The following is a 57,671-nucleotide window of genomic DNA, read 5'->3' on the forward strand; positions in this document are numbered from 1 at the left end:
AAGTATTCAACCCAGACACGGAACTGATGCCAGGATGCATCATTAATGGATTTGGCTAAACAATGATTTTTCACCATATTTTTAATCCTCAAATCTTCGTAGGCGATCAAGTCGTTAGACTGAACTAGCAAGAGTGCTAATACCAATTCGCAATTCGCAATTCGCAATTCGCAATTAATAAACTTAGATGCCGCAGGACTTTCCTGATCTACATCTGTTACCTCATTTTGGAGAATTGGTATAACTTCACAGCATGGTGCAATACGATTGCCTACTTATTTTGAGGTGGCGCTTGCCTAAAATCCGCCTAGCCTTGCCCCGATTTTTTGAACTTTTTACTTTCTTGGAAACACGGCGTTGCGTTTTCTTAAGAATTTTTTCTCCCTTGCGGAGAAATTTAGGATTCTCGACCATCACACCGTCAGAATCGGTGTAGTATTCCTTCAACCCAACATCTAACCCTAATGTATTACCAGTTGGTTCTATGTTTTCAGAACGGTCTACATCAATGCAAAGTTGAACGTACACCGACGTTGCACGTTTTACTAATCTTACCCGTTTAATTTGGTTGATTTGGTAAAAATGCAAATCACGAGTGCCTTTGAGTTTTAGTCTTCCAATCCCTTTTTTATCTGTAAATGTTATGGATTTACGATTATCTGCAAGTTTCCATCCTGATGTTTTGTACTCAACAGAGCGACAATCTTTTTGAAATTGAGGATACCCCTTTAAACCCGGAACACCTTTCTTGCAGTTGTCATAAAACCGAGAGATAGAAGACCATGCTCGTTCAGCGCTAGCTTGTCGAGCCATTGAGTTAAGTTCATTAGCAAAAGGAAAGTTAGCCGCAAGTACAGCACAGTATTTCTGCAAATCATTTTTACCTATACCTTGAACATCCATCCATAACCGAATACAACTATTCCGAATGAATTTTGCAGTCCGAATTGCTTCGTCTACTGCGGCTAACTGAACTGACTTTCCATAAGCTTTAAACTCAAAGACAAGCATTGTTTTACCTCCCATCTTATACTACCAGATTAGGTATAAGATTAATCAAAATATTTACGCCTGATAAAATTTTGACGGTGGTTGAAACCACCTGAGTCGTTTTTCATCCCCTACCGTCCATGACAGAATACGGTACTGCGTACCTGTTCTTTAGGGGCTTTTAAACATCCCAGTATTTTTTGTAATTCGTAATACTCGCCTCTGGCGAGAAGCAAGCTACGTAATTGGGGAAGTCAGATTTTCTCTGGGTTTCCTTTTTTTGTATATGTATAGGACTTACGCACAGGTAACGGAAAATCGTAGACGCAAAGCGGTGAAGCAGCGCGGTCTTCTCCCAAGGGGAAACGATGCCGCGCATAGCGCAGCGTAAAGCCTTCTCTTCTTAGGCTGCGCCAACGGCATGGCAACGCTATGAGCGAGTCATCGAGCGTCTGGGGGTTTCCCCCATGAGCGACTGCACCAAGCCGGAGAACTTGCCGCAGGCTACCACAGAGAACGCAAAGGGCACGGAGAAATAAGAGTTTGAGAAGTTTCTTGCGTAAGTCCTTCTTTTGTGTGTGTAGTCTTATTTGGGGAGAATTGGTATTAGGATGGCAAAAATCGCTAAGGGTAAACGACCTGTTTACTTAGATAATCCGCAAATTGATAAATTGTTAGCGATCGTTATGGCTTTGACTGGTGAGGTGTCCGTGCTGCATGAGCGGCTAGACACCATTAAACGGTTGCTAGAGGCTAAAAGTATTTTATCAGCTACAGAGATTGAAGCTTACGAGCCGGATGGCAAGGTAATTAAGGAGCGGGAACAGTGGCGTGCGGAATATATTGCACGGGTGTTGCGCGTGGTGCAGGAAGAGTTAGAAACCCTCAAGAAAAGCTAGTACAGCACGGCGGAAGTAAACTACCCATCCCAAATCAATGAAACCCTTGCAGTATAGTAATTACGAATTATGTAGCTTTCTTCTGGCCGAGGTGAGTATTACGAATTCCACGCAAGAGGTTTTAGTAGATGAATTTATGACATTTATATCCCATATTACTCACTTCAGGCAGTATTAATACTGAGCTATGTAATATGTTGACATTCAATAATAATTCAGAAAATGATTCTACTTAAATATTAATACGTAGAAACTAGTATAAAATTGTGATTGTTTTCTAACCACTATCAGCCAGATAATGGAAATCTTCGTGTATTACAAAATGAAGTTTGGAAAGTGGTTTAGATAGAAATAATCATACTAATGGTAGAGGAAAATTTTTTATAAACAGCAATATTTTTTGTAATTTTATGCATTTTAAAGCTTACTGGTAGTTTTTGAACAAAAAACGCCATAAACAGAGGTATATAAACCTATAATCAAGTTGTCAGATTGATACTAGCTTGGTTAAGCTTTCTGGAGCTAGAGTTTCAGTTAGTTTCGGCAAATGATTAAAACAACAATCTACAGCGTTGCTTTGAGCACTATTATTCTCAGTAGTGGAGCGATCGCTACTCCTGTAACAAATTCAACTTTTACGCCAACATCTTCAAATGTATCAAATAGTACTGTTAAACTTGCAGCATCTAGCGTTGACACTGCTGCTTTAGAAGAGGCGGTTTTCAAACAAATTAATGACTACAGAGTTTCCCAAGGATTAAAAAAGCTGACTCGTAATTCTGCCATTGATAATCAAGCCAGGATTCACAGTCAGGATATGGCTAAAGGTAAAGTTCCCTTTGGACATACGGGATTTTCACAACGTGTTAAAGCAGTCGGTATTCCTTACAGTTCAGCTAGTGAAAATGTCGCTTCCAACTATGGATATAGTGACCCTGTGACGACAGCTGTTCAAGGCTGGCTCAAAAGTCCAGGGCATCTTGCTAATATCAAAGGTAATTTTGAAAAGACTGGGATTGGTGTCGTTAGCAACAACAGTAGAGGCGAAATCTACTTCACACAACTTTTCTTTACTCCTGTAACAACTCCTGTAACAACTCCTGTAACAACTCCTGTAACAACTCCTGTAACAAATTCAACTTTTACACCGACATCTTCAAATGTATCAAATAGTACTGTTAAACCTGCAGCATCTAGCGTTGACACTGCTGCTTTAGAAAAGGCGGTTTTCAAACAAATTAATGACTACAGAGTTTCCCAAGGATTAAAAAAGCTGACTCGTAATTCTGCCATTGATAATCAAGCCAGGATTCACAGTCAGGATATGGCTAAAGGTAAAGTTCCCTTTGGACATACGGGATTTTCACAACGTGTTAAAGCAGTCGGTATTCCTTACAGTTCGGCTGGTGAAAATGTCGCTTACAACTATGGATATAGCGATCCTGTGACGACAGCTGTTCAAGGCTGGCTCAAAAGTCCAGGGCATCTAGCCAATATCAAAGGTAATTATGATAAAACGGGGATTGGTGTCGTTAGCAACAGTAGAGGCCAAATCTACTTCACACAACTTTTCTTTCGCTGATAGATTTGGTAAAATTTAGGTTTTTTCTCAAATTCCCCAGCCTTCAGCCTGCTAGCAAAGCTTTTGCTACATATTGAATATAGGACTTACGCAAAAGTACACGCGCTCAGGGGCAATTCATGAATTGCCCCTACGTGAAATAAGGGTTTCGGCTATTGTTTGCGTAAGTCCTGGAATAATGTAGTTTCAATGACATTTGTCTATTGAATACTACATTATTTTTTTAGTAATTCATGAAAATTCTAAATTATCAGCAAAAATAACCGTGATTTTACGAAGCTGACCCATTGAAGTATTGAAAATTGCAAATGATTTTTTGTACTTCCTATACAAGGATGTAGCCAGATTGCCAAAATTCATCAATCCTTAATAGTATCGTGGTATATATCGTCGGAACAATAGGGTAGAGTATAAGTCTTATATCTCTACATAATTACGCAATTCTCCATGTTCCGACAAACTGCTTTTGGCATCGCTTTAAGTGCGCTTGTCCTTGCTAGTGGGTTAACGACTGTTCCGATACCAAATAATCCTTCTACGAATACATCCACCCGTAATAAGCTGTTGTCGCTTTTTTCCAGTCAGGTTGCAATATCGACTCCTACTTTTAAAACTACGGAGCTAGAAAAATCCGTTTTTGACGAAATTAATCGATATCGGGCTTCTAAAGGACTGCCAAAGTTGACCCTAAATGCAAATATTACTCGACAGGCAAGAATTCATAGTCAAAATATGGCTAAAGGTAAAACCCCATTTAGCCATCAGGGATTTGAACGGCGAGTCAATGCTATCCCTATTCGCTACAGCAGTGCGGCGGAAAATGTTGCTTTCAATCGGGGATATAGTAACCCTGTGGATGAAGCTGTTACTGGGTGGAGAAAGAGTCCCGGACATCTAAAGAACCTTAAAGGTAATTACAACCTCACTGGAATTGGCGTTGCTACTAATAATCAAGGCGAAGTCTACCTTACACAGCTTTTCTTTCGCACTAGGTAGATTTAATTTATGATTGTTTTGCACAATAATAATGTAGTGTCTGACAAGACTTTTATCTGCTGGACACTGCTATTATTTTTGAACAATTCATGACATTACAAGATTTTCAGGTGAGCGATCGCGATCTGGGCGACGCAGCCCTAGTAGAATATTTAGAATCTACAGCGATCGCAGTTGATACAGAAACGATGGGATTATTGCCACAGCGCGATAGGTTGTGTCTTGTCCAGCTGTGCAACCAATTTGGGAAAGTGACTGCAATCCGCATAGCCAAAGGACAAGCTGATGCGCCAAACTTAAAAAAACTCTTGTCAGCGGCGAATGTCGTAAAAGTGTTTCACTTTGCTCGCTTTGACCTTGCCACTTTGCGAGCTAATCTGGGGATTCAGGTTAGACCTGTTTTTTGTACCAAAATTGCTAGTAAATTAGCCCGTACTTACACAAATCGCCACGGACTTAAAGATGTCGTGCAAGAGTTAGAACAAGTAGAACTGGATAAAAGCTCTCAAAGTTCTGATTGGGGTAACGCCGCTAGTTTATCTGAAGCTCAACTGAGTTATGCTGCCAATGATGTGCGCTATTTACTTAGTGTGCAGCACAAGCTAACAGAAATGCTCAAACGAGAAGAACGTTGGGAAATTGCTCAAGAATGTTTTGAATTTCTGCCAACAATAGTTTCCTTGGATTTGTTGCAGTTTAAAGATTTGTTTGAACATTGATCCAAAAATAAACCTCTTGCAAAAATTTTTGCTCTGGAGTACAAGCATTGCAAGAGAAAATATTCTATCTTTTGATTTCTGAATTGTGACTTCTCTGGCCATGAGAAATCAAGATTAGACCTCTTGGAAAATTCACTAACACCCTACCCCTAACCTGTCCCCGCAAACAAAAAGGGAGACTTTAATATAAGCCAAAGGTAGAGTGTGGTTCTCATTATTGATTTATGCAAGAGGTCTATTGCTAATTTTCTAAGTTATTTTTTGCCTAAGAGCCAATATTGGAATCATTAGTGCCTTTATTAGATTCACTAATGCCTTCTTTGACATTACTGGCTCCCTCTTGAATGCCTTCTTTGACATTACTGGCTCCCTCTTGAATGCCTTCTTTGACATTACTGGCTCCCTCTTGAATGCCTTCCTTGAGATTACTGGCTCCCTCTTGAATGCTTTCCTTGAGGTTACTAGCTCCTTTTTTAATGGCTTCCGTCGCGCTAGGGCCTCCCTTTGGCAGATTTTCTTGGTGAGTTTTTAGCCGATCTACAACATTGTAGTCATCTGCACCTGGGGGAGTTTTTGATTCAACAATGCCTTCTGTTGGGCCACCGATAGCCTTCCATGCAGCAAGACCACCTTTAAGTTGGGAGACATGCTCAAATCCATTAGAACGCAGTTGTTGCGCGGCTTGGGCAGATTCTTCTTCATTAGCACCGTAAACGTAAATATCACGGCTTTTATCTAAAGAAGCTACTGCACGCTGTACCAATTCATCTATTGGCGTTGGCATTGCTCCCATAATGTGACCTTCGTTGAAGGTGTTGCGATCACGCACATCCAGGATTGTAAAAGCTGGTTCGCCCCATTCTAGGCGAGATTTCAATGTATGAGCATCAGATTGTGCTTCTATTGGTGGCTGTGGGGGAATGATGCCGCCGACTAAATTGTTAACCATAAGTATCCCTAACTTGACGATATTGATAGCAATTTAACGGACTAAATATATTGAATTACTCTTTCTATGGGCTGAATTTACTTAAAATCTCTCTTGAGATAGAGTACCCAATTAAAATATTTTCTACCATTTAATCCATTGCCAATATAGTCAGATTAGACTATTTAAAAAGATTTTTTATTAATTTTATTAAATATATTTTAAGTTTATCTTTGTTAAATTTAATTATTAAAACAGATTGTGAATAAGATTAAAATATTTAGCTATTAGCACAGGAATTACGTACATTTTCAATATCTGCGATCACTAACAAAAACGCCTTCCTTATTTAATCCAATTTTGGTATTTTGGCTCAGGCGATGGCTACGCCCGCCGTACCCCTACTCAAAAGCCAGCTACGCAAAGCGTCTTTGAGAATTGGCATCGCTTAATTTACAGTTCAAAAATTTGGAGTTTAATGGATAAATTCTTCTTTAACCTCTTCTCTCTGTGTTCTCTGTGCCTCTGCGGTTAAATAGAAGACTTTCTAACCGCACAGACGCGGAGGACGCACAGAGAAAAAGAGATTTTACCAGTCACCTTGAAAAGGCTAGTCCTACCTTATAGCTTCTGGCGATGCTCTGAGTCGTTGGCAAGTCATAGTCTCAGGGTGAAACTTGTAATATAGTATATGCTCAAGAGTATAGCTATATGTAAATGCACCCCAGATAAATTTTCGTAGACCTTTTTCAGGAGCAGATACCTGTTAGTTAAAATACACTTGGGTAAGTAGAGTTTAGAATATAGATTAAAGAAGTCGGAAGTCGGAAATCGGAAGTCGGAAGTACAGTTTTGTAATGGGGATTTAGACCCCACCACAAAACTTGCGGCTTGTTAGTTGTCGGGGACAAAAAAGCGCGGAATTTGGTTAACTTATGGCTTGGTTTGTGATTGTGGATACCAAGTAGCGCAAGGCGGAAGTCACGCATTCACGCATAATTGTATTCCGAGCTTCTTGCGCCATTTGAAATGGTATGTTTATTTCCGCGCCCACTGTACTAGTTAATTAGAAAGTGCGTTGCTTTTGCAAAGTTGTAGCAAATGCGGTGGCGTCTGATGTCTCTCTAGACTATTTGTGGTTATAAAAATGGTCTTCAATTATACTAATCTTAAGTATTAAATTTTAAAATCATACAGTATAAATCCAAAATTATACAAATTTCATACAATACTTATACAATTTATTAGCATTACAATGGCTAAAGTTTTGATAAACTTCATGGAAGATTAATTGTAAACAAGTACTACAGTAGCGATCGTACTCAGCAGAGACGCATGTGAATACACTATTAACAGAAACACGTAAAGCAAAACTGGCGCAAGAGCAAATCGCCCAATCTACAATAGGCAGCATTATGGTTATGGTTCCCGCTACTACTCCCAAAATACTGATCGTCGATGACGACTTCGGTGTCCGAAATCTCGTCTATCGTTTTTTAAGTCGGAAATATCAAATAGAGTCCGCAGCAGATGGTAAGACTGCCTTATCGTTGTTTGAGCAATTCAACCCAGCTTTAGTGATTCTAGATTGGAATTTGCCGGATCTGAATGGTTATAGCCTCTGCCAAGAAATGCAGAGCCGTACTAATGTTTTAGTGCTGATACTGACTAGTAGGACTGACGAGGCTGATAAAATTAAAATCTTAAGCGCAGGTGCTGATGATTTTATGACCAAACCGTTTAGTCTTGCAGAAGTTGAAGTTAGAGTCGAAGCTCTTTTGAGACGGATACGCTACATCAACCCCTCCCCAACACAACGGATCATTTTTAAGCAGTTAGCAATTAACCCAGAGGGCCGGGAGGTAACACTTAACGATAAACCTCTTGCTTTAACAGCACTGGAATTTAATATCTTACATTTTTTGGCAAGTCATCCTAATCAGGCTTGGAGTCGCCCACAGCTAATCCAAAAAATTTGGGGTTGCGACTACGTTGGAGATGGGCGAGTGGTTGATGTGCATATTGGTCAGCTTCGCAAGAAGATGGAAATCGATGCCAGCGTACCAGAGTTTATTAAAACTGTGCGAGGCTATGGTTACAAATTTGAAGCGCCGGACGAAAATACTAATTCCTGAGCTTTCTGATTTCAGGAGTACTTCATAAAAGAATGACTCAGATGAGTCAGCATTAGTATTATTGCTGATTAAAGTAGTTTTACTGAGGATTAACCTTATAACTTGCGCTAATTTGGGAAGTTGATCCAAACTGATTTGAAGAAAAGCTTTATTTAGTGCCAAAACCAAAAGTGCAAATACCGATTCAAAATAGGTGATTTTGCCTTGCCACCTGAGTACGTGCAAAGATTTTCCCTTACCCTGAAATTTATAAATCCACCAAAAATCACTAGAGTGAATCTAGCGGATTTAACGGATAGCCCACCCAATGTAAGGTAAACCATTGCGCCGTTTCTCCATCGGCGATGGGTGTGTAGATAGTATTCGATCTCGCCAAATAGGCGGCTTTGGACTAAAACGGCAGGCATCGCTTTACAAATTGTACAAGGTTACGGGGGCAAATCACCGTAAAAAGTATACTTGGGTCTTGGCTCAACCTTTCAAATTAACCTTACCCTCAAGCTTTGACCCATCTTGATGAGATAAAAACTTTTCACTACTGTGATAGCTTCTTCGCCATTTTTCCAGATGCTCTATAGATATTGATTTAGATATGACGTTCACGCCATTCCCTCGCCAAGCAACTTCTGCATCTGTTGTGAAAACCCCGCACTCTAATTGATCTAGCCTCATATTCCAATATTCACTAAACCGGCCTTTTAAAGTAATAACTTGCTCAAATACCTTGTTTCTGTGTTTATTTCTTCTTTTTCTTTCTGTAGCTCCTGTTGCTTCTGTATCAATAAACTTAGTTTCAATTAAAAACAGGCTCCCTTTAAAGGTCTGGTAGACAAAATCACACTTTCCTAAATCTGTATAATCTGAAATTGGAGATTTTTCAAATAACAGTAATTCAGCGCACGAGGGAAACAAGTCTTTGATATTCAGAAATAAATAAGCTTGCAATAGAAGTTCCTTATCATAAGGAAATAAGATAACTCCTTCAAAAAATTTTTTAATGTCCTCCTGATTTTGGGGTTGAATGATTTTACAGTATGAAACAAATTTATGTAGCTCGTTCACGATCATCAAGTTCTAACTCCTTCCCCCGGTCGCAGCCTTAAGGGTCTTAGCATAAAAATATACCATCGCCTCAAGGAAATCATCATCCGCATAAGTAACTAAAAAAACGATTAAAATCATGAATACTTAAGGCAATTTACTGTTGACAGTTCAGTAAAACTGATTAATAAGCTGCTTTTCAGTATTAGTGGACTTTTCACTTCTGGCTTCAGATTCCAGTCAGCGATTTTATATGAGCAGGAAAACTGGCATTTTGCAAAGCTTGAACGGTTATTCTAGAATCTTGTACGCAAAATTGCCAACCCAAGCGAACAAGTTTCCGAGAATTTTCAGTTTGTATAATTCCGATTACTGGCATTTTTGCCTTTTCTTTGTCTCCTGACTGTTCTTGCAAAATTATTTTCAAGCGATGTAGTTCATCGATATTACCTGCTTGCTGGGGATTTAACTCCACCATTACCATTTGTATTGTTTCCACGGGTTCTGCATCTTCAAGAATAAATTGAGTTTGCTCGTCGCGTCGATCTACTTTTCCCCAAATAATCAATCTAGTGTCAACTTGGAGTAGGGAACTAATGCGTTCATAGGTTTTGGGAAAGACTACAGCTTCTGATTGTGTAGTGAGGTCTTCTATTTGCAAAATTGCCATTTGTTCGCCTTTTTTAGTAACCACTTTTTTGACGTTATTTAACATGACAACTGCACAAAGCCTTATTTCTTCCCTTTGCTCTCCCAGTTGCGAAAGGTTAATTGGAGTCAAAAGTGGTGCTATTTGCCGTAAGGATTTCAGGGGATGATCTGATACATAAAAGCCTAATAATTCTTTCTCCATTTGCAACTTTTTCTGTGGGGGTAGATCCATCACAGGTTTAGATTTAGGAGCAGTTTCAAAGGCATTATTTGCTCTTTTATTCGGAGTAGAAGAAAATCCGTCGCCCAATAAATCTAAGAGATTTCCTTGACCACTAGCTCTGTCTTTAGCGCGAGATTGTGCCCAATCATACACTAATTCTGAGTCGTTAATTAACTGTTGACGGTTGGGTTCAATTTTGTCAAAGGCTCCACAGTAAATCAGCGATTCCAGAGTCCGGCGGTTAACAGCACGTAAATCCACGCGATCGCAAAAATCAGCGAGGGATTTAAATTCTGTCTCATTTCTCGCCTCCAAAATACAAGCGATCGCATTCTGTCCCACGTTCCGCACCGCCGAAAATCCAAACAGAATCTTTCCCAATGTCGGCGTAAAATCAACACCAGAGCGATTAATATCCGGCGGATCTATGGAAATACTCATATTGGTACAGTTAGTAATATATCTCTGTACCTTATCGGTATCGCCACTGTTAGCCGTTAACAGCGCCGCCATATATTCTAATGGGTAATTAGCTTTTAAATATGCTGTTTGATAAGTTACATAACCATAGGCAGTCGAATGGGATTTATTGAAACAATTGGAAGCTATTAACCCATTTTTGATCGCAAAATTATGGTCATGCTCAACCCCAATGTCATAGACATTTTGTTTTCCTAAATATTTGCGTGTGACTATTTTAATCATCCTACCCTACCCCCGAAAAAGTTTTTGCCAAATTGATAAAATGATGACAATTGTAATTTATGTAATACTATAATAAAAAATTATATCACTATAAAACACTGCTATACTCTTACACAAAAATAGCCAAAATATATCAAACTTTTGGTAAACCATTAGATAGACAGTTAACAGCTATACAATTGCTGTTTTAAAGCTTATTAAACCGTTCCAATACATATTAATCCGCTTAGTCAGATGCCTGGGGAGTGGGGAAGAAGCAGGGGATCTCTTAGCTCTTGAGAAAAGTTTTACCTTGTACATCCCACTTCTGTGCCTCTATCCAATGCCCAATGCGTCAGTTACTATCGTTGAAAAGCAACTCAGTATAAGAGGGTGTAGGTAGGTGAAAGTGGTGTTGATCGTACTTTTGGCGGTAGTTGTGGGATTGTTTGTGGTAGTCGAGATCGGACTGCGATCGCTTTTTGGCTTTGGTAATCCCCTGATTTACATTGGCGATGAGCAGATTGGTTATTTATTGGCTCCTAACCAGCATACCCGTCGTTTTGGTAATCGCATCGAAATTAATGAGTATTCTATGCGAGGTAATCCGCTCAAGAAGACACCTGCACCTTCTGGGCTGCGAGTTTTACTGTTAGGGGATTCTATTGCTAATGGTGGCTGGTGGACAGATCAGACTAATACAATATCCACGATGATGATGCGTTCTCTAGCATCATCCACTAGTAATTATCAGGAAGTAGAAGTGCTGAATGCTTCAGCTAACTCTTGGGGGCCAAGGAACGAGTTAGCTTATTTAGAGAAGTTTAGCAATTTCAACGCCCAAGCAGTAGTGTTATTAATTAATACCGATGATTTGTTTGCTACTGCTCCCACTTCTTTACCGGTAGGACGCGATCGCAACTATCCCGATAGTAAACCTCCCTTAGCATTGGTGGAAGTGTGGCAACGTTATATCCTCAAGCAACAGCCAATTCCCGAAATGAAAGCAGTGCAAAATGAACCAGGTGATCGCGTGGGGATTAATTTGGAGGCGATCGCCAAAATTCAAGCCCTGACTCGCCAAAGCAACAGCCAATTTTTACTAGTCATCACTCCCTTACTGCGAGAAATTGGTGAACCAGGCCCCCGCGATTACGAAATTATTGCACGCCAGCGCTTGAACGATTTTACTAAAGCACAACAAATTAACTATATAGACTTTTTACCGATATTCAATTCAACTAGCAACCCGCAAGCTTCGTATCACGACCACATTCACCTCAACTTACAAGGTAATACATTTGTCAGTGAAGTTATGGAGCGATCGCTTTTGGAAATACTGAAGGATGTACCACTTCCTCAGAGCTAGTAGTCAATTCTATCCCAAAAAAGGTTTGTAGTGAGCGATTTATCGCTCAATTTCAAGGACTAGAACCATAGGCATCAGCACCTTGCTTTTTTGCCCATAAGCGGTGAATCGGATTTTTTTTGATGAGGCAACACAATTCAAATCCACTTCTCCCGGTATTACTACATCAGTAACAATCGCATTTGCTTTTTATTCTAAGATTATTTATAGAGCTTCTTTCGCACTGGTCGTCTTAATAAGATTGTAGTCTCTATGTGTGAGATAACAACCAACTAATTTCAATTCGCTCAGACAATATTCTCTAACTAAAATAGTAGCCATTCAGTTAATACTCAATCAACCTTAAATCTCCAAAAAATATCTTAGCTTTTGTGGAGTTATTTTTTACATTAGGAAATTAAACAATATGTTGAAATATTACTTTTAGGAAATCCCCTTGTGTAAAAGGCTTAGTTAAATAACCTGATGCTCTTACTATCTTAGCTTTAGCTCTATCTATAAATCCTAATTTTTCTGACACCATAATCACAGGTGTATTTTTAAAATTTGAGTGTTTACGCAGTAAAGAGCAGAGTTCATATCCATCCAAATTAGGCATTGAAATATCTAACAAAATGATGTCGGGTTTGGTGTGAACAATCTGCATTAAAGCCTTTAAAGAATCGGTGACTCCCACTACAGAAAATATTTGCTCATCTAAATAACTTTTAATAGTATTCAATACCGTAGGACTGTCATCAATACAAAAGATTGTGTAGATTTTTTTGTCAGCAGGTGGTTGGGTGATTCGCTGACCCCTATGTTCATTGGTATTAATAGAGTAGGTTGGTGGCTTATAGCTGTTTGTTGTAGACGAGTTTGGTGTACTTTTGCTTTTAGGTTTTAACTCATTTATTTTGAACAATTCTGAAGGGTTTGATTGAGAAGTTGGGGATGTTTGACGATAAGCCGCTTCCCTTCGGGGTGTTTGACATCGTTCAACTAGTAAGCGGAGATTTAGATGACAAAACTTTGGCATGTCATCCAGAAAGCTTTCAGGAATAAATTCATAACTCCCTTCGTCTAAATTTAGAAATGACTCCAGAACTTCTAGCGCCAATTGCTCTATCAGTATCGCTGCTTGAGAGGGACTGATATATTTCTGATTGACTAACCAGCAAATAGCAAGATAATCTGGGTTCGGTATTGCCTGATTTTCAATACCAGTTTCAAATATCGCCCGTAACTGTTCGTGAATTTCGCTAGGGAGAGTAGAAATTTGCTGACTCAAGCGTTGCAAATTTCTGTAAAGCGGCTCAAACATTTTCTCCGAGTAGCAGGCATAAATTAATTTACCCTCATCCACATATATTGACCAAGAGCCTGATGTGCTAAATACCTGCAAACAACCAGTAACCGACTTACCAGTGATTTTTTTCAACAAAGATAAAGGCTGGAGCTTTTGGAAAAATCTGTATCTACTAATCGGAAGTGTCTTCATTGGGATGGCTCTGGAATAAAATTAACATTTGCAGGTAAAATTAGTGAATTACCTTTTCGGAATTCACTGCGACTTTGTTGGAAGCACTGTTCAGATAAATATAGCGGTCACATTTGAGTTAGTACAGAGATTCCACACCCCCCAACTCTTAATTCACCAATCTCTGTTAAGCTATAACACGAGTTACAAATAAACCAATCCATGTTATTGCCCAATAGCAAAATGGCCTGACTGGTTGCCAGGATATAGTATTTCAAAAATTAGATTGGTTTTCTGTATCTTTCGCTAATCTAGCCAATCTAACAGTAACTCAAGTGCAACGCACAGACCATTGGCTCTCGCCCATCAGTTACAAAAGCATCATTGTTATCCGTATTTAGCACCCTAAAATTGTAGATACTTTAGTTCTTGTGCCAAATGTTGTTTTGCCTCTGATGCTAAAGTCGAAAGCGACCAAAATCTACTGTAATGTAGAGAAAAATGGTTCTCTCTCAAGGCTTTTGAGCATTAAATCTGCCCTGACGAACTATGTTTTTGCAGTCGTGACGAAAGTTGTCGGGCACTTTTGCTAGAAGTTTATTCTTGAAGGTAACCTTCTTCTATAGAAAAAGTATTATTAGAAACTAAGCATTAAAAAAGTTCAATGGCTTACTTAGGTTTGTGATTGTAGAGCAACTCTTAGTGTTGGGATTGGGTAAAATTATCACTTGCACAACAAGAATGGTAAACCTCCGACCAAGGATGAGTTAGCTGGTAATTGCCGCCATGATGGTGTATGGTGAGATGCAACAGGCAACCAAATCAGCAGAGGGGAATCTCTTCATAATTACTGGAAACGGTTTCTAATGTTGTGTGGGGCTAAATAGTCACCCGGCACAATTTGAAGTGACAAATTCAAGAACTTGCAGCGAAATTCTTGATTGATAGTACATACCTGCGAAATAGCTCTTTCCAGCTAGATGGTAGATAACAAGTAAGTAACCACTAAAATTCAGATTACTATAATTTTCAAAAAAAGTTAGCAGAAATATATAAACTTCATGATAAATCGGTAAAGTAAACATGAAAACTAATTAATATTATTTTTTAGTATTTATTTGATTGGATGTCCGGGAAGGCTGAGAATGTACAGTTGAAGATAATTTTATATATTTATACGGTTCTCAGTTGAGTAGGTACTGAACCCCACCCCCAACCCCTAAGAGCTCTTCGAGAGGGGGCTAAGATATATCTTATGTGATTAAGAAAAGCTATATAAAGGACTTCCAAATAAAAAAATATCCCAAAACTGACGCGAAAATTCTCTCTATTTCTTCTCTCTCTGTGTTCTCTGCGTCTGGAGTGGTAGCCGGAGGGCTTGCCCTCCGGGTTCGGGGATGATGCTCCTAACGTCGCTAACGCGTAGCGATCGCAAGACGCTCGTTGCGCTAAAGCGTCTCCCTTGGGAGAAGACTCGCTCATAGCGTTGCCATGCCGTTGGCGCAGCCTAAGAAGAGAAGGCTTTACGCTGCGCTAACGACGGGAACCGCCAGACGCTCGCGGACTCGCTCATAGCGTTGCCACGCCGTTGGCGCAGCCTAAGAAGAGAAGGCTTTACGCTACGCTATCGCTTTTAGCGTCTCCCTTTGGGAGAAGACTGCGACCCCCTCACCGCAAAGCGTCTACGTTTATTTGGATAATTTATTTCTTGGAAATCCCTAAATGAGTAAATTATTTTATGGTAGCAATTTACCTGAAAATCTCAAGTTTTAAAAGTCCCAAATATAAATAGAAAATTGTCCGCAATCACATTCATCCATAAGTTATATTTAGCAAAAAGACGCAAAGAAATTCTTTGCGTCTGTGGCGTGAGATTTAGAAGTGGAAATTCTCACTGTTAGAATTCTCCATCTACTTAAAATTGCTCCCGCCAGCACCAGCTTAAAAGTGTGCCACCTGCCACCAGCTTAACTATTTCCAGTACCCAATAACTGCCATGCAGTATATTCATTGTCGATGGAATAGCAGCAGCAGCTTCAAATAGGTTGAGTTGAACTCCAATGGCACACATTTGCGGAGTTAAGAAATAGGTGTCAAGCACAGCTATAGTTAGCAGCAGCACAGATAAAACAATACTGCCAATACTCCAGTGATATCGGGTTTTACTCAAAGCTAGTGCCCCAGTCAGAACTACAGCAGCAGATAATAATTCCATCCGATTGAAGTTCCAAAAAATCGTATAGCCTGCTGTCGTAAAACCAGCTTGGCTCATCATGCCAGAAAGATAAAGGCTAGGCATAATTACCCAGTCTAAAACTAGACTAGCACTGAGCCAAAAGCCCAAAGTCAATATGATGCCGGTTTGCCAAATTGGTCGCTTGAATTCAAAGTTAGAAATAGCAGTCATAAAATAATTGCGTGTGTTGTATTTCTTAGTTTGTAACTTTACCAGCAGTTTGACAAGAAATATCAACTAACCTTTACAAAGCGATCGCTCTTAATTATGAACTCAATCCCAAGATTTTTTAAACTAGGTTGAGAGATATTAAGATTTTTTAAAAAGTAATTTAAATAAATTTTGTCTGTAAGAAATACTCAATTTTTTATATTGAAAGTAACTAAGCGATCGCGCCAACTGGAATGAGGAATGATAGGTTGAAGTTTAAATTGATACAGAGACAGTTTGCCAAAATCTTTAACTTGTTACAGCCTTCCTGCTTCTCATGTTGGTTTTCAAAAGTTTGTGGTTTACTGAACATTGTCTGTTTTATACGCAGACATGAGTAATACCAAGTAGACATCTCCGAAAATGAATTGTTTTGACGTAGCACTGCTACGTCTCTACAAGGGTTCTGGATAACGCATATTTAATTTCTGGAGATGTCTAGTTGTCTTTGATCGTATTATTTGCTCAAGATCCAGTCTAGTTGAGATTTTGATTCTAAATAAGACTAATTTTGGTAGCCTTTTAAGATATCACATTCAAATAAATTAATTCCAATCCTGTGTAAAATATCTATCTTTAGACATAGTTTTTGAAAAATATCTTATTATTCAGTACACTTCGCATGGTGGATTGACTTAAATCTATTTACATATGTTATGATTTTATGGTTCTAATGTTATGATTTGTGTTGTAATTTTAATTTACTATCAGGTAAGTTATTTGCTAAATTAAGCTAAAATAACTTAATTTAGAATTTTAAAGGCAATTCAAGCAAACTTAGAAATTTTTAACACACAACCGTTCCTTAAATAAAATTAAAGTTTTGTTACTAGTAACTCAGATATCTTTAAATTCTGAATTTTCAGGAGTTACTGAGGTAGGTATGTTGAATACTGAGCAGTAACTTGATTGAATGAAAAAGGAATTCTATTGCCATTTTGAATAGAGTGTAGTGAATCATATTTGTTTTTAACCATTTTATGGTTTGAGACTAATGCTTAAAAAACAGTTAGCTGAGGATTAATCATGCCTGTAATATCAAATGTCAGCCTGGAGATAGATAATATGAGTAGTTTACTAAGATAGATCTTTTGCAAAGTCTAATGTCGGGAAGTTGCTAGAGATAAACATAGTGGAGTTAATAAAATTCAAATAAACTTCCTAAAAGTCCACTGGGATTCTGAAGCAAATAGAATGTAGCGAGTTTAGCGATATAAGGTTTGATACTAATGCTAAAAAACAGCGAACTAACGATTAATCAAGGTTATAATCTCAAATTGAAGCTAGGAGATCAACGATACGATCAGTTTTCTAGGCGAGAATTTTTGCGTAATCGTACAGTTGGAAAGCCACTAAAGTTAAACATAGTGGAATAAATCTCAATTAAGATAAATTGTCCTCTCACTAAAGTTAATAATCCCGAAAGAAAGAGTGCAAGTATTATGGAAAAATCTTGGCTTTGGGACTAGTTGACTAGTTTAGAGACTATCTTAAATTAGAGATTAGCCCACCTACAGAATTTACTCCAATGAATGGTGTTGTTTAATAACATTGCCAGTCAGAAATATAAGTAAGCTTTTTTATTGAAAGCTCATTTAATGGTGTCTTTAATCTCAAACGAGAAAGAGCATTATCTCCTGCTGGCATACATTAGGGTAAATCGGAATTATTACCGAAATCTCACAATTTTTTAATTGGAATAAGGTCAATACACATGAATAAAGTTCAAGCAACATTTGAAGCTACTGAAGCTGCGTTTCACGTGCAAGGTTACGAAAAAATCGATTTTAGTCTTGTCTATGTGAACGGTGCATTTGATATTAAAAACAGAGAAATAGCAGATAGCTATGCAAAATTTGGTCGCTGTCTGACTGTAATTGATGCCAATGTCCATGAACTTTATGGCGAGCAGATCAGGTCATATTTTAGACACTATGACATTGAACTCACAGTATTTCCCATCATCATTACAGAGCCAGCTAAAACCCTGGCAACGTTTGAAAAAATTGTTGACGCTTTTTCGGATTTTGGCTTAGTTCGTAAAGAACCAGTCTTAGTCGTCGGTGGTGGTCTAATTACCGATGTGGCTGGGTTTGCTTGCGCTTCTTACCGTCGCAAGAGTAACTACATTCGCATTCCTACCACGTTGATTGGTTTAATTGATGCAGGTGTAGCAATTAAGGTTGCAGTTAATCATCGTAAGGAAAAAAATCGCTTGGGAGCATATCATGCACCTTTGAAAGTGATCCTAGATTTCTCATTTTTGAAAACCTTGCCAACGGCTCAAGTTCGTAATGGGATGGCAGAGTTGGTGAAAATTGCTGTAGTTTCTAACTCTGAAGTCTTTGAACTGCTATACGAATATGGTGAAGAACTGCTTTCCACTCACTTTGGACACATGAATGCTACACCGGAAATTAAAGAGATTGCCCATAAACTCAACTACGAGGCAATCAAAACCATGTTGGAGTTAGAAACTCCTAACTTGCATGAAATAGACCTCGATCGCGTCATTGCCTATGGTCACACTTGGAGTCCTACCCTAGAATTAGCGCCTCACATACCTTTATATCATGGTCATGCTGTGAATATAGATATGGCATTGTCTGCAACCATTGCAGCACAACGGGGCTATATTTCAACAGGGGAGCGCGATCGCATCCTAGATTTGATGAGTCGTATAGGTTTATCACTCGATCATCCTCTACTAGATGGGGATTTATTGTGGTATGCTACCCAGTCTATTAGCTTGACACGAGACGGCAAACAACGTGCAGCCATGCCTCGGCCTATTGGTGAGTGCTTCTTTATCAACGATCTGACTCGTGAAGAACTTGATGCTGCCTTAGCTGAACACAAACGTCTTTGTGCTAAATACCCTCGTGGTGGCGAAGGGATTGATGCCTACATTGAAACTCAAGAAGCTCAACTCTTGGGGGTGTGAAGATATGACGAGTGTTTTAGGACGAGAGACTGCTAGACCAATAACGCCACACAGCATCTTAGTAGCCCAGCTACAGCAAACCCTCAAATTAGCAGAAGAGAACAACATTCCTGTAGAGATATTAGATTCTCTGCGGCAGGTAGTTCAATTAGCAGCAGGTTTAGATCCCTATCTGGATGATTACACCACGCCCGAATCGAGCGCATTGACAGCATTGGCGCAAAAAACTAGCATAGAAGACTGGAGCAAACGTTTCAGCGATGGTGAAACAGTGCGTCAACTAGAGCAGGAGATGCTCTCAGGACATCTTGAAGGACAGACATTGAAAATGTTTGTTCACATGACCAAGGCAAAGCGCATTCTAGAAGTAGGATTGTTCACAGGATATTCAGCCTTGGCAATGGCAGAGGCACTACCAAATGATGGTCAACTCATAGGTTGTGAAGTAGATCCCTATGTAGCTCAATTTGCTCAAGCTTGTTTTCAAGAGTCTCCCCACGGCAGTAAAATCGTTGTAGAAGTAGCACCTGCTCTTGAGACACTCCACAAGCTCGCAGCAAGAAAAGAATCATTTGATTTAATCTTCATTGATGCCGATAAAAAGGAGTATATAGAATACTTCCAGACCATCTTGGATAGTAACTTACTAGCTCCCGACGGGTTAATCTGCGTGGATAACACGTTGTTGCAGGGACAAGTTTATCTACCACCCGAACAACGCACCGCCAATGGTGAAGCGATCGCTCAGTTCAACCGTGTTGTCGCCGCCGATCCTCGTGTCGAGCAAGTTCTGTTACCCATCCGAGATGGTATAACCTTAATTAGACGCGTGGTCTAATGAAGTTTGTAGAGACGTTGCAATGCAACGTCTCTACAATAAACACGAAGGAAAGACTTATGGCACAATCAAATTCTTTATCTCTGTCTCAATCCCCAACGTCATCAACGGGTGTTAGGGTAAAGCTTGTAGCTCTATTCAAGACTCTCGCTACTCTGACATTATTACTAATAGCCTTGCCGCTCAATGCTTTGATAGTGTTGATATCTTTGCTGTGGGGCATTGTGCGTTCGCCGTTTACGAAAAAAGTCGTAGCTGCTCATCCTGAGACGATCCTGGTGAGTGGAGCCAAGATGACTAAAGCATTGCAACTTGCCCGCTCCTTCCATGCAGCAGAACACAGAGTTATTTTGATTGAAGGTCACAAATACTGGTTGTCTGGGCATAGATTCTCAAAGGCTGTAAATCGTTTTTATACAGTTCCGGCACCGCAAGAAGACCCAGAAGGTTATATCCAGGCGCTAGTAGAAATCGTTAAAAAGGAAAAGGTTGACGTTTATGTACCTGTATGCAGTCCTGTAGCTAGCTATTATGACTCTTTAGCAAAGCCTGCATTATCAGAATACTGCGAAGTTTTCCATTTTGATCCAGATATAACCAAGATGTTGGATGATAAATTTGCCTTTACCGATCGGGCGCGATCGCTTGGTTTATCTGTCCCCAAGTCGTTTAAAATTACAGATCCTCAACAAGTTATCAACTTCGATTTTAGTCAAGAAACCCGCAAATATATTCTTAAAAGTATTGATTACGACTCCGTTCGCCGCTTAAATTTAACTAAACTTCCCTGCGACACTCCAGAAGAGACAGCAGCCTTTGTCAACAGTTTACCCATCAGTCCAGAAAGACCTTGGATTATGCAAGAGTTTATTCCTGGTAAGGAATTATGCACACATAGTACAGTGCGGGATGGGGAATTAAGATTGCATTGCTGTTCAAACTCTTCTGCATTTCAAATCAACTATGAAAACGTCGAAAATCCTCAAATTCGTGAATGGGTGCAACACTTCGTTAAGAGTTTGCGGCTGACTGGGCAAGTTTCTTTCGACTTTATCCAAGCCCAAGACGGTACAGTTTACGCGATTGAATGCAATCCCCGTACCCATTCGGCAATCACAATGTTTTACAATCATCCTGGTGTTGCAGACGCTTATCTTGGTAAAACTCCCCTAGCTGCACCTTTGAAACCCCTAGCAAGTAGCAAGCCCACTTACTTCATATATCACGAAATCTGGCGACTAACTGGTATCCGTTCCTGGAAACAATTGCAAACTTCGGTTAATACCCTAGTGCGAGGCACTGATGCCATTTACAGTCTTGATGACCCTATACCATTTTTAACTTTGCATCACTGGCAAATTCCCTTGCTTTTGCTGAAAAACCTGCAACAACTCAAAGGATGGGTAAAAATAGACTTCAACATTGGCAAACTCGTGGAATTAGGTGGCGATTAAAATAATTCGTAATTCGTAATTCGTAATTCGTAATTCAACACTGTTACATAAGGGGATTTAGCAGACAAAGTTAATTAACTAGAGTACAACAATTAATTCACGCTGTTGCTTTTTTCAACAATCAGTTTGGTTTCTATAGCAATCCTATTTGAGTTGTGAAAACTATCGAACCGCCTTCTGGTGCGTCGGCTTCTGCCAACGCGAAGCCGACGCACCAGAAGCCGCCAAGAGGAGGACATTTCTCTGGGCGGGTTTGCCGACTTGAAGAAAGTGTCCCTCGTCAAGAAAAGAAATAGAGAATTTCATAAATAATTATTTAGGACTGCTATATAAATTCTAATACTACATAGGAAGATGAATCATGCCAATACTTCGTATCCTTCATTTAGTTGGGTCTGCATACAATGATTTTTACTGTGATTTGTCACGCCTTTACGCCCAAGACTGTCTGGCAGCAATGACAGATCGATCGCACTATGACTTTCAGATTGCATACATCACACCCGATCACCAGTGGCGATTTCCTCCCTCCCTCAGCCCTGAAGATATTGCTGACACCAAACCGATTCCTCTGTCCGATGCCATACAGTTTCTAACAGCGCAAAACATTGACATCGTGTTACCACAAATGTTTTGTATTCCTGGAATGACTCACTACCGCGCCCTATTCGATCTGCTGAAGATCCCTTACGTAGGCAATACTCCAGATATCATGGCAATAACGGCGCACAAAGCCAGAACCAAAGCAATTGTCGAAGCAGCAGGGGTAAAAGTGCCTCGTGGAGAAGTGCTTTGCCAAGGAGACATTCCGACAATTACACCTCCAGCAATCGTCAAACCTGTAAGCTCCGATAACTCTTTAGGGATGGCCTTAGTCAAAGAGGCTACTGACTATGACGCTGCTCTGAAGAAAGCATTTGAATATTCAGATGAGGTGATCGTAGAAGAATTCATCGAACTCGGTCGAGAAGTCAGATGCGGTATCATTGTCAAAGACGGGGAGCTAGTGGGTTTACCCCTTGAAGAGTATCTGTTAGACCCCCACGAAAAACCCATCCGCAACCATGCTGATAAACTCAAACAAACGGACGATGGCAACTTGGGTTTTGCTGCTAAAGATAATAAAAAGTCTTGGATCGTAGACCCCAACGACCCAATCACCCAGAAAGTTCAGCAAGTGGCTAAGAAGTGTCATCAGGCTTTGGGTTGTCGTCACTACAGTTTATTTGACTTCCGCATCGACCCAGAGGGAGAACCTTGGTTTTTAGAAGCTGGGTTGTATTGTTCTTTTGCCCCCAAAAGTGTGATTTCCTCTATGGCAAAAGCAGCCGGAATCTCTCTAAATGAGTTATTAATAACGGCTATTAATGAAACGTTGGGCAGTAATAAAACAGCGTTGCAGAATTGATCGTGAATTTCTCAGCAGAGGTTTTTCTGCTTGTGTAAGGAGCGATCGCTGCCTTAACCGACTCTTAATTAACGTGAGTTCGACGGCTCTAAAAAACCCCACTTCCATTCCTCTCCCCCACAGTCCGAGAGGCTTTGAAACTCTGATTTTTTCGTTGAAAAGTAAGAATATTTCTGCCCCTCTCCGCGTCGGAGAGGGGTTGGGGAGAGGTTCGTCGAACTCACGTTTAATTAGCGATCGTTTTACCAAGAGCGAACGCTTTCAAAAGGTTTTTAATTCCTAGTCAGAGGTTATTAAATTAACTAGTTCCGTGGGTTTAAGTCCCCCGGTTCAATAAAAAAGCAAGTTTTGTGTTGGGGTTAAATCCCCATTACAAAACAAAATTTACGAATTACGAATTACGAATTACGAATTATTTAATACGTAGTCATTTCCTCAAAGAGGGATAAATAACGATCTGCTTGTAGCTCGATCGCAAATTCTTGTTCGGCTTTCTCACGAGCGCGATCGCAAAGTTTTTGATGCCGCTCTTTGTTCTCTATTACCCAGATAATACCATTTGCTAAGTCATCACGACTAAAACATTGCGCTCGATATCCATTTTTTTGATGTTCAACTATATCTTTGAGTCCCGTTGAATCAAAAGAAACCACAGGTGTGCCGCAACACAGGGATTCACAAGCAGTCAGTGGCAAATTATCTTCAATGGATGGCACAATCATCACATCCGCAGATGAGTAGAGAAGCGCTAGTTTCTTCTCATCATCAACTTTGCCTAAGTAGTGTACCTTAAAACCTAAATCAACTGGATCTTCAGGTTGAGATGAACCAAAAACAATTAGTTCAATCTGATCTTTCCACTCAGACTGGCTCAGTTTTTGCAATGCTGATTGCAATAGATGAAATCCTTTTCTGGGGTTGCTAGTTCCGTTGATTGCTCCGAATAGAAGTAGTTGCTTATTTTGTGGGAGGTTCAGTAAGTTTCTAGCTATTTGACGCTCCGTCGGTTTATAAGTGCTGATATCTAACCCGTTAGGAATAACTCTGATGTCGCTATTTGAAAATAGTGAACTGGATTTAGCACATTCAGCAAGCCAATTACTAGGACTGACAATAGTAAGCTTGAGATTTTGCCATGCTTTAGTTTTACGATGCCAAACCCAGCGAGAGAAATCCCAGCTATGGTTGCTACCGAGTTGAGGACAATTTCCACAAGATTTTGTATAGCGATCGCACCCTAGAGAATAGCAGCATCCACCTGTGAATGCCCACGTATCATGAAATGTCCAAACAATAGGCTTATTGAATTTTGCCAGTGCTTCAATTGGAATAAATCCGTCACATATCCAATGCAGGTTAATGATGTCTGGGTCAAGTTTAGCAATTTGCGACGTAACTGTATTAGGAAGCCATTGGAGCCGGAAAAATACAGGATTCCGTGGCATATTTCTATAAAGTTCTAGTGGTAAAGCATCCAACATCGGACGAGCTTTCCACATTGCTTTGGCTACCTTATTAGGAGAACTGACCACAGTAGAGTCAGCTATTCTTTTATCTTGAATTAGCATCTGAGAATCAATTTCTAATCTCAGTAGTTCTTGATGTAGCCGATAAGCTGCACGAGCAGCTCCTGCTCCTCCCTTGGGATCGTAAGTGTTAACTAATAGAGGCTTAATCATGGTTAGTTTAACTGTTTATTTATTAACATAAACTTTGCTCTTGCAAAATTGTAGCGTAATAGTGTAGTGTATTGGAGTAATTTTACACTACATTCCACAGTTATCTCAAAAGTAATCTTGTGGAATGCAACTTAATATCAATAAATTTACAACTTGAACAAATGCACGAGAACACCAGCCCATCAATAGGTTTTGTTTTATTAACACATACAAAACCTTTACAAATTTACAGACTGATAAATAAGTTAAACACGATGTTCAATTCTCCTGTAATTGTGTGTCATCATGATTTTTCAAAATGTGATTTATCTGTAGATACTTTATCAAAAAATGTTTTACTAGTACGCCCCTATATACAGACAAAGTGGGCAGATTTTTCTGTTGAAGAGGCTACAATACAGGCAATTAAACTAATGTACGAGATACCAAATGCACCGGATTGGTTTGTATACCTTAGTGCAGCAGACTATCCTATTAAAACCGCAAGACAAATATTGGATGAGCTAGCCTCAAGTCCATACGATGCTTATGTTGAGCATGAGCAGATTACATATGATATTTATAAACATAATGTAATACAAAATATGGTATGGCTAAAAAATTCTTATGAACGATACTGTACGAAGTCGTTTTCTTTTCATTACTTAAAAAAATACTTTGGTCAACTGAATATAGAAATACGCATAGAACATCCTTTATTAACGAAAGCTTTTCTTCCTTTTTCAAAGGAACTTGCTTGTTTCAGTGGAAGTCAATGGTTTTGTGCCAATCGCAAAGCTGCTGAGTACATTATTGATTTCCACGGACAGAGAAATCCCGTAACCTTACATTATAGTAAGCTCAAGTATCCAGAGGAGGCGTATATTCAAACTATACTTGGTAATGCATCTCACCTTAACCTAAAAAATGACTGTCGGCGATATGTTGATTGGTCAACTGGAGGCCCTCATCCAAAAATATTGCTAATGGAAGATTTGCCTAATCTGCTTGCATCATCTGCTCATTTTGCTCGGAAATTTGACATCGATATAGATAGCAATATTCTTGATGAACTTGACAGGATTACATCCTAGTAGTCACCTAACATTTTGATAAACTCAGCTAAATAAATCCCAGCTATGGTTGCTACATAGTTGAGGACAATCTCTATAATATTTTGTATAGCGATCGCATCCTTAACAATAGTAGCAACCACCTTTAAATTACCGACTAGCGATGCAGTTCAACCCTCGGAAAGATATCGCAGTCTATTGGCTCCCCAGATTTTTTGGCTTTGAGTGACTCAAATTCTGGGATATCAATTTCTTCAAGAGGTTTGAAAGGCCAAGCATTGGGGCGGCGATCGTAAGTAACATCATCGCCAGTCCAATTAATCACCACTGCGCGTCGTCGTGTAGAGGATGTGTTTCTTACTGAATAATGAATTGTCAAAAAATGATGAACCAAGCAATCTCCAGGCTCCATATCCCAAGATATAACTTCCTGAGGCTCTGGCTCTACAAACCACGAGGGGTCAGATCCTTCACGTAACTCCTTGCCCCATAGATGAGAGGCTTTGATGTACTCTAATTTACCATTTTCTTGGTTGACACTATCTAAAGCCAGCCAAATTTTACAACACTGCCCGCCTTGTATGGGCCAGTAAGATTTGTCGTTATGCCAGCCAACACGGCTGTCTGCTTTCGGCTTTTTAACAAAGAAACCGTCACCCAAAAAGTTAAGTTTTTTCGATTTCAAGACTTGAGCGGCCAGCGTCGCCAGCGGAGATTCAAAAGCCAAAGCACGGAAATCACCATCAACCAGCCATAAGCTACTGCTATGCTCTACATGAGCTTCTGCTTTATCGGTGTCCTTCACCTCCAAAGGACTAGGCATTAATAGATTCTTTTCAACGGCTGTTCGCATTCGTTCTACCCAGATGTCATCCACAGCATTTTTGACGCAGATAACACCGTCTCGCTCGAAAGCTTCAACTTGTTGGGTGGTGATTTTTGATGTGTCTATCTTGAGCATCGTAACTTTTTCAAATTTTGAAATTCAACTAATTTGGATTGTATGAGCTAATTGGCATTCAAATTGCATATTCAAACAGAAATTAATACCAGACTGCAAACTAAATGTATATCAGCTTCTCTCGACTTTATCCAAAATTAATAACTTGGTTCTCTTGATAGGGCAAAAAACCTATATTTTTGGCAAAAACTTTTTTTGCTTCACTTATTCATGGTGAAATTGAAAAAGTAAAACTACCGTTTTATAAAGATTTTAGCGCTAGCTTGAGCGTTACAAAAAAATGAATAAAGTCGAATTTATGTAACAACAGATTTATATAATCTGCTTTGTTGACATGAACTTTGTCACTATGTTACAAATCTTTTTTACTATAGAGTAAAAATGTAACTTAGCAGTTCTTCCTGTAGGTGGATAAATCTCCAGTTTGAGTACAACATTCTTTGTTCACATCCGTAACAAAGAAATTTTATCCTAACTACCCAAATCTTTTTTAACAATGAGTGGCACAAGCGATGCTAATCGTAATACACCAGATACAATGAATACTTCTGCTATGCCAAAAGACCCAGCGAATTGAGCAATGAAGCCACCTATAGTTGCTCCTAAAGCACCACTCGCCCCAGCCACAGCTGCTGCTGTTGCAAAATAGATAGACTGATTTTTTACTGGTGCAATCTCTATCTGAAGATTGTTGTTGCACAAGTCAACTGCTCCCCAATTACCTCCAATGAAAATGTGTAACAGTGGTAACCACAGCCAGAGATCGAGAGGAGTAGAACCAATCCTCAGCCACAGCCAGGGTATGACTGCAATTAGAATTCCGTTAGAAATTAGAATAGTACGATTGCCTATCTTATCTGCTAATCTACCCCACACGATGAGCATTAGCATGTGTGCCCCTGCTCGCAGGCTGTTGTAAAAAGTTACCCAACTCACATCCAGGTTCAGCGTATCTAGCAAGTAGAGGTTAAAAAATGGCGCACTCAAGCTAACAGCAAATGTCCATGAGCCAAAATAAAGCAGAAACACCAAAAAATTAGAGTTTTTCCAAATGCTGTTATTTATCTGGTTTTGGGGAGTTGGTATTTGCGGCAGAGAAATTGCTTCAGATATCTCACCAGGTTCATTTGGTGCCGAGTCTGACTGAATTTCACTTGTTTGAGATGAGTTAGCATAATAAGTATTTTGTAATTGGGGATTTATATCTACCTGGAAATATTGACACCCCAAACTCACAATTCCAAAGATAATGCTTAAGAGCAAAATCACCCCATAACCTTGGATAGACCCCCCGTACCAATGTGATATAGCTAGACCGGCTATTGGCAAGCTGATTAACTCGGTTAAGTTGGCAATACTATTGCGTAGCCCGAAATATCTACCTCGCAATCGCCGTGGGACTAACATTGCTATCCAACTGAACCACGATGCAGTTCCTAGTCCTCCCAAAAGATTGCTGCATACGAGAATCAAAAGCGACAATCCCACTAATTGGTTGGAATTAAGCCTTCCCCAACTAAAGCTAACAATGCCAATTACTAAAATCAGCCACAGTAGCCGAGCAATCCCATAAATGCCAAGGGAATACTGAAAGCGGCTAGTGCTGCGTTCAGACAAGTAAGCACCTATTGGCTGAAAAAGATTCGCCAACATCGGGATAGAAGCCAGCATCCCAAACACTATCGGGCTGGCATCCAACTCCACCAAGAAATTACCTAGCAAAACTCCGCCAGTGCCAATAGAGAAAACTGCTGCGAAAACACCATCGAGAGTGGAAGCCCTCAAACTGGTGCGAATAGCATCTTTAGAAATGCGAGCGCTGGGTGTTGAGGTAGGAGAGAGTGTTGTTGATGGTGAGGCAATCTGAGCAATTTCTATAGAAAGAGGCGCACCTGTTTCAATTTGAGAAGAATCCATAAATGTAGTATTTAAGAAAATAATTAGGATTTACGCATCATACATATGTACTATACTAAATTTGGGCTTTTGAGCCATGTCTAACACCCAAAATATTCAGAAGGCAGAAGGCTTTTATGAACCCACGCTTAAAAGCGTGGGATTGAACCAAGACGACGGCAGATGCTTCTCCCTACAGCCCTTTTCAAGACAGGAGACCTGTTCGCGTTCGGGCATCCTACGGCAGGCGCTAGCCTCTCACGAATCAATACGGTTCGGTTAAGGTGCATAGGCCTTAAAGATCCCCCTTAGTCCCCCTTAAAAAGGGGGAAATAGAGCCATTTTTAGCCCCCCTTTTTAAGGGGGGTTGGGGGGATCGAGTCTTATCCGAACCGTATTGTCTCACGAATGGGAGACGCTACGCGTAGCTTGCTTCTTTGTAGGAGTACAAGTGTCGGGAAACCCGCAAGGGCGCACCGCCTCTCTTGTGTCTCGTGGCACTTGACGCGACGCTCGTAAGCGTTGCGTTAGCGACGTAGGAGCGTCTGACTCCTAACGCTGCGCTATCGACACAATTTTTTTATACTAGTGCGGCTCTAGACCCACAACTAAAGTTTTTATTAATACTTCTTACATAGCTGCCTTCTGCCCTCAGCGCTGGAGCCTTTATTTGTAAATATACGACTAAATCAGGGTTGGAGTCAGCACCCGAAATGTACATTTCGCATAATACATATTATGGTTAATTTGTACAGTGCGTAAGTCCTAATAATAGCAAAGCATCTAAATTAAAGCCTAATTAGACTCACCACAGAAGTTATATCATGTTCCGATAATTAGTTATTTTTGATTTTTGAATTGTTAAGACTTATTTTTCTTGAAACGTCCAGACTCCTTCATCCCAATCTGATTCTGTTGGGGGTGACTGTAACCAATGCTGACAACGCAATAGATGCAACATAGCAGCTTTATCATGGTTATCTGCTGCCAAAACTTTGGCAAACTCGGCTCTAGCAAGGGAAAACTGCCGCTTGAGGTAATACTCGCGCCCTTTGTGATAATGCTCAATCACTTGCAATTTTTGGCTTTCAATAGGGTTGGAACGCAAACCCAGTAATTCGTATATGGCTACTGGTTCGTTTCTGCCCTTGACACGAATGTAATCTAGTTCCCTAGCCCAAATATGATCTTGGCATGGTTTAAAAGTGTTATGGCTAATAATAATATCACAACCATACTGTTTACTGACACTTTCTAATCGAGAGCCAAGATTAACGCCATCGCCAATGGCGGTAAATTCCATCCGCTTACTAGAGCCGATATTCCCACTAATTACGGTATCTGAGTTGATACCAATGCCGATTTTAATTTTGGGCTTATCATCTGTATAGCGACGTTGATTAAATTCGTGCAGGCGATCACGCATTTCTAAGGATGTTTGCACTGCCATCCAAGCGTGTTCTTCCAATGGTAGGGGAGAACCAAACACAGCCATGATGGCATCGCCGATATATTTATCAAGAGTGCCTTTATGTTTAAAGACTGCCTCCACCATTGATTCAAAATATTCATTGAGCATACTCACCACTTCTTCTGCTTGTAAGTTTTCCGTTAAAGTGGTATAACCGCGAATATCCGAAAATAAAATCGAAACTTCTTTACGATCGCCTCCTAGTTTAGCGTCATCCAATTTCAGCAATTCTTCGGCTAATTCCTGGGTCATGTAGCGGTACATCGTACTCTTGAGCCGCTTTTCATCACTGATATCTTCCATTACTACCAGTGCCCCCCGGACTTGCTCTTGGTCGCTAGCATCAGCTATTGTGTTAATCGATAAATTAATACTATGCTGTTCTGTACCAGTAGTTAGGAGTGTGCGATCGGGGTAATATTGCTGGCGGCCTTTTAAGTCGGCTGCATGTAAAGCATCCTGATACCACTTGCTAAAGTCACCTTCTTTGATGCCGATCGCATCAGTAACTAATTTACCTTCTAAACGGTCTTCTGGCTCGAGTCCTAGCAAACGCTTGGCACTTTCATTGGCGGCGATAATTAACCCGGCTTTATCAGTGGAAACTACTCCATTGGAAAGACTACGCAAAATATCCCGTTGCATTTGTTCTTGTTGCTTAACTGTGGCAAACAACTGGGCATTTTGCAGCGCTACTCCCGCTTGAATATTAAAAGCTTCCATGAACTCTTCATCGTTGCGGTCAAAGCTAGCTTGGAAGCAGTCGGGAGCTTTGGGCCAATCAGCTGGATTATAAGGTGGAAAATCACCAGTTTTCTTTTTATTTACTAGTTGGGTAACACCAATCAGTTGTTGATCGGCGTTAAATACTGGCATACAAAGCAAGCTACAGGTGCGATAGCCATTTTGCTGGTCGAGTTGTTTGGCAGTATCAGAGTCAGCATGGTGGTACAAATCAAAGGCAATATTCAATTTCTTGCCAGAAGCCGCTACTATACCAGCAAAACCTTTACCTACGGGGACTCGCAACTCCTTAGTTGAACCATCATCCTGGGTGATTTTCGTCCATAATTCATGGCGATCGCGGTCTATTAACCATAGTGTACTGCGATCGGCATTCATAAGTTCTTTGGCTTCATCCATCACCCGCTTCAGGGTATCTTCTAAGTCTAGGCTGCTTTGAGATAGAGACTTGATCGCCTTCATCAGCGCCGCCACCGCTCTTTGTTTTTGAGTGGCGACATAAAAAGAGCGCGAGGATTCTAAAATCAGGCGAATCGAAGGGGCAAATTCTTGAAATAATTGTTCGTCAGCACAGATAAAACCTTTGGTATCAATGCGCTCTGCAAGTGGAACATCGGGATTATTCCCATATTTTAATTTATTCAGTAATTGCACTACCGCAACTAACTGTCCATGTTCATTCAATAATGGCAAAGCCAGCATGGTGTAGGTGCGGTAGCCAGTTCTTTTTTCTTGTTCTTGGGCAAAATGCGATCGCGGATCGTTATAAAAATCAAAGGGAATATTAATAACTCGCTTGTAGGTGGCGACTTCCCCAGCAATGCCTTTATTGGCGGGGATGCGAATTTCTAAAGAGCGATCGCCCTCCCCCTCAGCCAGAATCGACCAGAGTTCTTGTTTTTCTTCATCCAATAAAAATATCGTCGTCCGATCTGCCCCCAGTAATTCCCCGGTTTTCAAGGTAATCGAATGCAACATTTCTTGCAGAAGAGTTTCAAATCCCTGAGAATCCAGCATTGACAGGGTTTGATGAACAATCTGTAATTTTTGCTCGACATCCTGAACGACCTGTTTAAAAGTATCTTGAGTCAGAGGAGCAAGAAACGTAGAAAAAGTTCCTTGTCTTGTGGCAAGAGCACCCACAGGAGCAGAATTTGCTTGTAATTCGAGGTTTTCTTGGTTGTGAACACCAATCATCAAATCGGTGGTCTCCCCACAATCTTGATACACTGACATAATAGGTTTTTTATATAGCAGGATGAGATTTTAGATGTAACAATGCAATTAAATTTATGTAAGTGGTGCTAAAAGCAACAATTGCTTAATGTTATCCATAGTTTAATCGCTTGTTTGGCTAGCGTCATCCTGAGAAGCAAGGTGGAAGTCAAAATAATTCGTAATTTATAATTCGTAATTCGTAATTATTACCCCACGACTGAAGTCGCTTGCTCTGAAATAAGGAATAAATTTATTTGTCTCCATAAAATGTTAGTTAGTTGCTCTGTACCTTTAATTACGAATTACGAATTACGAATTAGTAATTATTTGGTCAATTACTTATGACTACAGTACAGATGCAGTAATACTCCGAACCCCTGCTACCGTTTACAAAGTCTTCTAGAGTAGCCCCACAGGCTTTTGATCCCCCCAAGCCACGCTAGTCGCTCATGGCGCAATCTGCTTGGGTTAGTGATATTTTGCCCCGGAAGATCCCCCCAACCCCCGATAAATTGGGGGGCTTAATTCAATACAGTTCAGTTAAGCCCTTAAAAAGGCTTGCTCTAATTCCCTCCTTTTTAAGGAGGGTTAGGGAGGATCAAGCTTTAATTCAAGGGCGGGGTGGGTTTTATTTTCAGAAAATTTATTTTTGTAATAAGTCTAATAACGCGATCGCCTTCACCAATTCCTCTGGATCTACAGGCTTGGAAATATGCTGTTGAAATCCGGCAGCGATCGCTTGCTGATAATCCACCTCTCCAGCATAAGCAGTTAAGGCGATCGCTGGAATTGTCCCGCCCTGCTCTGGTTGCAAACTCCTCACCTGTCGCATCAGCATGTAACCATCCATTTCTGGCATCCCGATATCGCTAATGAGCAAATTTGGCTGGGATTGACTCAGCGCAGTTAAAGCTTCAATGGCTGAGGCGACAACAGTCACAGTTGCACCATATTGCTCCAGCATGAAAGGCAAAAACTCTCGCATATCTGTGTCATCATCCACCACGAGAATCTCTAAGCCAGACAAGGGTAAGGACTGATCTTCCACAAGTGAGGAGTTATCTTTTGCATCCTTGATTTTTTTGCTTTCATCCTGTAAGCATGGAATTTTGACGGTGAAAGTTGCTCCTTGTTCTTCGCCCAGGCTTTGGGCTTGAACAGTTCCCCCGTGAAGTTCTACAAGATGCCGGACGATCGCTAATCCTAAACCTAAACCGCCAAATTTTCGAGTTGTGGCACCATCTGCTTGACGGAAATAATCAAAGACATAAGGTAAGAACTCAGGTGCAATCCCCTTCCCTGTGTCAGTGACGTAGATTTGTACCTGTGAGCTAACTTGCTGTAATTTAATTTTTACCTCTCCCCCAGTGGGAGTAAACTTAATCGCATTAGAAAGGATATTCCAAAAAACTTGTTGCAATCGATTGGCATCGCCTAAAACTTCCTCGACACCGGATTCAAGAATTGTCTGAATCTCGATGGACTTAGCCTGTGCTGATAAACGCACTGTTTCGATGGCAGCTTCAATGACTGATATCAAATTAATCCGGTCGAAGTTGAGGTTAAGTTTACCCTGAAGGATGCGGGAAACATCAAGCAAATCTTCAATCAATTGGGTTTGTAACTTGGCGTTGCGCTCAATGGTTTCGAGGGCGCGATCGCTTGTTACTTGATCAAGTTTGCGGGTTCGCATCAGTTTTGTCCAACCCAGAATTGGGTTAAGCGGTGTTCTCAATTCATGGGAGAGAACAGCGAGAAATTCATCTTTGATGCGGTTTGCTGATTCAGCAGCGCTTCTTGCCGTTCGTTCGGCTTCGTAAAGATGGGCGCGAGCGATCGCTTGGGCGCATTGTTGAGCAATGGCCAAGATAAACGCTTGATCTTCCTCACTCAGTTGTTGAGGCTGGGCAAATCCCAAAGTTATACCGCCAACGGCCCAACCTTCTACCATCAATGGAATAGAAATCCAGGCTTCAAATTCATATTGAGCGTAAATTTCTGCCAAATGCGGGTAACGAGCCACCCGATTTTCTGTTGCTTGTGCCCAAGTAGGTTTCCCAGTCCGCACAGCTTCTGCTAGGGGAGAGGGTGAATCGATGGCAAAATTACGCCAAGTATTTACCAAATCCTGCTTATAGCCAACCGCACGCACAATTTCTAGTTCAGTTTTATTTTCATTCACCAAGGCGACGAGGGCAGAACTGGCTCCCAAGGCAGCCATACTTTGCTCTACAATGACTTCAGATACTTGGGCTGGTGTCAAGGATTCTGAAAGAGCAGCTGTGATGGATTGAAGACGGGCAATGCGCTCTAATGCTCGTTCTGCTGTTTTTTGTGCTTGCTGCGCTTCTTGGTAAAGGCGGGCATTATCGATGGCGATCGCAGCTCGATGGGCAACATCTTCCGCTAATGACAAGTCAGCCGTGCTGTAACGCCGTTCGGATTCAGCAGTCACAAAGGAAATTGCACCAAAAATTCTTTCGCGTGCCATCAAGGGCAAGATAATACATGATTTTAAACCAAGTTCACGCAGAATCCGCAGATGTTCTGGATCTTGGATAGCTTCTGCTAGGGCTGCATCTGAAATTTCAGCTACCATTTCTGCTAGTCCAGTACGCAGCACTTTAGGCACACCTTCAGGTGCATCCAACTTTCTGGGATAACGCTGATAGAGTTCCCAACCAAGTTTCACTTTCTCTGGATCTCGGTGAGCAACTGCTACCCGATTAATTGATTGGTTGTCTTGCAGCAGATCAACGGCGCACCAATCAGCGAAGTAAGGCACAGCCAGGTTTGCCACACTTGCTAATGTGCTTTCATAATCGAGGGAAGAGGCAAGGGTTGCACTGACTTGAGCCAAAAATGTTGCCCGTTGCTGATCGGCTTCTGCTTCCTGTCGCGCGGTTTGTTCTTGAATCAGTTGGATACGTTCGGCTTCAGATTGTTTGCGATCTGTAATATCAAGCACAACACCACTCATGTATGTTGCTTTACCTGCTTCATTGAAAAAGGCTTTTCCTCGGCAGGCTGCGTAGCGGATACTGCCGTCATCTCGAATAATTCGATATTCTGAATCATGCTCCACGCCTTCGTTAATCGCTCGGCTCAAAGATTGAGCTAGCAATTCTCGATCATCTGGATGCAGACGAGCTAAAACTGCTTCAGAAGTGCCAACAAAGGTTTCAGGTGTTAACCCAAATAATTGATAAATCTGCTCATCCCAGCCAAACTGATCATTGGCAATATCCCAACTCCAAACACCGATTTGGGCAGATTTCAACGCCAGATTGAGTTGTGCTTGGCTATTTTCTAGACCTTGATAAAGACGAGCATTTTCTAGAGAAATAGCAATTTGAACTGTCAAAATCTCCAGTACGGAAAGTTTGTCCTGTGTAAAGGCGGTGGAGATTAGATTGTTTTCTAAATATAAGATACCAAGTAATTTCGACTGAAGCGCGATCGGTAAACAAAGTACAGATTTAGGTTGCTTTTGGATTACATACTCGTCTTTTGAAAACAGATTTTGCTCAGTGGCATTCTGCAAAATTACTGTTTCTTGAGTTCGCTGAACATAATTCAGCATTGATTGCGGAATAACCTGTGAGATTTCACCCTCTAATACAGGTCGATAAACATTGAGCTTTTCTGCTTGGTGATTAAATTTCGCTTCTACTTCGATCACCAAATTTTGCTCGTATTCAAGTAACAAATAACCGATTTCTGCTCCTGCTTGCTCGATGACAATCTGCATTAATGTTTTCAACAACCGCGAAAGCACAATTTCACTAGATATGGTTTGAGACGCTTTAACTACCGATAAAAAGTCTAGCTGTTCACCTGTGCTGAAAAACGTTCCGTTAGAGACAAGCTGTTGTTGCGGCAATAGCTGAGGATAGGATTCTTCGAGGTGCTTAACTTTAGCAGATGCCTCCCAGCGTAAATAAGCATTTTTAGCTTCTTGCAAGTAGGTTTTGGCAATTAATTCAAACTCCCGTTCTAAATAAAACTTAGCGCCTAGCTCATTAGCCAAAGCTTCATATTGCACAAATCCCTGCTCACGGGCTGAAGCAATTGATTGTTCATACAGGCGCATTGCTTCCAAGTCTCGATTTTCAATTCGAGCTATTTCAGCAGCTACTAATTGAGACTTGTGTAAGAAGTTGGCAGGGCAGTGATTAGCCCAGTATTGCAATTGCTGTTGATGGGATTTTAGGGTTGGTAAAAACTGTTCTTGCTCTTGATAAGATACTGTTGGATAAAGAGCCGTGAGAGTCACTGAGTAATATAAAATGTAATCTGTTTCAATTGGTAATGCCAGTGTCGTAACTGGAAAATTAGACAATTCTAAGGCAGAACTAAATGCTTCTGGATATTTCCCATAATTAAAAAATATAATTAATTTAATAATATTATAAAAAATAATTCCACTAACAAAACCTGCATCTGTAATGATAGATAAAGCGGATGATTCATCAAATTCATCATTACTTAGAGTCAGATTTTGGTGAGTCAGTCCGCGCAGATTCATCAGTAGCATCTGCTGTAGTTTGATTGTCTGATAGACAGTCTCATGTTTAGACTGGCGGGCGAATGCAGTATATTTTTCTAGAGATTTGTATGTTTCTGCAAGTGGAAAACCTAACTGGATAATTTGCCACGAGCCTTGATAACCATTGTAGTTCGCCATCGTCACATCACCCGCTTCTACACAACCGATAAATCCCCGCTCTAAAAAGGGAATATCGGTAGCAATATGGTTACGCCAAACGTTAATATGACTTCCATGAATGTGCAGAACAACTCCTCTAAGTTTCAAGTCATGCAACTTTTCATTTAATTGAATTGTCATCTCAGAAAATGCGTAACCTGTAGGAATATCATGGAAGATGGAAACCAACAACATGGCATACATGCTGTAGGCAAAACAGGAATCTTCTGTATTACCAAACTTGAGTGAGTAGTTAACTGCTTTAAGTACGACTAAGGGAAAGAGATCAGGTCTGCCGAGATAAGTCGGTGGCCCCAAAGTCGTCAACAGACTAATTACTGTTTTAATATTTTGATCTTGAATTAATATAGCATTAATTAAATCAGAGACTTGTCTATTACCTAGATTGGTTAATACTTGGTTTTTTTCAATTGCGATCGCAGCTTGTACTTCCTCATTTGTATCAGGGAATGTCACCCCAAAAAGTTTTAAAGCTTCTAATCCCAATGTCAGCGCCTCTTCATACCTACCTGCAACTTGGTAAAGTCTGATTTGCAGCATATAAATATTAGATTTATCCACATCGGATGCTGCTTTCATGAATAGTATTTCAAATAATTCTTCCGCTTGTCCTAAATTCCCTGTTAAGAATTCACATTCAGCTAGTTCTCTGAATAGAGTGAATGTTTCTTCATATTGTTCAATCCAGGCATTTTCAGCTAAAAGATTCATGGCAACGCTAAAAAAGTTTTTAGCAGGAGCGTAGGCTGTGGAGGCTTTTGCCTTATTAGCAGCGATTAAATTCAACCGTAGCAATTCATCTTTTTCTGTCTGTTCAATAATTAGATCCACAGCGAAATTGAGTTGATTGACTAAATCAAATATTTGGTCGTTCACTTGTTCAGGACTAGCATTTTTCAGCAAAAGCCGTCCAATTGTCAGGTGAACTGCCGACTTTGATTCATCAGCAATTAAGGAGTATGCAGCTTGTTGAACTCGATCATGATAGAAACGATAGTTTTTCTGGTCAGTTTCATCTGACTCTATGGGGATAATTAATCCTCTTAAAATTGCATCAACAAGTGCATTCGCTGTTTCTTCAATAGATTGTTCACCAACGATCGCTAAAACTTCTAAATCAAAACGATTACCAATACAGGAGGCTAACTTAAGCACCTTTTGAGTTGCGGCTGGCAGTTTTTGCATCCGCCCAATCATCAAACTGACAATATTATCTGTCATACCTTGGGCTTCAATCTGAGCTAAATTCCATTGCCATCCCCCTTTTACCCCCCTCTGTCCCCCCTTATCAAGGGGGGATTGAGGGGGGTAAAAATTCAGCAGATTTTCTTGATGCAGTGTTTTCAGAAACTCATTGACAAAAAAGGGATTGCCGTCAGTTTTTTGGATAATCAATTGAGCAAGAGGTTCTACTTGTTCTACTGAACTATGCAAGGTATCAGCAATCAACTGATTGACATAAACAAGATTCAAGGGCGTAAGGAGAATTTCAGTTATTCTTGCTCCATACTGGCAAATCTTCTCCATCATCAAACTAAAGGGATGCACAACATCTACTTCGTTATCTCGAAAAGCCAAAATGAAGCAGAGATATTGGATACTAGACCCAGTAATGACGGTTTGAATTAAATTTAAAGTAGCGCTGTCTGCCCACTGCATATCATCTAAAAAAACAGTGAGCGGATGCTCTTTTTGAGCAAAGACGCTGATAAAATTCTGAAACACCAAATTGAATCGGTTTTGAGATTCGGCAGGCCCCAACTCTGGTATAGGAGGCTGTTCTCCAACGATTAATTCAACTTCTGGAATTACATCTGCGATTAGTCTACCATTGTTCCCTAATGCTGCTTGTATTCGCTTTTTCCAAGTGGCAAGTTGATCTTCGGGCTGCGTTAAAATTTGTCTAACAAGTGTTTGAAAAGCTTGAACAATGGTGGAATAAGGAATATCTCGTTTGTACTGATCAAACTTACCAGAGATAAAAACCCCACGTTCTTTGACAATGGGCTTGTGAATCTCTTTTACTAAAGAAGATTTACCAACCCCAGCATAACCAGAAACTAAGACGAGTTCTGGTTTCCCTTGACTAACAACTCGCTCAAATGCTTGTAAAAGCTTGGCAATCTCTGGCTCTCGCCCGTACAATTTTTGAGGAATTTGAAACCGCTCTGAGATATCTTGCTCACCCAAAACAAAGGATTGGATTTCTTTGGTTGTCTCCAATTGCTTTAAGCACCGTTCCAGATCAAATTGCAAACCTAAAGCGCTCTGATACCTCTGTTCTGCAACCTTCGACAGCAATTTGATGATGATATCACAGAGTATTTGGGGAATATCAGAGTTTAACTTTTTCGGGGATGGCGGAGATTTTGCAATATGACAATGTATCCACTCTAAGGGATCTTTGCCTTGAAATGGTAGCTGACCTGTCAGCATCTCATAAAAGGTGATTCCCAGAGAATACAAATCGCTGCGATGGTCAATTCCTCGATTCATCCGCCCGGTTTGCTCAGGTGAAAGATATGGTAAACTGCCTTCAATTCGACTGGAACTGCTAACTATTTGCTGCTGGTATGGAATAAAGGTAGCAATTCCAAAATCAGCAATTTTGACCTGATTAGTGTCGAGGTTAATTAAGATATTTTGCGGCTTAATATCTTTGTGGACAATGTGATGAGTGTGAATTTGTGCAAGTTTGCTAGTGATTTCAATGGCAATTTTCAGAAACGGAACAGGCTGTTGAAATTGGTCAAGCAACTGGTCAAGCGATCGCGCCTCAAAATCCTCCATAATTAAATAAGGGATTCCCTGATGCATCTCTAAGGCGTAGGCTTTGACTGCTGCTGTGGTATTTAACCTTTGAGCGATCGCATACTCATGTTTGATTTGTTCAACATTATTGGGTGTACACTGTTCTGCACGTAGCCCTTTAATAATTACCGGACACTGATCTTTAACCCTAATTCCACGGTATATGACTGCTTTTACCCCTGCTTTTAATAAAGTGACAATTTGAAATCCGGGTAATGCAATCATCATGCCAAATACTCCAGCCGTGCTTCTTTAAATATAGTTCGAGCTTAATTGTATTTTAGATACATTTCCTTGGGCAGATGAAATTTAGATGATATTAAGTTGGGATAATTTACGTTCTGCTAACTCCCAAACGAAAAATAAGCTAAAATTCAAGCAGAGTAAGCATTTCCCGCTCAGAAACTCCCCATGCTTGATAACCTGCAAACCCAAATTTACCAACTAGAACAATTTGCCAACAGCCTCGTTTCTAACCAATTGACACACCTTAGCGTGATGAGTGTTGGTATCATCTTTGCTGCTGGCTTGCTTACCAGTCTTACACCCTGTATGCTTTCTATGCTGCCAATTACCATTGGTTACATTGGCGGTTACGAAGCTAAAAGCCGCCTCCAAGCAGCTGCCCAATCAACTTGGTTTGCTTTAGGATTAGCAACTACATTAGCAGGGCTAGGTATTATAGCAGGTTTAGTAGGAAAAGTCTACGGTCAAGTGGGAATTGGTTTGCCGATTATCGTCAGCATTATCGCCATTCTCATGGGGCTGAACTTATTAGAAGCACTACCTCTGCAATTTCCATCCTTGGGCGAAACGAATTGGATTTCGCCAGATTTACCAGCAGGATTGCGTTCCTATTTGTTGGGGCTGACTTTCGGCTTAGTCGCATCCCCTTGTAGCACACCTGTTTTAGCTAGTTTGTTGGGTTGGATTGCCAATACACAAGACTTAATTTTAGGGGCTGTTTTGCTACTTTCTTACACAGCCGGTTATGTAGCACCATTGATTTTGGCGGGTACTTTTACAGCTTCAATTAAAAAGTTACTAGAATTGCGTCGCTGGTCTGGTTGGATTAACCCAGTTAGTGGGGCGCTGTTGGTAGGATTCGGTGTATTTTCCTTAATTTCTCGAATTCCCCTTGGCAGTTTTTAATATCAATACCTTTGTTATATTTTACACATAATGACTTTAGAAGATTCGGCGGACAAAGAATTAAAATGGTGGGCAGTACCTGGGCAGTTCTTACGGCAAGAGCTTTTGCCAGTACTGACTAATTTACGATTAGCGATCGCACTACTGCTATTGATTGCAATCTTTAGCTCAACCGGTACTATAATTGAGCAAGGTCAATCACCCGCATTTTACCAAGCCAACTATCCAGAACATCCAGCTTTATTTGGTTTCTTAACTTGGAAGGTAATTCAGGTAGTTGGGTTAGACCATGTATATCGTACTTGGTGGTTTTTAGCATTACTCATTTTATTTGGCACTAGCTTAACTGCTTGTTCATTTACCCGACAGTTACCAGCCTTAAAAGCTGCCCAACGCTGGAAATATTACGACGAACCACGACAATTTCAAAAATTAGCTTTAAGTGCAGAACTAGATACTGGTTCCCTCGATTCTCTCAGCCAAATATTACAGAAACGCCGCTATAAAATTTATCAAGATCAAGAAAAAGAAAATCTCCTCTACGCCCGCAAAGGAATAGTCGGACGCATCGGCCCAATTATCGTTCATATTGGCATCGTCGCTATTCTGATCGGGGGAATTTGGGGGGCGATGACTGGTTTTTTGGCTCAGGAAATGGTTGCTAGTGGCGATACATTTCAAGTGACAAATATTGTCGATGCTGGGCCTTTAGCCGCCCAAATCCCGAAAGATTGGTCTGTGCGCGTTAATCGTTTTTGGATTGACTACACACCATCTGGCGGCATTGATCAATTTTATTCGGATATGTCTGTCTTGAATAATCAGGGAGAGGAAGTTGACCACAAGAAGATTTTTGTCAACGAGCCTCTGCGCTATCATGGCATAACTTTCTATCAAACTGATTGGGGAATTGCGGGTGTTCGCGTCCAATTTAACAACAGTCCGATTTTTCAGCTACCAATGGCGCAATTGAACACCAATGGACAAGGGCGCATTTGGGGAACATGGGTTCCTACAAAGCCGGATTTGAGTGAGGGTGTCTCTTTGCTAGCCAAAGACTTGCAAGGGATGGTATTAATTTATGATGCCACTGGCAAACTCGTTGATACTGTCCGCGCTGGGATGTTCACCGAAATTAATGGCGTGAAGCTGAAAATTCTGGATGTCATTGGTAGCACTGGCTTACAAATTAAAGCCGATCCAGGTATACCAATTGTTTATTCAGGGTTTGGCTTGCTAATGCTGGGTGTGGTGATGAGTTACTTTTCTCATTCACAAATATGGGCATTACAAAAAGGCGATCGCTTGTACGTTGGTGGCAAAACTAATCGCGCCCAAGTTGCTTTTGAACAAGAGGTTTTAGAGATTTTAGATTGGCTGAGTTCACACCCAAAAGGTGAGGAGAAAGAGACGGCGATTGAAGTTTAAACGCAAAGGAAATCGCAGAAGAACGCAGAGAATTACTTTGCGTTACTTTGCGTTCACCTCTGCGCCCCTACCCTGCGGGAAGGCGTTCGCGTAGCGTCTCGTAGAGAAGCGCCTATGCATTTCAAACTTATTTAAAATTAATTACGCCTACACCACAACAGATTGGAAAATTATTAGAGGTATTTATTAAACATTGGAACAAAAGATTTCTATATCTGCTCAACTTCAATCCAAGGGACACGTTTACCTTCTACCGTTAATCGCTATCTTGTTGAATATTGCTTCTTGTACTGCCAATAATCGAAACATCAACCGTGTTTCCCTCGTTGGTGCTGGAGCAAGTTTTCCTGCACCTTTGTACGAACGCTGGCTTTCAGATTACAACCAGCAAAATCCCAATGTGGAAATTAACTATCAAGCTATAGGAAGCAGTGCTGGGGTGCAACAACTCATTGAAGGTACTGTGGACTTTGCAGCTAGTGATGTGGGAATTACAAATGAACAAGCAGCTAAGATAAAACGGGGAGCGATCGCTTTACCCATGACTGCTGGTTCTATTGTGCTGGCTTATAATATCACACCAGTTGCACACCAGTCGCCTCAAGTCAATCTGCCAACTGGTTTAAAGCTATCACGCCAAGTCTACGTAGATATCTTTCTCGGAAAAATTACGAATTGGAATCATCCGAGAATAGCTGTAGCTAATCCAGGGGTAGACTTGCCCAATCTACCGATTCAGGTTGTACACCGAACTGATGGTAGTGGGACTACAAGCGTATTGACGCAACATCTAAGTGCGATAAGTCCAGAATGGAAAAGCAAAGTTGCAGCCGGTAAATCTGTAGCATGGCCAGTAGGAATTGGTGGAAAGGGTAACGAAGGTGTTACCGCCTTAATTCAACAGATTCCAGGAGCTATTGGCTATGTAGAATACGTGTACGCCAAACAAAATAAACTCCCTGTGGCTGCTTTAGAAAATAAATCTGGTAATTATATTATACCAACACCAAAATCTGTAGCACAAACTTTAGAAGCAGTGAAATTACCAGATGATAACTTGATTGCTTTTATCACCGATCCTACAGGTGCCCAGTCTTATCCCATCGTCACTTACAGCTGGCTTTTAACTTATCACCAATATCCAAACCGAGCCAAAGCTCAAGCGCTGAAAAACTTTATTGATTGGGCTGTGATTGACGGGCAAAAATCCAGTTTGGAACTCGGATATATTCCTTTGTCTAAAAAAGTTGTGGTTCAAGTGCAATCTGCTGCAAAGAAAATTGGAGAATAACTAGTAGTCTGTCAAGTCAACAACGCTTAGTAAACCAAATTTTAGAATCTTTCTCTCTTTCTCTCTGCGTTCTCTGTGCCTCTGCGGTTCGTTCTCTTATCCCTCAAATTTAATGAGACAGACTACTACTTTTTAGTTTACAGTAGGCGATCGCGTTATTTGATCAACCTGAGTAAAAAGTCCTGATTTTATGAAAAAAGCTTCATGTTCAAAACCTCGTCCGCAAGTGGCGCGAAAAAGTCCTTATATCTCAAGGTAGCTAAAAATCCCAACCCGCAAGTGGCGTGGCTTAATTAAATTACAAATTACGTTAGCGTAGCGGTAGCGAGGAACGAGCGTCATTACGAATTACGAATTATTTTTATTCGCCTAGTGTCTCGTAGAGAGGACTAAAGTCCTCACTACAAGCCAAAATTTCCATTATGGGTGCTTATGATGACGCACTTCAACCACGGTATGTACATTACCGCGAGGCGTGAAATCTGCTTTTACAGTAGCTTCCAACGGATCGCAAGCAGCTACAAAATCATCCAAAATTTGATTGGCAGATTCTTCGTGGGAAATGTAGCGATCGCGGTAACTGTTAATGTAAAGCTTAAGCGCCTTCAATTCCACTACCCGTTCATCAGGTATATATGTAACGTAAATTGTCGCAAAGTCAGGATAACCGGAAAATGGACATTTACAAGTAAATTCCGGCAAAGTAATGTTAATGTCATATCGCCTTCCCACACGCGGATTCGGAAAGGTAATTAGTTTACCTTCCGCAATATCGCGTTCGCCATACTTCATTTCTTGGCTTGCCTGGGTTACACTTTCAGGTAATTTTTCAGTTGTCATTTGTCATTTGTCATTTGTCATTTGTCATTTGTCATTTGTCATTTGTCATTTGTTATTTTACTTATCTTTACGTCCTTTTAGTAATTTTATTCCTTACTCCTGTACAGACGCGATTAATCGCGTCTCCTGTACAGACGCGATTAATCGCGTCTGTACTCCCCACTCCTAATTCAATACTCTTCCTTTTCCCAGTCTGGACAATTCTCATCTTCACAACCGTGGGGATGCATGGCACAAACTAACAAATTACCACTATAAACTTGACCGTGGTAGTGAGTACAACCTATACAGGCAGGATTTTTTTCGGCTGTGGGTTCAACTGAATAAGGAAAACCTGGATCTATATCTGTTACAATGTCCTCCAGTTCCCAGTAAGCTTCAAACATTGGTTCAGTCAAATCCTGTAAATACTGATCGACTTCAATGGCAATGTTAGGGACTTGCTCGGTGATTTCTTCCGTTAGCTCAAAAAAAGCGTCTACCATTTCACTCATTCCCAGGAAGAAACGCTCTACTTCATCAGCCACTGTTTCGACGATCTCTACTAAATCTTTTTGCCACTGTTCCATAAACTTGACACCTTTGCAGGCTATAAACAGGACGCTTTGTGTTATCTGGCTTAAAGGACTAGAGTACACACTAAGCAATGTATCTTATCAAGTTTCTATCTGAAGTGCCATGTCAAACTGCCACTTCTTACTGATATTTCGATCAAATAATGCTTTTTATTGATCGCGTTGCAATCGTTTTAACTCGTTTTGCAGGTCTAGCACTTCTTGGCGTAATTTTTCCGTGTTCTCATCATTTGATCCCTCTTTTACCGTTACTTCTTCATCTTCCTCTAAAATTTCAATACGCCGAGGTTCAGAAGTAGGTGTTTTTTCAGAGGTTTCACCAGATGCTTGGGGCTGTTGGGCTTGCTTCATCATCTCTTCAACGAAGCGGCGGGCTTCTTCTGTGTTCATTTCGCCCTTTGCCACCATTTCATCTGCCAGTTTTTGGACTTGCGATCGCACTTCGGCTAATTTTCCCCCTGCTTTCTCACCCGCGTAAGAAGCTAATCCAACACCGAGGTAAAAAGCTTTTTGAACAATATCTCCAAAACCAGCCATTGTCCCTGATCGCTCCTACAAATAGGGCGACCCGGAGACTACGCCTACCACAAGCCTCCCGTGTTGCTGCTACCTTCCGGTTCTGACAAGATTTGGGTGTTGCGATCGCATAGATCCAGGTCTTCTAAAAGCATAACATTAAAAGTCAGTAATGTGTGTGTTATTCCATAACAATCCGCCATTCATAAAGCTGATAGTTGACGCAGCCGTGTTTCACCAATGGGTCATCAGCGACAATCGCTTCTGCTTCCTCCTTTGAGGCTGCCTCAAACAGCAACATCCCGCCTCTTTGCTCTGCCCAATAGCCTGTTCGCGCTTTATGTCCTTTAGCAATCAAGTCTTGAATGTAGGCTTTGTGGGCAGGTACATATTGGTCAAAGGTAGGTTTATCGACTTTGCCATCTTCAATCTTTACAAACCACGGCATTTGCTTCTTAACTCCAGTTGCAACAGACATCCTGATTTATCTAGTCGGCATAGTGATTTCCCAAATTCCTTGATTTCCACCATATTCCAGAACATAAATTTTATTGCCGATAATCGCAGCGTCAATGGGATTACTAAAACCTTCAACAATGCGGGTAGCGTTAAATTTATAGTTGGTATTTCCTTCTTTAGTTAAGTTTAAATGCAGTAGGTCTTGGCTGGAATCTTTAAAAGGGCCTGCTAGTGTTTCGCCAGTGGGGTCACCTGTTGTAAAACTCAGTATGAATCCATCTCTGTTGAATTCTGGACTCAGTACTCCTTGTGTATCAAAAACTAAGCCCAAAGGAGAACGGTGTGATGTAAAACTGCTAAAAGGTTGCCCAAGAACACTGGCGTCTTTAACTTTGCCATCTACAGGATCGCGGAAATTGTCTGCGTCCGGCCCCAAATTAGGAATTGGTTCAATCAAGTTTCCAGTAGGTCGAGCAGGAAAGGTTGGATCGTTACGAAAGTAGCCCCTTTGGACGGCGTTAAATTTGGGGTTTAACAAAAGGTCTTTGGCAGGATCGTAATTGGGAAATTGTTGTGGGTTGTCTGTCCCGCCAATCCGCCAGGGAAAGCCGTAATTACGACCTGGACGGAGCCAATTTAATTCTTCTGACATGTCGCGATCGGGGCCATTTTCTGTGCCAAATAAATCCCCATTGGGCGCAAAGGCCATATCGAAAGTATTACGTATTCCTTCTGCAAAAATATAGCCAGCTGCCTTTAAAGTTGCTCGATCGTTTGCAAGAAAAAGATTTTTGCCATTAGTAGGAAGACGGAGTATACAGGCGGTTAATCCTACTTCACGAGTATTAGGATATAACCCATTAACAGACTGAACCTCACCATGATCGGTACGAGAACCGCTATTCACATAGATAAAGTTACCATCCGGGCTAACAACCACGCCGTTGAAGCGATGGTCATAGGCTGTTCTGCTTTTGGGATAGCCTGCACTCTTAGCTAAGATAGACCAGACGCGCTCTTCTGTACCCGACTTAATTTCACCTTTAACAATAATTCCTTTGGTCTGGTTATTCACAAGGTCTGCATTGCCAACCAAATAAATTGTGCCGTTAGGGCCAATGGCCATACCTTGAGTTTCACCTAGATTATGATTACTAGAGCTGTACACAGGTCTACTATTAGACGAGCCTAAATTAACTTGATAAATATCACCATTTTGTTTGAGGTAATAGAGGGTATTGTTTCGTGGATCTTTTACAATCCGAACAGAAGGAGAGACCGATATGGTATTCGTAATATTACGAATCTGAATATCAGGACGCAGGGCTTTAGGTGCAGCATTTACTCCAGTAGTGCCATAATTTAATAGAACTATTGTAAATAACAGCGTTTTAGCGGCAACAAAGTAGCTTTTGAGAGCGAACTTATCGATAAATCTGCGTTGCTTTTGGTTGGATGATTTAATGCTATTCATTATTGTGTTCATAAAAGAGTCAGATGATTTTGTTGCTAAATCTTTTTGAGAAAGGAAACAATTTTAGAGATTCTGGGATGAAATGAGTAATGGGTACTAGTACCGCAAGGCGGAAGTCAAAAGTCATGCATTCACGCATAATTGTATTCCAAGCGCTTGCACCATTTTAAATGACATGTTTATTTCCGCGCCCGCTGTACTAGCTTATAAATCAATACAGTTCAGTTAAGCATTTTTTTCTTCTCTCTGTGTCGCGCCAGTTGCTTCAAGTCGGGAAACCGCAAGGGCGCACTGGCTTCTCTGCGCCTCTGTGGTTCGTCGTTAAAAAAAATGACTTTGATAAAGAGTTTTAGCCTTAACCCAAGCGTATTGGCTTATAAATAGTCTTTTGTTAGGGAAGGGGGACACATTACCGCGTCCCTTTAACTAACAGTAAAAGTATCCTTCAATCAGCCTTATAATGCAGTACTTCTTTAACTTGACAACGTTCTTATGCCAAACTAACTTCTAGCGTATAAGGAGCAGGGTTACTATCACTAGAGCCAGAGAAAGTTCCGCCATCTTGTGGGAAGAAAGCATATTTACTCACTGAAATTGAGTAGGTTCCAGCACCCAATGAAGCGGTAATTAATGACCCAAACTCAGGGCCACTATCGTCGTCACTTTGCAATAAAGTCCCAGCATTGTTAAACAGTCCGATAACTGTATCATCAGTTGTCACCGTATTGATAGTGACAGTGCCTGGATTTGCTAGAGAAAATCTAAAAAAGTCGAAATCGGGATTGTCCCCCGGTTGAACTGTTACTAACTCGCCTGAGTGATTAACGTCTGAGCCTGATGATAAAGAACCCAATACTTCAGCGCTGGCTAGTGTATTGTTTGTAGCTTGTCCAGCATTTTCCTGCTCAAAGAAAAGGAAATCGTCACTATCAAGTTTGAGGTTTACTACCCCCTGCACAATACCAATAATCTCATCTGGCTCTGCTCCAGGCTTGTCTAAAAATATTTGTGTATTTGCTCCAACAGATTGCAAGCGGTAGTTTAGTTGAGAGCCTTGGAGTTGTATTCGATCTTCACTAGGGTTGAAGTCAGTAATAGTAGCTAAGTCCCCAAAACCAGCATTCGTAGTGTTTTGATCGTCGTAGTAGACATTTATAGCGTCCCCAAGGACAAATCTATCTACCCCAACACCCCCAGTTAAGGTATCAGTCTCCCCTAATCCAGGTGTAAGGGGACTGCCAGGGAAAACACCGATGAGGATGTCGTTTCCAGACCCCCCATTGAGTACGTCATTGCCGGGCCCGCCCTGTAGACTATCATTGCCTTCGTCACCATTGAGGGTATCATTGCCCAAATTACCATCTAGCGTGTCATCGCCTGCTCTCCCATTCAGAGTGTTGTTAGCAGTATTACCAAATACTATGTTATTAAGACTGTTACCTGTCCCATTGATGGCGTTACCTTCTCTCAACCTTAGGTTCTCCAGATAGACACCCCCCAGGTTGTAGGGGACAGAAGACCGGACGGTATCTATGCCTGAATTTCTAGCCTCGGTAATTGTGTCGGTAGCGCTGTCAATGACGTAAGTATCGTCGCCCACTCCCCCATCTAAGGTGTCAGTACCCAAGCCACCATCAAGTGTGTCATTGCCAAGTCCACCGATTAAACTGTCGTTTCCCGTCCCGCCAAATACATTATCATTACCATCTACACCATTGAGGGTATCATTCCCAGACAAACTATTGGCATTACCACCATTAGCCCAACCATATATCGTATCATCTCCCAAAGTCCCATTTCTGGTGTCAGGATCTGTAGTGCCGAAAATAACTGCCATATTATTTTTCCTGAATTTCTAACTAATGCCTAACTTCGGCCTCAGTCACAGAACTTTTTATAAGCTCAATGTAGATTATTTAAAACTGTAAGCTTAAATACCGATGCTTTTTTAACCTAATTAATACAAATGTTACTTAGATAATATCAATTATTGATTTGGTTAGTTGATTACGCAAATGGTAAGTAATTGGGTCAAAATTTATTTATTTTGATTGATTATTTTTCCCATATTTTTTTAACTTCCCTGTAATTACTTAATTAACATGAAACAAAAGTTACGTCAACTTCTTTACCAAATCTTAAAAATGTAATCTTTTGGATTTCTAATACTGTTAAAAATGTTTATAAATTTTAATTAAGTCTTTTTTGAAACATACTGTTTCTTTGGAAAAAGTTGCGAGATTTTTCAGATAAATTCAATATTATTGTTAAGTTAGGTTTCAATATCGTTTTTATTTTGTAAAATCAATATTTTTCTATTAAAGAAAGACATTCTAAAATACATAAGTTAAATTGATATATTATCAAGAACGTTTTTGAGCTTAATAACACTTAAGCTTTACATAAATTTTATATGCTTCCTTTAACTATTAAAGCTTATTCTGACAAGGAATGCCCCAAAACCCATCGTGCTAAATTCAAGCTTAATGAACCTAATTAACTCAGCAGTGCCGGATGTACACCGCGAACTAGTTTAAGCTCCAAAAAATGAATCTAAACGTCAAAATTACTTTTTTTGTGAATTAATTAATGGTGTCTTGAAGCGTCAGGCATAATTGCCTCCTGAAGATTTACGCCGCTAAGGTTAGCTCCTCTAATGTCGGCTCCTCTAAGGTTAGCTTCTCTGAGATTTGCGCCTGCTAAATTCGCGCCTCTGAGGTTAGTCCAACTTAAGTCAGCTTGACTCAAATCAGCTTCACTTAAGTTAGCTTGCAATAGGTAAGCACCACTGAGGTGAGCCTTGTTTAGATTAGCTTTGTACAGCTCAGTTTTGTAAAGATAAGCCCCCAATACTTCTGCCTCGTACAAACTTGCCTCGCTGAGGTCAGCCGCAATCAAGTTAGCTTCAATTAGGTTGGCAAAAGAGAGATTAGTCCGCATTAGCTTCGTTGCACCTAAATCGGCATCTCTCAAGTTAGCACCTCTTAAGTCGGTTCCAATTAGATTAGCATGAGCGATCGCAGCGCCTCTAAGATTCGTCTCACTCAAGTCTGCTCCAATGAAATTAGCATGACTCAAATCTGCCTGCGTAAGTATAGCACCACTCAAGTTAGCAACACTGAAGTTAGCATCACTCAAGTTAGCCTCAATGAGGAAGGCTTTGTAGAGGTTGGCACTACTCAGGTCAGCACCACTGAGGTTTGCTCGCACAAGTAAAGCATTACCCAAATCCACTTTGCTCAAGTTTACCCCTTGGAGGTTTGCGCCTCTGAGATTATCCCCTTGCAGGTTTGCGGCGCTGAGGTCTGGTTCAATCTGAGGATTTTTCTTTCTCCACTCAATCCATGTAACTGCACCTGCTTTGAGTAAAGCTAGATGCTCTCGATTTGCCATTTTCTCTCCTTTACTCCTGACGCATACCCAGAGGATTTGCCCGACCTGCTACACTTTCAATTGCCGTTAATGCTCCTGCTGCACCTGCTAGAATATCTCTTTCATGTCCACCTAAGTACAGCCGTCCAAAACTACCAACAGCTTGAACCTCAAGGATGTTAATCGATGCCGCTTTCTCAGCTTCATTCGCAGCTAGTGCAGCGTAAGCAGCAGGTTCCACTTCTAATACATACAGCGTTTGCCCTGCTAGTAATAGCTGTCCCCGTCGCGTGCGATTAATAAGTTGTGTTTGGTAAGCATCGATATTGCGAATAATTTGGCTAGAAACAACACGCGGTTTGAGACATTCATCTCTTCGGACTCCCAATGCAGCCAAAATTGCTTGCCCAGCAGCTCGCGTTTCACCTTGGGAGCTAGAATGAACTTCTAATAGTCCGTACAGTCGTTCAACTACCTGTACTCCCGGACGGACAGAGGCAGCTTTGAGGGCTACATCCGTAATTTTATTAATTTCGATACCAGGAGAGATTTCAATCCACAGTGATGTATCCCCTGGTAATGGTAAGAAGCCTTGAGCTACTGTTCCCATATATGCTGCATGTTGAGGTTGCAGGCTGTCGAGAAATACGAAACTGCGTAGTTCTATTCCCAAGATTTTGCTCTCCAGTCGTAAGGGTAAAAGTTATCTATTGCAAGATATGAACGCCTAAGTTGGGGCATTTTTGCCACAAGTGAAGCATGGAAAAACACAAAGTAGAAAAATTTTGCTGTCGATAAATCTTACGTCTCAGAAGTATTCTGGCAGTTAAAACCGCCTTGATAATTGTACAAGCTTTACTACACTCCCTCTCCTTAGTAAGGAGAGGGACAGGTTTTACGTAGTAAAACCAGGGTGAGCTATCTCAAAAGCTGCGCGATAAATCTTAAATGGCCTCACTAAAGACTTGTATGGACACCGTAGTCTTTTAAGAGAGAGGCTTTGAGGCTTACTCCCCAACGCTACAAGGCTTGGGGCTGTTCTTGTTAGGTCTGTATTCGATGCAATTGAGAACGGCTATATGTTATACCAATTTGAAAAAAGAATGCGACAGATGGATAGGGGCACAACAATGTTGTGCCCTTACAAATAATTGATGTGTCGCAAACATTATTTGAATTGGTATTATACCAATTCACAAAAATCCTGATACATATAGATTTCTCGTAGGGGCAAGGCGCAATGCCCATAGGTGTCAACTATAACGTGAAATCCTTGTCAAGAGGTGATATTGAGTTCATTCACTTACCATTACTCACCGCATCACCCCACCCCGGTTTTGTCTAAAGCCAAAACCGCCCCTCCCCGATGCTTTGGGGAGGGGGTGGGGTAAAACGTTTGTGGGACAAGCATTTGAGCTTAAGTTGACACCAATGGGCATTGCGCTTTGCCCCAAAAGAGCGTATTTGTATCATTATTAAAGTGAAATGGTATTACTAAGGCAAGCATTTCTGTTTTGCAAAAAAATCTTTTAAAGAATCCGAAAAGCAGCAACTTCGGTTTGGAGATGTCTAGTATACACCTACCACAATGAGATGCACTCATTGCTAAGTCATGGTAAATACAAATTTAAAACTGAGATTTAAACCCGTTTCTCACAGTTGGGTTGCTCTGCATCCACAGCCTAAAGGAGTAATTCAATTTATTGCAGGGGCTTTCTTTGGTACATTTGGCCCCATGATTTTTTATCGCTATCTGCTTCAATGCCTATATGAGCAGGGATATACGATTATTCTTATGCCCTTTAATTTCACTTTTAATCATTATGTAGAAGCTGGTTTTCTGATGAGAGAGCAGTATGAAATTCTGCCAGAACTTGTGAGGATGGCAAGTGTTGCAGGATATGATTATGAAGCCTATCTAGATGATAAAAACTTTTCTTGGATTGGACATAGCCTTGGCTGTAAATATATCTCCTTGTTAGAAGGATTTACTGCTTTGCCTCCAGAGCCTCAAGATAGGGAAAAGTTTATTCGTAATCTGCTATCTTATACTTCGGATGAGTCACAGATAAAAAGTGTTATTGCAGACATTAATATTCTTTTTGAGGAACTTAAACGAAAAATTGTAGAAGATCGAAAACTAATTTACAGTTACGTCGGTCGGGAAATCAAAATTAACAGTCTTTTCATTAAAGGGCAGGTTTCTGTGCTATTAGCACCTGCTATTGCTGATACAGGGAGCGCAATTCGTCCTCAATTTTTAGCAGATATCATTGATAATCTTGGTTGGGGTGTGAAACCAACCGTTGAAGAAACCCGTAACTTAATTAAGGATAGTGGGCTATTTAATATCATGGGTTTAGTTTGTTTTCAGTCTGATAATATTGCTAAATTAACCTGTGAGTGGTTTACTAATGTTCTGAAAAAACCACCTCATGTATTTATAAAATATTTTGAAGGCGGACATTTAAAACCTTTAGGTATTCAAGTAGGTAAATATGTGATTAATCTTTTTGATCAACCTTTTATTGAATCAGTTCAAGAGCGAAATAGAGGTTTTGAACATCATGTAATTCAATTACTTGAGGAACTGAAAGAGGATTAACAATTCAAAATTCAAAATGACGCTCTCTACGAGACGCTGCGCGAACGCGGACTCGCTCATAGCGTTGCCATGCCGTTGGCGCAGCCTAAGAAGAGAAGGCTTTACACTGCGCTAACAAAATTCAAACATTTTAGACATTTTCAGACGAAGAGAAGTGCCAAGCGATAGGTTAAGAGCGTTGTGGCAACTACGTTCGATTTAAACCCCGACTGAAAATGATATTACGTGTAATGGTTGGGGTCTTAAACCCTTTGATTTCCGATAAATATAAAAGTTACTGAAAGTTTCAAAAATTAATCAAAATGTTTCAAAATCATGTGTTTTTTTAAGTCAAAACTGATTATACCTTCTTCTTGTAATTTGCCGATCAATCGTGTAATTGTTACCCTGGTAGTACAGCAGGCGCTAGCAATATCTTCGTGAGTAAAGCGAACACTTAGGCGAGTTCCCTCCGGCACAGTTTCACCAACTTCTTGTTTCAAAAGTTGTAATAGATGGTGCAAGCGCTCTTGTACCCGTCGTCTTCCACAAATGACTAAAAAAGATTCTGTTTGCCGTAAGCGCTGATTAATTTTTGGTAAAAGGATATGGCTCAGGTTGGGGGAAGCTGCTATCTCTGCTGCGTAAATTGACACCAACTCAACATCAGAGAGGGCTGTTGCTTGGTAAATATTTAGAGATGTCAAACTAGAGCCAAAAACCATTTCTGCTGTTGCCAATCCTATTAAAACTTCTTCACCAGTTTCACAGTAGGTACTAAGTTTGACCAAACCTTGACAAACATACAAAATTACTAATGGGTTAAGGGGAATAGTTTCTCCTTTAGAATATTTTTGCACGGGACGATCATAGAAGAGATCGCTATCATTTTTGACTATCGCTAATTCTACTTGTTTCCGTTCAGAAATATTACGTAACGCCCAGTGTAGAGAGGTTGCCTTACCCTGCGGATTCCGGGCAACTGCCACTGTCAAAGCTGCATCAAAGAACTTGCCATGATGTTGTTGCAAGGGTATCAATAGCTCTTTAACTCTGTCTGATTGAGATAGTTCGATAAGTTCGTTACGAAGGTGCTGACGTTCTTCTAGAGGGACGAAGTTAATCATTGGTTTGCCCACCAAAAATTGCTTTGAAACATTGAGCAATTTAGCTGCGGTGAAGTTAGCTTCTTGAATGATTCCTTCTGTATTAGTCACTAAATAGGCATCAGGCGCAAACTCGAATAATTGTTGATAGTGTTGGCGTTCTGTTTCTAAGCAATTCCGTGTTTGTATTAGTTCCTCATTTTGCTGATGGAGTTCCTCTGCTGCTAACTGCACTACCTTTGAGGTGTTATAGAGTTCCTTAAAAGCTTGCGGCAGGAGATCCGGTGAAATCCAAGGTAATACACTAGCAGTTTGGTATAAATCTGCTAAACGATTGTGCAATGTTTCTGAGCGTTGGATAAATTTTTCTATATTCACCTTTAGAAAACCCTGGATCTCAACTTGAAGTTCCTATTCTTGTTTAACCCACTTTTTCATTCTCCCAATGAATGATTTAGTGCTAATAATAATTGTTTCCATGATTACTTAGAATAACTGATAATCTTTTCCCCAACGTCCATCACAAGCATCAAGCTTCTACTACCAAAGATATATAGTCTTAGTTAAGTTTTATTGTGCTTAGGAATACATTTTTTGAACAAAAAGATTCCCGACTTCTTAGAAAAGTCCGAAATCTGAGCTTTTCGATTTTCACAAATCTATTAAGGAAGTATCTGGCATAAGGAAGAGTAAGACTAATGGATATTAATAATTTAAAAATATTTGTATAGTACATAACATAACAACTTAACAATTATCCGTCTCTTTAGTTAGAGGATAAATCAACCAGTAAGCTGGTGTAATTTAAAAATGCGTAACAGCTTATCAACGCGCAAGTTATAAGGAGTGATGGGTGAGGTGTAAATACTATAAAATCTCATTTGTCACTCTTTTTTACTTACTTCAGTTTACAGTGCTATCAAGTAATTAAACTACACGACTCCCAACTCACTACTTACTCCCTGTCTGAGTCGTGGTTTAAATAACTGAAAATTGCTGTATTAACTTAACAAATGCCATCATTATCAATCAATAGGCTTGGCTTTGTGAAAAATTACTTTGCTTAACCCAACAAAGCCCCGCAAATGTTGGGTTACGTTCCTCAACCCAACTTACACAGATTAGTATCCATCCCGGAACGCATACAGGTACTTTTATAAAAGTCACTTCATAAAAGTCAGCTTTTATTAAAACTTTATATATTGTAGGTTGTGGTTCATTAAATATGCGAGCTAATAACTGATTTACTGACAATAGGGTTTTTTAAAAAATTCAGTAAAATTTCTATTTTAAGAATAATAAAATGCAACTAAATTATTAATAGATGTGCTGGCTTAATTGATGAATAAACGTCAATTATTCCAGGTGTATCTATTTGCAGGCTCTCTATAATATCAATTCCGTAATTCTAGAATAACTCCTCTCTTAAAAGGAGAGCAGAGTTTAGCTTTCCCTTACCTTGTAAGAAAGGTAACTGAAGGGGTTAAGTTTTTGTGAGTGAATCGATGTACTAAGCTGCGCTCAAATCTGAAGCATAAACTACGGGAGCATCCCAATGCAAGCAAATTTACCAAGTTAGCGGGTAGTCATTGCGAATGGAGCGAACGCGAGTGCGTCTCTAAGAGTTGCGGAATGTTCGCCCAAGGCGTTCCCGAAGGGTAGCAATCGCAAAGTCTAGATGCTGCGATTGCTTTGCTTCATTTCATTACGCTCGCAATGACAAAATATGTTTTTACACATTTGGGATGCTCCCTAAACTACTAGTACAGGTCGGAAATAAACCTACCATTTCATTACAGCCAGAAAGCCCAAAATTAAAACATGCGTGACTTTTGACTTCCGCCTTGCAGTACTAGTCTATTCATCTGAAAATCGCGTAATTAGGTTTTCTTTAACAGCAGAGTGATTTCTCTTGCAAAATCACAGTTTTATTTCCAACTGAGAACAAATACAACTTCTTGAAGCTTTTTTGGCAAATCCCCATGCGACAATATATTTTTAATCTGCTAATACTGGTATTAGGAACAAGCTCGGCTTTTATCATTACTCCATCTCAAGCTGAAACTCCGGTAAAATCCAACAGCCAAAATACTGATAATATTACTTCCATATCTTCAAATTCACCTTCGGCTACCCAATTGAGTGATTTTGCCAATTCTACTAATAGCAAACCACCTATCCTCTCTGAGGCAGCCAATAACTCTTCTGGCGTTAATGCCAATATAACTGCAACTAAGCCGCAGCCACGGATTCCTATATTCAGCAGAATTTTTCCCACACCTTCGATGCAGCAATAATCAGGGGCTAAATATTTACTTAAATAGTTTCGGCTGATAGAGATATCGTTAGCATATAATATACAATTTTTTTGAATGAAAATACTGGTTGTATGTATGTGAGAGATTCTAATTCTTCTCTCTTGCTAGGGTGGGACGAATATCATCTATAACGGTTCTCGTTTATATGCAATATAAGGCTTCACTCAAAGCCTCTTTTCTAAAAGGCTGCGGTGTTCACACAAGTCATCTGATTATCTAAAAGTTTTTAAAACCTCACCCTGTCCTGACGGACATCCCTCTCCTTACCAAGGAGAGGGACAGGTTTTGCTTGTGCAAAATCAGGGTGAGGTTTCTTTGGGCTATTGAATAAACCGTAAATTGCGGCAACTGAGACTTGTATGTAAGCGGTAGCCTAAAAGGAGAGAGGAATGGAAGTGTTATTCCCCAACCCTTGTAGCGTTGGGGCTGTTTTTGTTAAGTCTATATTGGACTCTGATTTGCTTTATGCTTGCAGCTGACAGAGCAATAAACCAAACCATTGATTTGGATCTGTCCACACTTGGAGAGGTAATAAACCCTGTGCGGTGAGTTGCTGCTTGATAGTATTGAGGTCAAATTTGCGGGAAATTTCGGTGAGGATAGTCTCACCTAGTGCAAAATTAACCTTGAGGTTAAGAGCGCGTAATTCTACAATTTGCGATCGCAGGCTGCGTAAATGCATTTCTATTTGATGCTCACTTTCATTGTAAAATGCCCAGTGTTCAAACTGGGTGGTGTCGAAATTTCCCTCAAACCGTTGATTTAAATGCTCCAGCATATTGAGGTTAAATGCTGCCGTGACTCCCTGGCTGTCGTTATAAGCTGGTTCCAAAATCTGTTTCGGCTTTCGTAAATCTATCCCCAACAAGAAATACTCGCCTACTTGTAGGGCTTCTGTAATCTGAGAGAAGAATACATCACACTCATTAGGTGTAAGATTACCTAAGCTGCTACCAATAAAACAAATCATCCTGCTGGCTAATTGCGTCGGTAGAAGTTTTGCAAGGGCTAATTCATAGGTTCCCGCTAAAGCATAAACTTGGAGTAAGGGATAATCTCTTAATAACTGCTTGGCGCTACTTTCCAACATACCTGCACACACATCAATTGGTAAGTAGTGCAGGGGATAGTCTAGCTGCTGGTAGGCATTTAGTAAAATGCGGGTTTTAGTAGAACTGCCACTGCCAAGTTCTACTAATTCACAAGCGCCAGTTATCTTAGCAATTTCG

At 40.5% G+C, this 57,671-nt stretch carries 37 protein-coding genes, 1 other RNA gene and 2 pseudogenes (1 of these 40 running past the window's edge); 16 read left to right on the forward strand and 24 right to left on the reverse strand.

Going from position 1 to position 57,671, the window contains the following annotated elements:
• Positions 1-1,011: pseudogene (locus LC653_RS06365) on the reverse strand (RNA-guided endonuclease InsQ/TnpB family protein); the annotation flags it as partial.
• A 590-nt stretch (positions 1,012-1,601) separates the two neighbouring features.
• On the opposite strand from LC653_RS06365, the gene LC653_RS06370 reads away from it, so the two are divergent.
• The 4 genes from LC653_RS06370 (at position 1,602) to LC653_RS06390 (ending at position 5,186) form a co-directional block, all read left to right on the forward strand.
• On the forward strand, positions 1,602-1,889 hold the full coding sequence (locus tag LC653_RS06370; protein ID WP_229493436.1) for a hypothetical protein: 288 nt from the start codon (positions 1,602-1,604) through the stop codon (positions 1,887-1,889).
• A 547-nt stretch (positions 1,890-2,436) separates the two neighbouring features.
• On the forward strand, positions 2,437-3,471 hold the full coding sequence (locus LC653_RS46770) for a CAP domain-containing protein (protein WP_308189047.1): 1,035 nt from the start codon (positions 2,437-2,439) through the stop codon (positions 3,469-3,471).
• A 447-nt stretch (positions 3,472-3,918) separates the two neighbouring features.
• Positions 3,919-4,467, forward strand: coding sequence for a CAP domain-containing protein (locus LC653_RS06385; RefSeq protein WP_229493438.1), 549 nt, complete (start codon positions 3,919-3,921; stop codon positions 4,465-4,467).
• 89 nt (positions 4,468-4,556) lie between these two features.
• A complete protein-coding gene (locus LC653_RS06390) occupies positions 4,557-5,186 on the forward strand; it encodes a ribonuclease D (RefSeq protein WP_229493440.1) in 630 nt (209 codons plus the stop codon).
• Positions 5,187-5,688: 502 nt separating this feature from the next.
• On the opposite strand, the pseudogene LC653_RS06395 reads toward LC653_RS06390, so the two are convergent.
• Positions 5,689-6,135, reverse strand: a pseudogene (locus LC653_RS06395) (rhodanese-like domain-containing protein); the annotation flags it as partial.
• A 1,394-nt stretch (positions 6,136-7,529) separates the two neighbouring features.
• Here LC653_RS06395 and LC653_RS06400 point away from each other — a divergent pair.
• Positions 7,530-8,249: a response regulator transcription factor gene (locus tag LC653_RS06400; protein WP_229493663.1), complete on the forward strand. Its 720-nt coding sequence runs from the start codon at positions 7,530-7,532 to the stop codon at positions 8,247-8,249.
• A 471-nt stretch (positions 8,250-8,720) separates the two neighbouring features.
• Here LC653_RS06400 and LC653_RS06405 read toward each other — a convergent pair whose 3' ends face one another.
• Both LC653_RS06405 and LC653_RS06410 read right to left on the reverse strand, forming a co-directional pair.
• Positions 8,721-9,317: a hypothetical protein gene (locus LC653_RS06405; RefSeq protein ID WP_229493442.1), complete on the reverse strand. Its 597-nt coding sequence runs from the start codon at positions 9,315-9,317 to the stop codon at positions 8,721-8,723.
• Positions 9,318-9,519: 202 nt separating this feature from the next.
• On the reverse strand, positions 9,520-10,869 hold the full coding sequence (locus LC653_RS06410; protein WP_229493444.1) for a helix-hairpin-helix domain-containing protein: 1,350 nt from the start codon (positions 10,867-10,869) through the stop codon (positions 9,520-9,522).
• A gap of 382 nt (positions 10,870-11,251) precedes the next feature.
• Here LC653_RS06410 and LC653_RS06415 point away from each other — a divergent pair, with 382 nt between their 5' ends.
• The gene (locus LC653_RS06415) at positions 11,252-12,217 is read left to right on the forward strand and encodes an SGNH/GDSL hydrolase family protein (protein ID WP_229493446.1); all 966 of its coding nucleotides are present in this window, start codon (positions 11,252-11,254) and stop codon (positions 12,215-12,217) included.
• 397 nt (positions 12,218-12,614) lie between these two features.
• Here the strand turns inward: LC653_RS06415 and LC653_RS06425 are convergent, their stop codons facing one another.
• Both LC653_RS06425 and LC653_RS06430 read right to left on the reverse strand, forming a co-directional pair.
• Positions 12,615-13,697, reverse strand: a complete 1,083-nt coding sequence (locus tag LC653_RS06425; RefSeq protein WP_229493448.1) for a response regulator — start codon at positions 13,695-13,697, stop codon at positions 12,615-12,617.
• 1,894 nt (positions 13,698-15,591) lie between these two features.
• Positions 15,592-16,083 (reverse strand): hypothetical protein, encoded by a 492-nt coding sequence (locus tag LC653_RS06430; protein WP_229457364.1) that lies wholly within the window; start codon positions 16,081-16,083, stop codon positions 15,592-15,594.
• A 1,753-nt stretch (positions 16,084-17,836) separates the two neighbouring features.
• Between LC653_RS06430 and LC653_RS06435 the strand changes: the two genes are divergently transcribed.
• The 5 genes from LC653_RS06435 (at position 17,837) to LC653_RS06455 (ending at position 22,766) form a co-directional block, all read left to right on the forward strand.
• Positions 17,837-19,066, forward strand: a complete 1,230-nt coding sequence (locus LC653_RS06435; RefSeq protein WP_229493450.1) for a sedoheptulose 7-phosphate cyclase — start codon at positions 17,837-17,839, stop codon at positions 19,064-19,066.
• A gap of 4 nt (positions 19,067-19,070) precedes the next feature.
• Positions 19,071-19,904 carry an O-methyltransferase gene (locus LC653_RS06440; RefSeq protein WP_229493451.1) on the forward strand — a complete coding sequence of 278 codons (834 nt, stop codon included), beginning with the start codon at positions 19,071-19,073 and terminating at the stop codon, positions 19,902-19,904.
• A gap of 59 nt (positions 19,905-19,963) precedes the next feature.
• On the forward strand, positions 19,964-21,358 hold the full coding sequence (locus LC653_RS06445; RefSeq protein ID WP_229493452.1) for an ATP-grasp domain-containing protein: 1,395 nt from the start codon (positions 19,964-19,966) through the stop codon (positions 21,356-21,358).
• A 155-nt stretch (positions 21,359-21,513) separates the two neighbouring features.
• Positions 21,514-21,654: a hypothetical protein gene (locus LC653_RS06450; protein ID WP_229493453.1), complete on the forward strand. Its 141-nt coding sequence runs from the start codon at positions 21,514-21,516 to the stop codon at positions 21,652-21,654.
• Positions 21,655-21,719: 65 nt separating this feature from the next.
• Complete coding sequence (locus tag LC653_RS06455; protein WP_229493454.1) at positions 21,720-22,766, forward strand: D-alanine--D-alanine ligase family protein; 1,047 nt, start codon at positions 21,720-21,722, stop codon at positions 22,764-22,766.
• A gap of 416 nt (positions 22,767-23,182) precedes the next feature.
• On the opposite strand, the gene LC653_RS06460 is transcribed toward LC653_RS06455, so the two are convergent.
• A complete protein-coding gene (locus LC653_RS06460) occupies positions 23,183-24,445 on the reverse strand; it encodes a glycosyltransferase family 4 protein (protein ID WP_233718094.1) in 1,263 nt (420 codons plus the stop codon).
• Positions 24,446-24,606: 161 nt separating this feature from the next.
• Here LC653_RS06460 and LC653_RS06465 point away from each other — a divergent pair, with 161 nt between their 5' ends.
• Positions 24,607-25,518: a beta-1,6-N-acetylglucosaminyltransferase gene (locus LC653_RS06465; protein ID WP_372478123.1), complete on the forward strand. Its 912-nt coding sequence runs from the start codon at positions 24,607-24,609 to the stop codon at positions 25,516-25,518.
• Here LC653_RS06465 and LC653_RS46135 read toward each other — a convergent pair.
• The 5 genes from LC653_RS46135 to LC653_RS06485 all read right to left on the reverse strand — a co-directional run bounded on the left by LC653_RS46135 (position 25,515) and on the right by LC653_RS06485 (position 39,555).
• Positions 25,515-25,640 carry a hypothetical protein gene (locus LC653_RS46135; protein ID WP_267922971.1) on the reverse strand — a complete coding sequence of 42 codons (126 nt, stop codon included), beginning with the start codon at positions 25,638-25,640 and terminating at the stop codon, positions 25,515-25,517. The two genes, LC653_RS06465 and LC653_RS46135, sit on opposite strands and share 4 nt — an antisense overlap.
• 14 nt (positions 25,641-25,654) lie before the next feature.
• Entirely contained in the window at positions 25,655-26,458 is an 804-nt protein-coding gene (locus tag LC653_RS06470; RefSeq protein ID WP_229493456.1) for a phytanoyl-CoA dioxygenase family protein, read from the reverse strand.
• A 471-nt stretch (positions 26,459-26,929) separates the two neighbouring features.
• A complete protein-coding gene (locus LC653_RS06475; protein WP_229493458.1) occupies positions 26,930-28,375 on the reverse strand; it encodes an MFS transporter in 1,446 nt (481 codons plus the stop codon).
• 847 nt (positions 28,376-29,222) lie between these two features.
• Positions 29,223-31,805, reverse strand: a complete 2,583-nt coding sequence (locus LC653_RS06480) for a GAF domain-containing protein (protein WP_229493468.1) — start codon at positions 31,803-31,805, stop codon at positions 29,223-29,225.
• Positions 31,806-32,430: 625 nt separating this feature from the next.
• A complete protein-coding gene (locus LC653_RS06485; RefSeq protein WP_229493470.1) occupies positions 32,431-39,555 on the reverse strand; it encodes an AAA family ATPase in 7,125 nt (2,374 codons plus the stop codon).
• Positions 39,556-39,738: 183 nt separating this feature from the next.
• Between LC653_RS06485 and LC653_RS06490 the strand changes: the two genes are divergently transcribed.
• From LC653_RS06490 to pstS, 3 genes are all read left to right on the forward strand, one after another.
• Positions 39,739-40,479: a cytochrome c biogenesis protein CcdA gene (locus LC653_RS06490; RefSeq protein ID WP_229493472.1), complete on the forward strand. Its 741-nt coding sequence runs from the start codon at positions 39,739-39,741 to the stop codon at positions 40,477-40,479.
• A 30-nt stretch (positions 40,480-40,509) separates the two neighbouring features.
• Positions 40,510-41,907 carry a cytochrome c biogenesis protein gene (locus tag LC653_RS06495; RefSeq protein WP_229493474.1) on the forward strand — a complete coding sequence of 466 codons (1,398 nt, stop codon included), beginning with the start codon at positions 40,510-40,512 and terminating at the stop codon, positions 41,905-41,907.
• A gap of 193 nt (positions 41,908-42,100) precedes the next feature.
• The gene (pstS, locus tag LC653_RS06500) at positions 42,101-43,198 is read left to right on the forward strand and encodes a phosphate ABC transporter substrate-binding protein PstS (RefSeq protein WP_229493476.1); all 1,098 of its coding nucleotides are present in this window, start codon (positions 42,101-42,103) and stop codon (positions 43,196-43,198) included.
• Between the two features lie 420 nt (positions 43,199-43,618).
• On the opposite strand, the gene queF is transcribed toward pstS, so the two are convergent.
• The 9 genes from queF to ccmP all read right to left on the reverse strand — a co-directional run bounded on the left by queF (position 43,619) and on the right by ccmP (position 51,107).
• Entirely contained in the window at positions 43,619-44,038 is a 420-nt protein-coding gene (gene queF, locus LC653_RS06505) for a preQ(1) synthase (protein WP_229482613.1), read from the reverse strand.
• A gap of 170 nt (positions 44,039-44,208) precedes the next feature.
• Positions 44,209-44,607 carry a hypothetical protein gene (locus tag LC653_RS06510; protein WP_100900881.1) on the reverse strand — a complete coding sequence of 133 codons (399 nt, stop codon included), beginning with the start codon at positions 44,605-44,607 and terminating at the stop codon, positions 44,209-44,211.
• Positions 44,608-44,763: 156 nt separating this feature from the next.
• Positions 44,764-45,150 carry a phasin family protein gene (locus tag LC653_RS06515; protein WP_229493478.1) on the reverse strand — a complete coding sequence of 129 codons (387 nt, stop codon included), beginning with the start codon at positions 45,148-45,150 and terminating at the stop codon, positions 44,764-44,766.
• 25 nt (positions 45,151-45,175) lie between these two features.
• Positions 45,176-45,272, reverse strand: an RNA gene (gene ffs / locus LC653_RS06520) — signal recognition particle sRNA small type.
• A gap of 38 nt (positions 45,273-45,310) precedes the next feature.
• Positions 45,311-45,577 carry a YciI family protein gene (locus tag LC653_RS06525; protein ID WP_229493667.1) on the reverse strand — a complete coding sequence of 89 codons (267 nt, stop codon included), beginning with the start codon at positions 45,575-45,577 and terminating at the stop codon, positions 45,311-45,313.
• Between the two features lie 36 nt (positions 45,578-45,613).
• Positions 45,614-47,062 carry a PQQ-dependent sugar dehydrogenase gene (locus tag LC653_RS06530; protein ID WP_229493480.1) on the reverse strand — a complete coding sequence of 483 codons (1,449 nt, stop codon included), beginning with the start codon at positions 47,060-47,062 and terminating at the stop codon, positions 45,614-45,616.
• A 490-nt stretch (positions 47,063-47,552) separates the two neighbouring features.
• Positions 47,553-48,899 carry a calcium-binding protein gene (locus tag LC653_RS46140; RefSeq protein ID WP_267922972.1) on the reverse strand — a complete coding sequence of 449 codons (1,347 nt, stop codon included), beginning with the start codon at positions 48,897-48,899 and terminating at the stop codon, positions 47,553-47,555.
• 749 nt (positions 48,900-49,648) lie between these two features.
• Positions 49,649-50,455: a pentapeptide repeat-containing protein gene (locus tag LC653_RS06545; protein ID WP_229493482.1), complete on the reverse strand. Its 807-nt coding sequence runs from the start codon at positions 50,453-50,455 to the stop codon at positions 49,649-49,651.
• 10 nt (positions 50,456-50,465) lie between these two features.
• On the reverse strand, positions 50,466-51,107 hold the full coding sequence (gene ccmP / locus LC653_RS06550) for a beta-carboxysome protein CcmP (RefSeq protein WP_229493484.1): 642 nt from the start codon (positions 51,105-51,107) through the stop codon (positions 50,466-50,468).
• 939 nt (positions 51,108-52,046) lie between these two features.
• On the opposite strand from ccmP, the gene LC653_RS06555 reads away from it, so the two are divergent.
• Positions 52,047-53,039 carry a DUF1350 family protein gene (locus tag LC653_RS06555; RefSeq protein WP_229493485.1) on the forward strand — a complete coding sequence of 331 codons (993 nt, stop codon included), beginning with the start codon at positions 52,047-52,049 and terminating at the stop codon, positions 53,037-53,039.
• Between the two features lie 293 nt (positions 53,040-53,332).
• Here the strand turns inward: LC653_RS06555 and LC653_RS06560 are convergent, their stop codons facing one another.
• The 3 genes from LC653_RS06560 to egtD all read right to left on the reverse strand — a co-directional run.
• Entirely contained in the window at positions 53,333-54,502 is a 1,170-nt protein-coding gene (locus LC653_RS06560; RefSeq protein WP_229493487.1) for a PAS domain S-box protein, read from the reverse strand.
• Positions 54,503-56,177: 1,675 nt separating this feature from the next.
• The gene (locus LC653_RS06565) at positions 56,178-56,402 is read right to left on the reverse strand and encodes a hypothetical protein (RefSeq protein WP_229493489.1); all 225 of its coding nucleotides are present in this window, start codon (positions 56,400-56,402) and stop codon (positions 56,178-56,180) included.
• 503 nt (positions 56,403-56,905) lie between these two features.
• Positions 56,906-57,671: the 3' portion of an L-histidine N(alpha)-methyltransferase gene (gene egtD / locus LC653_RS06570; protein WP_229493491.1), read on the reverse strand. The gene runs 269 nt beyond the window's last position; 766 of the gene's 1,035 nt are visible here — the last part of the coding sequence; its start codon lies off the right edge, out of view — the gene reads right to left on this strand; its stop codon occupies positions 56,906-56,908.

This window comes from Nostoc mirabile CHAB5784, from assembly GCF_020829645.1.
GTDB classification, from domain to species: domain Bacteria; phylum Cyanobacteriota; class Cyanobacteriia; order Cyanobacteriales; family Nostocaceae; genus Nostoc; species Nostoc mirabile.

Coding starts and splice junctions, on each gene's coding strand:
- LC653_RS06370 (WP_229493436.1), top strand. CDS start 1,602: ATGGCAAAAATCGCTAAGGGTAAACGACCTGTTTACTTAGATAATCCG.
- LC653_RS46770 (WP_308189047.1), top strand. CDS start 2,437: ATGATTAAAACAACAATCTACAGCGTTGCTTTGAGCACTATTATTCTC.
- LC653_RS06385 (WP_229493438.1), top strand. CDS start 3,919: ATGTTCCGACAAACTGCTTTTGGCATCGCTTTAAGTGCGCTTGTCCTT.
- LC653_RS06390 (WP_229493440.1), top strand. CDS start 4,557: ATGACATTACAAGATTTTCAGGTGAGCGATCGCGATCTGGGCGACGCA.
- LC653_RS06400 (WP_229493663.1), top strand. CDS start 7,530: ATGGTTATGGTTCCCGCTACTACTCCCAAAATACTGATCGTCGATGAC.
- LC653_RS06405 (WP_229493442.1), bottom strand. CDS start 9,317: ATGATCGTGAACGAGCTACATAAATTTGTTTCATACTGTAAAATCATT.
- LC653_RS06410 (WP_229493444.1), bottom strand. CDS start 10,869: ATGATTAAAATAGTCACACGCAAATATTTAGGAAAACAAAATGTCTAT.
- LC653_RS06425 (WP_229493448.1), bottom strand. CDS start 13,697: ATGAAGACACTTCCGATTAGTAGATACAGATTTTTCCAAAAGCTCCAG.
- LC653_RS06430 (WP_229457364.1), bottom strand. CDS start 16,083: ATGACTGCTATTTCTAACTTTGAATTCAAGCGACCAATTTGGCAAACC.
- LC653_RS06435 (WP_229493450.1), top strand. CDS start 17,837: ATGAATAAAGTTCAAGCAACATTTGAAGCTACTGAAGCTGCGTTTCAC.
- LC653_RS06440 (WP_229493451.1), top strand. CDS start 19,071: ATGACGAGTGTTTTAGGACGAGAGACTGCTAGACCAATAACGCCACAC.
- LC653_RS06445 (WP_229493452.1), top strand. CDS start 19,964: ATGGCACAATCAAATTCTTTATCTCTGTCTCAATCCCCAACGTCATCA.
- LC653_RS06455 (WP_229493454.1), top strand. CDS start 21,720: ATGCCAATACTTCGTATCCTTCATTTAGTTGGGTCTGCATACAATGAT.
- LC653_RS06460 (WP_233718094.1), bottom strand. CDS start 24,445: ATGATTAAGCCTCTATTAGTTAACACTTACGATCCCAAGGGAGGAGCA.
- LC653_RS06465 (WP_372478123.1), top strand. CDS start 24,607: ATGCACGAGAACACCAGCCCATCAATAGGTTTTGTTTTATTAACACAT.
- LC653_RS06470 (WP_229493456.1), bottom strand. CDS start 26,458: ATGCTCAAGATAGACACATCAAAAATCACCACCCAACAAGTTGAAGCT.
- LC653_RS06475 (WP_229493458.1), bottom strand. CDS start 28,375: ATGGATTCTTCTCAAATTGAAACAGGTGCGCCTCTTTCTATAGAAATT.
- LC653_RS06480 (WP_229493468.1), bottom strand. CDS start 31,805: ATGTCAGTGTATCAAGATTGTGGGGAGACCACCGATTTGATGATTGGT.
- LC653_RS06485 (WP_229493470.1), bottom strand. CDS start 39,555: ATGATGATTGCATTACCCGGATTTCAAATTGTCACTTTATTAAAAGCA.
- LC653_RS06490 (WP_229493472.1), top strand. CDS start 39,739: ATGCTTGATAACCTGCAAACCCAAATTTACCAACTAGAACAATTTGCC.
- LC653_RS06495 (WP_229493474.1), top strand. CDS start 40,510: ATGACTTTAGAAGATTCGGCGGACAAAGAATTAAAATGGTGGGCAGTA.
- queF (WP_229482613.1), bottom strand. CDS start 44,038: ATGACAACTGAAAAATTACCTGAAAGTGTAACCCAGGCAAGCCAAGAA.
- LC653_RS06510 (WP_100900881.1), bottom strand. CDS start 44,607: ATGGAACAGTGGCAAAAAGATTTAGTAGAGATCGTCGAAACAGTGGCT.
- LC653_RS06515 (WP_229493478.1), bottom strand. CDS start 45,150: ATGGCTGGTTTTGGAGATATTGTTCAAAAAGCTTTTTACCTCGGTGTT.
- LC653_RS06525 (WP_229493667.1), bottom strand. CDS start 45,577: ATGCCGTGGTTTGTAAAGATTGAAGATGGCAAAGTCGATAAACCTACC.
- LC653_RS06530 (WP_229493480.1), bottom strand. CDS start 47,062: ATGAATAGCATTAAATCATCCAACCAAAAGCAACGCAGATTTATCGAT.
- LC653_RS46140 (WP_267922972.1), bottom strand. CDS start 48,899: ATGGCAGTTATTTTCGGCACTACAGATCCTGACACCAGAAATGGGACT.
- LC653_RS06545 (WP_229493482.1), bottom strand. CDS start 50,455: ATGGCAAATCGAGAGCATCTAGCTTTACTCAAAGCAGGTGCAGTTACA.
- LC653_RS06555 (WP_229493485.1), top strand. CDS start 52,047: ATGGTAAATACAAATTTAAAACTGAGATTTAAACCCGTTTCTCACAGT.